We start from the raw sequence: 56,616 nt of genomic DNA, 5'->3' as shown, positions 1-56,616 counted from the left end.
GTCGATCCCGACGCGGGTCGCGCTCCGGGCGTGCCGTACGGCGTTGGTCAGCGACTCCTGCGCGAGCCGGTAGAGCGCAGCGTCCACGGGTCGTGCCAGCCGGGTGAGCGAACCGTTCAGCGAGACCTCGACGGTGGGCGTCGCGTCGGCGCGCGCCAGAGCAGGCAGGTCCGCGACCCCCAGCCGCGGTGAGTAGGCGACGGCTTCCTCCTCACGCAGCACCCGCACCATCGATCTCATCTCCGCCAGGGTTCGCGACGCCTCGGACTCGATCGCAGCCAGGACCTCGGCAGCCTTCGCAGGCTGGACGCCGGCGACCACCCCACCGGCCTGCGCCTGCACCGCGATGGCCGAGACGTGGTGGGCCACGGTGTCGTGCAGCTCGCGCGCCAGCGCCATCCGCTCCTGGTTGCGGATCTCGCGCTGTTGACGATGCCAGAGGTCCGCGCGGTAGCGGAACACCGCCGCGAGGGCGACGAGCAGCAGCAGGAGGACGCTCCCACCGAGGACGTCGGCCCAGCCCGCGGAGGAGGCGTACATCCCCAGCGCGACGACGACTGCCACGAACGCCGTCCCCAGGACCACCTCCCGTCCCGAGCCCCACCGCACCAGGGAGTAGAGCAGGATCAGGGCGGCCAGCATGGAGTAGAGGCCGAGGTCTCCGGCGTGCGTAGCCAGCTGGAGGACCGCGAGCAGCCCGGCGACGCCCCACCCGACCAGCGCGGCCATCAGGGGGCGGCCTCGCCGCCAGAGCAGGGCAGGCACCAGAGCCAGGGCGAGCACCGTCACGAGGGGGCGCCAGGCCACGTCCGGTCGGACGGCGCTCTCGACCAAGGCGGCGGCCGCGAAGGCGCCCACCAGCAGCCAGTCGAGACGACCGATGGGTGGGGCGCCAGCAGGCCGCGGCTCATGCCAGACGGAGCGCCGGAAGGTGACCACGGCTCCAGCCTAGGGACCGGCGTGCCTTGGCGTACCGGCCGAAAGAACGAGATCGCGACCATGCCATCGGCCAGGTGAGCTCCGGCCTCCGGGCCGGTGCGCCCGCCGCCAGGCTCAGCGAGCGTGGACCTACTGATCCTCACCACAACAACGGAGCCCATGATGAGCACACGTCAGCCCACCACCACACTCGAAGACCAGCGGGTCCCGGTGAGTGCCAAGCTCGCCGCAGCGTGGACAAGCTTCATGTTCCTGTACGCCTACGTGGACATTCTCGGCTTCTTCACGCCCGGCATCGTCGAAGACATCCTCGACGGCCGGGTGTTCGAGTTCGACCTCTCCCAGACCTTCTCGACCTCGGCGCTGACCCTCATGGCCATCCCGATCTTCATGATCGTGCTGTCGATGGCGCTGCCCGCCCGCGTGAGCCGCATCGCGAACCTCGTCGTGGCCGCGCTCTACGTCCCTGTCACGGTATTCAACCTGGCCGGCGCGTCCTGGCTGTACTTCTACGGCCTTGGCGTCGTGCTGGAACTGATCGTTCTCGTCCTCATCATGAGGTACGCCTGGACCTGGCCCCGCACCGCACGGTCGGCGAACACGGCGACCAGCCCGGACCGTGAAGGCGTCCGCGCCCAGCGGCAAGCGTGAACCTGTCACGGACAGGGCGCAGACGTCGTCGCCCAGCGACGCGGTGTCAGCGCCGCGTCAGTCGCACCACGGGGATCTGCCGGTCGGTCTTGCGCTCGTAGCTCGCGAACTGCTTCGCCTCGGCCTTGATCCGCTCCCACGCGACGGTGCGGTCCTCGCCCTGCAGCTCGGTGGCGGTGACGGGGATCGTCTCGCCGCCGAGCTCGATCGTGACCGCGTCGGGGTGGGCGGCGACGTTGCGGTACCAGCCGGGGTTCGCCGCGTCACCGCCGGAGGACGCCACGACCAACCAGGCGTCGCCGTCTGGGAACCACGCCAGCGGGGTGGAGCGAGGCTGACCGCTCTTGCGGCCCACGGTGGTCAGGACCAGGAGCCTGATGCCCAGCGTGCTCGAGCGCGCGCGGCGGGCGCGCCACGAGGCGAGCCTGTTGGCCCACTTCATGAGCGGGCCACCGGGCACGCCGGCGCCGTACGTGCCCTGCGGGTGGCTGAAGGACATGGATGGGTTCTCCCTGGTCGGCGGTGACGTGCTGCTCCGACGAGGCTACGCGGCAGGAGCGGGGCCACCGTCACTGCAGGCCGAAGCCACCGTCCGTCGTCAGTCGCTGACCCACCACCCACGACCCGGCCGGGCTCACGAGCCAGCCGATGAGCCGGGCCGGGTCGGTCGGCTCGCCCCAGCGACCGAACGGTGTCGCGGCCCGCAGCTCCTCCAGCTCCGTCAGCGGTCGGTCGGTGGTTCCCGGGTCCAGGTAGCCCGTGTTCACCGGGCCGGGGTTGACGGTGTTCAGGACGATGCCGAGCTCGAGCAGCTCGGCCGCCACCGTGGCGGTCACCCCGGCCAACGCCGCCTTCGACGTCGCGTAGGCGACCTCGCCGCGCATCGGCCCGGCCTCCTGACCGGAGGTCATCCAGATCACCTTCGGCGCCGTGGCAGGGTCCGACGGCGCGGTGCGGCTCAGGCGTTCGCCGGGACGCGCCGTCGTGCCCGGCTCGTCGGTGCGGAACTGCTGGGCGAAGCGGCGGGTCAGCAGCAGCGTGGACCGGGTGTTCGTCTCCCAGAACGCGTCCAGAGCGGCCGGAGACATGTCCAGGATCGACCCGTCGCCGCCGCTGCGCGCGTGGTTGCACACCAGCACGTCGACCGATCCGGTGAGGGCCCGTGCGGCGTCGAACAGCTCGTCGAGCTGGGCGGGGTCGCGCAGGTCGGCGCTCGCGGCCCCGGCCCCGGCCTCGCCCCGGAGAGCTTCGCGAACGCCGGTGTGCACGGCATCGAGGTCGTCGACACCCCACGGCTGTTCGGCGTCGTGCGGTGCGTAGTGGTGCGTGAAGACGCTCGCCCCGAGACCGGCGAGCTCGCGGGCGACGGCGAAGCCGATGCCCTTCCGGCGGGAGACGCCGGTGACCAGCGCGGTACGGCCGGCGAGGGGGAGGTCGTGGAGTGCCATGCCAGGGACGGTAGCCGCGCGGAAGCGTCGCGGCAGGTGGTTTTTCGATACGACCCCGACGGCGGCCGTGGGGTCAGTGGCTCTGGCTAGCGCCAGATCATTATTCCTGCGACCAAGAATTATGATCCGCAGCGTCCGCAGGGTTGCGGTCACCATTTACGGGTCCGGGAACGACCCGTTCCCGAACAGGATCCGCCGCGCTGCCGCCTGCCCCGGCCCCGTGCGCACCAGTGCGATCCCGGCGGCCGCGACCGCGGGGGTTCGCACCATCGACAGTCCTCGCCGCATCGTCAGCCGGCCGCGGAAGCGCGCCCGCAGCGCGGCTCCGTCATAGCCGCGCAGCACGGTCCGGCGTCCGGTGCGCAGGGCCTCGTCGAGCACGTCCACGGCGTGCTCGGACAGTCGCAGGCACGGGTCGAGTCCGCCCGCCGTCAGCGGGGAGACGGCCCCGGCGGCGTCGCCCACGAGCAGTCCGTGCGGGCTCGCGATCCGGCGCAGCAGCCCGCCCACGGGGATCGGCCCGCCTCGGCGTTCGACCTGCGGGCCCGGCCCGACGGCGCCCGGCCCCGCGCCGTCGTCGGGCCGGGGGGCGCCGTCGAGCGCGGGCGCCGTGGCCGCGAACTCCCGCAGGGCCTGCCGCATCCCGCGCGGGAACCGGTCGGCATACCCGGCGACGCCCACGTGGACCTGGTGCCCGTCGTCGAGCACCCACGCGAGGTAGCCCGGCGCGAGGCGGGGGTCGACGACGCAGTGGAACGCGGGCACGACGTCGCGGCGGGGCACGGGGTAGACCTCCTCGGCACCGATGAGCAGCTCGCGGTTGCGGTCGAGGCCGAGCTCGCGCGCGACGGCCGACCGGGCGCCGTCGGCCCCGACGACGAACCGCGCACGGACCTCGGCCGGGCCGTCCGGGCCGTGCAGCACGTGATGCCCGCCGCGCCGTCCGACGTACCGGGTGCCGAGCAGGATGCGCACGCCCGCGGCGGCCGCCTCGCGTGCCTGGGTCACGTAGAGCGGCGCCATGTCGCCCACGCGGTACTCGTCGTGGGCGCTGTCCAGCACGACCGGCCGGCGGTGCGACGGTGGGTAGAGCACCATGCGGCGGATCGCGGGGCCGAGGTGCTCGGGCGGCAGGTCGAAGTCCTCCAGGGTGCGGCGCACGAAGATGCCCGTGGTCCGCACCGTGCTGTCGAGGCGCGTGCGACGTTCGGCGAGGACGACGTCGTGGCCGCGCCGGGCGAGGGCGGTGGCGGTGTGCAGCCCCGCCAGCCCGGCGCCGACCACGAGCACGTCCGTGGCGGGGAGGCGTCCCGCGAGCACGGGGTCAGGCCTCCGGGTCGTTGTCGACCCACTCGAGCAGGTCGCCGGGCTGGCAGCCGAGCACGCGGCACATCGCCTCGAGCGTGGAGAAGCGCACGGCCTTGGCGCGCCCGTTCTTGAGTACCGCGACGTTCGCCGGCGTGAGGCCGACGCGTTCGGCGAACTCGCCGACGCTCATCTTGCGGCGGGCGAGCTCGACGTCGAGGCGGACGACGATCGGCATCAGATCACCCCGTCCAGGTCGGTGCGCAGCGCGGTCGCCTGCATGAGCAGGGCGCGCAGCACGACCATGAGGAGCCCGACGGCGGCACCCACGAGGAGCACGACGAGCAGCAGGGCGGCGATCCCGGAGAGCCCCTCCGCGACGGCGACCAGCACGCACGCGACGAGCACCAGCACCCAGGCGACGGCGACCGCGGCGAGGATGGTGTCGACCCAGCGCCGGGAGCGTTCGGAGAAGATCTGGTCGTCGCGGACCATCGTGAGCAGCCGCCATGCGCAGACGAGCACGACCTGCACGCAGGCGAGGACGACGACGGCGAGTCCCAGCAGGGGCCAGCGGAGCGGGTGGAGGTCGGGGCTCTGCTCGGCCATCTGACGGAAGACGGCCGGGAGCACGGCGGCCTGTGCGACGAGCAGGGTGCCGAACACGGCGGCGAGCAGCACGCGGAGGGGGACGACGAGGCGGGATGTCCTGGACATGGGGGGAGACTTGCCGACCAGCCTATCGAAAGTCAATAGGTAGTGAGCGTTTTTCGATGTCTCCACGGTTGTCTCACCGAACCCGTGCGGCGTGCGCGGGGGAGCGGCCGGCGCGGCTACTGTTCCCGGATGGAGCGCAGGTTTCGTCAGGTGGACGTCTTCGGCCAGGGCCCGTGCACGGGCAACCCGGTCGCGGTGGTGCTCGACGCGGAGGGGCTCGACGACGAGGCGCTGCGGCGGTTCTCTGTGTGGACGAACCTCTCGGAGTGCACTTTCGTGCTGCCGCCGTCGGAGCCCGGTGCGGACTACCGCGTGCGCATCTTCAGCCTGAGCACCGAGCTGCCGTTCGCCGGGCACCCCACCCTGGGCACCGCGAGGGCGTGGCTCGACGCCGGCGGGACCCCGGCCACGCCCGGGGTGGTGGTGCAGGAGTGCGCCGCGGGACTGGTCCCCGTGCGCGTCGACGGCGACCGGCTGGCCTTCGCCGCACCGCCACGGCTGCGCTCCGGCCCCGTCGCCCCCGAGACGGTCGAGGCGCTGGTGGAGATCCTCGGGATCGGGCCCGAGCAGGTGCTGGACGCCGAGTGGCTCGACAACGGGCCCGGCTGGGTGGGCCTGCTGCTCGACGGCGCGGGCACCGTTCTCGACCTGCGCCCCGACGCGTCGGCGCACCCGGGCCGATGGGACATCGGGGTGATCGGCGCCCACGACCCGGGCGCGGAGACGGCGTTCGAGTTGCGCGCGTTCTTCACCGAGGGCGATGAGCCCCTGCGAGAAGACCCCGTGACGGGAAGCCTGAACGCAGCGGCCGCGGAATGGCTCATCGCCACAGGTCGCGCTCGGGCGCCCTACGTCGCCGCGCAGGGCACCGCGATGGGGCGCCGGGGGCGCATCCAGCTCAGCAGCGAGGACGGTCGGTTGTGGGTCGGTGGCCGGGCCGAGGTACTCCTGTCCGGCACCGCGGCGCTTCCCTGACCCGACCCGCTAGAACTCCTCGTAGACCGCCGGGTCCTGGTCGTTGTTCCGGCCGTCGGGCCGGGCCAGGGAGGCGATGGCGTCCACGTCGGCGTCGAGGAGCTCCAGGTCGACCGCGGAGAGGTTCTGCCGCTGCCGGTCGGGCGCGGTCGCCTTGGGCAGCGGGACGACGCCGAGGCGGGCGTGCCACGCGAGGATCACCTCGGCCACGCTCGCGCCGTGCGCGTTGGCCACCTGCGTCAGCACGGGGTCCCGCAGCATCTCGCCGGCCCGTCCGATCGGGCTCCACGCCTCGGTCACGATGCCGCGCGAGGCGTCGTAGGCCCGCTGCTCGTCCTGCGGGAAGTAGGGGTGCAGCTCGACCTGGTTCACCGCGGGGACCACGCCCGTGGCCTCCACCAGCCGGTCGATGTGCTCGGGCAGGAAGTTCGAGACGCCGATGGCGCGCACCAGCCCGCGCTCGCGCGCATGGATCAGCGCCTCCCACGCCTCGACGTACCGGTACTGCGACGGGTTCGGCCAGTGGATCAGGTACAGGTCCAGGTGGTCCAGGCCCGTGCGGTACACGCTCTCCTCGACCGCCGCGATCGCCGCGTCGTGGGCGTGGTGCCGGCCCGGCAGCTTCGAGGTGACGATCACCTCGTCGCGCGGCACGTCGCTCGCGCGCACCGCGGCGCCCACGGCGCCCTCGTTCTCGTAGTTGAACGCCGAGTCGATCAGCCGGTAGCCCGCGCGCAGGGCGCTCCCGACCGCCTCTGCGCCGGGCCGCCCCTTCAGCATCGCCGTGCCGAACCCGATCCGGGGCAGCGTCAGACCGTCGGAGGGGGTGGTCTCAGGCATCGCGTCCTCCTCGTGCATGGGTCGTGCGGCCTTTCGGCCGACCGTACGCGCGGACCGGTCACGTCGCCCGGAGAGACTCCGGAGAAGCCCCGGAGAGGCTCAGGAGAGCTGTCGCACCACGAGCGACTGCGCCAGCCGGCCGAACGGCCCGTCGACGTCGTGCAGGACGGCGGAGGTCAGGCCGGCGCCGTCGGGCCCGAACGTGACGGTCGTGTCCAGGCCGAGCCATCCGCCAGCGGGCGCCCGGAACAGGTGCGCGGCGAGGTCGACGTTGGGGAACGCGATCCGGCGCGGGTCCGCGCGCACCGTCATGCCGTTGGCGACGTCGAGGAGCCCTGCGGTCCGGGCGAGGGCGCCGACCTCCTCGTCGTCGAGCAGCGGGACGTCCGTGCGCGCCCAGACCCTCCCGCGCCCCGGGCTCTCGAGATCACGCCTCACCTCGATCGAGGCGACGAACCCGCCGGGCCAGTCCGCCGTCGGGTCCCAGGCGGGGGTGTCCTGCGGTCCGGGGACCGCGGCGGGTGCGCCGGCCGCGACCGCGGCCGTGTCACCGGTCGCGGCGAGCCAGGCGCGCAGCGTGACGACGCGCCGACCGCCGCAGGACACCTCGGCCTCGACGAGCTCGACGCCGCGCCCGGGTCGCAGCACCCGCACGGCGGTCTCCATGGCTGTCAGGGGGTACGGTCCCCAGACGTCGAAGGCCAGCCGGGTCAGGGTGAGGTCGTCCCGTCCGCGGGCGAGCCGGTCGGTCTCGACGAGGTGGGTCAGCAGGCCGAACGTGGGGGCGACGTGCTGCTCGGCGGGGTCCCAGGCGCCGCCGACGGCGGGGGTGGGGTCGAACGTCGTCGCGTCGGTGCGTCGGAAGTAGCTCATGGCGGCCATCCTGGCAGGCCCGCGCTGTGGTGAGCACGGGCCGTGGCCGTGCCCGGCAAGGTGCGGTGGGTCTCGATGAGCGGTGGGATGGGGGCATGTTCACCGATGTGGAGCTCGCCTACCTCGCCAGCCAGCGCCTCGGCCGGATCGCGACGCAGAAGCCGGACGGCACGCTGCAGAACAGTCCGGTGGGGTTCCGCTACCACCCGAGCACGCGCACGGTGGACGTGACGGGCCACGAGCTGGAACGGAGCCGGAAGTTCCGCAACGTCGCCGACAACGGGCGCGTCGCCCTCGTGGTCGACGATCTCGCGTCGACCAGCCCGTGGCGGCCTCGGTGCGTGGAGATCCGCGGGCACGCCGAGGCGGTCCCCGGGGACGGCACCCATCCGCCGGTCATCCGCATCCATCCCGAACGGATCATCAGCTTCGGTCTGACCGACACCGCGGCGCGCTCCTCGGCGGCCGATGCCCGCGACGTCGGCTGAGCAGCACGATGCCCGCCGCCCGACGGTCCGCCCGGCTCACCGCCCTGCCCACGGCGCTGCTCGCGGCGGTGGTGTCGCTGGCCGCGTGCACCACCGACGAGAGCGCGCCCTCGGTGCCGTCGCCGTCCGCCGACGAGGCGCCGGGAGAGGTCTCGGGGGCGCTCCCGACAGGGGCGCCCACGGCGGTCGCCACCGGGTTGGACGCCCCGTGGTCGGTCGCCTTCCTCGACGGCACCCCGTTGGTGAGCGAGCGGGACAGCGCCCGCATCCTCGAGCTGGCCGACGACGGCACGCCGCGGGAGATCGGCGTCGTCGCGGGCGTCGACGCCGCCGGTGAGGGTGGGCTGCTCGGGCTCACGGTGGACGACGACGCCCGGCTGTACGTCTACTCGACCGCCTCCGACGGCAACCGGGTCCAGCGCTACGAGCCGGCGGGCGAGCCTGGTGCGCTGAGCCTCGGGGAGCCGACGACGCTCCTGGACGGGTTGCCGTCGGCGAGCGTCCACGACGGCGGACGCCTCGGCGTCGGGCCGGACGGGATGCTGTACGCGGCGGTCGGCGACGCGGGGGATCCGGGCAGCGCGCAGGACCTGGGGTCGCTCGGCGGGAAGATCCTGCGCATGACGCTCGACGGGGACGTGCCGGAGGACAACCCGTTCGAGGGATCGCTCGTGTACAGCTACGGACATCGCAACGTACAAGGCTTGGCGTGGACCGACGACGGCACGCTGTTCGCCACCGAGTTCGGCCAGAACACCTGGGACGAGCTGAACGAGATCACCCCGGGCGCCAACTACGGCTGGCCGGAGGTCGAGGGCGTCGCCGAGCAGGACGGGTTCGTCGACCCGGTCCAGCAGTGGGAGCCGTCACGGGCGAGCCCGAGCGGGATGACGTACCTCGACGGGACGCTGTTCATCGCCAACCTGCGCGGCCAGGTGCTGCGCGCCGTCCCGGTGAGCGACCCGTCCACCTCGACCGACCACTACGCGGGAGAGCACGGGCGGTTGCGAGACGCGGTCCCGGCGCCCGGCGGCGGCCTGTGGTTCGTCACGAACAACACCGACGGCCGGGGTTCACCCGGCCCCGACGACGACCGGATCCTCGCCGTCGACGTGACGTCTTAGGTGCGCAAATTCGACAGGAGATGTTAAATTTGCACGGTGATCCCGCGCGCTGCCGAGACCGTCGTCCGTGAGCGTCTAGGCGCTACAGCAGCAGTCGTGCTCCTTGGCCCTCGGCAGGTCGGCAAGACGACCCTCGCGCGAGCTGTCGCCGACGGTTGGAGCGAAGGTTCGGTCTACCTCGACCTTGAGCGCCCGACGGACCTCCGGCGGCTGACGGACGCCGACGCCTACCTCCGACGGCTTGCCCCGAGGCTCGGTGTGCTCGACGAGATGCAGCGAGTGCCCGGCCTGACAGAGGTCTTGCGCGGGGTCATCGACGACAACCGTCGCGGTGGGTTCCGGCACGGCCAGTTCCTGCTCCTCGGGTCGGCGACCCTTGACGTGATGTCGTCGTCGTCGGAGAGCCTCGCGGGGCGCGTCTCATTCATCGATCTCGGTGGCATCAACGTCGACGAGGCCGGTGCTGCAGGCATCGACGAGGACGTCCTGTGGACGCGTGGAGGGTTCCCCGACTCGCTGACCGCCGCCGACGACGACGCGTCGTTCCGGTGGCGGCAGGACCTGGTGCGCTCCTACCTCGAACGCGAGGTGCCGATGTTCGCACCGCGGATCCCGGCCACCACGTTGCGTCGGCTCTGGACGATGCTCGCCCACTCCACCGGGGGACTGTTCAACGCGAGCCGGCTCGCGCAGGGTCTCGGGGTGAGCAGTCCGACCGTCACGCGATACGTGGACCTGCTCGCCGACCTCGGACTCGTCCGCCGACTCCCGTCCTGGCACGCCAACACGGGGAAGCGGGTGACGCGATCGCCCAAGGTGCACGTCCGGGACTCCGGACTGCTTCATGCGCTGCTCGACATCGACACCCTGGACACGCTCCTGGGCCACCCCGTGGCAGGTCTCAGCTACGAGAGCTTCGTGGTGGAGTGCCTGGTCAACGCCGTGGGCGATCGCTACCAGCCCTATCACTACCGGACGGCACGCGGCGACGAGATCGACCTGGTCCTGACGCGGGCCGGGCGACCCGAGGTGGCTGTCGAGGTCAAGCGATCGACGGCACCGACCGTGTCGTCAGGGTTCCATCGCGCCGCGAACGATGTCGACGCCCCGTACCGGTACGTCGTCCACCCGGGTGTCGACGAATACGAGGCACACGGGGCTACCGTCGTCGGTCTGCGTCGACTCGTCGAACGACTGCGCGCCTGACGCCGTACCGTCGTGGCGTGCCACAGACAGACACCATCGACATCACCCCCGGCTGGCTCGAGCGCGCCGGTCGCCCCTGGTTCCCCGTCACGGGCGAGATCCACTACGCGCGTCTCCCGCGCGGGCGCTGGGCCGAGGTGCTCGGCCACGCCCGCGCCGGCGGACTGACCTCGGTCGCCACATACGTCTTCTGGCAGGCGCACGAGCCCACGCCGGGCACGTTCCGCTGGGACGGCAACCTGGACCTGCGCGGGTTCGTCGAGCTCGCGGGCCGGCACGACCTGGAGGTCGTGGTCCGGCTCGGGCCGTGGGCGCACGGCGAGGCGCGGTACGGCGGGTTCCCGGACTGGCTCGTCGGGCGGGATCTCGCGCTGCGCACGGACGACCCGGACTACCTGGCGCTGGTGCGGCGGTTCTACGGCGCGACGATCGAGCAGCTCGCCGGGCTCACGCACGCCGACGGCGGTCCCGTCGTCGGCGCGCAGATCGAGAACGAGCTCTACGACCAGCCGCAGCACCTCGCCACGCTGCGAAGCATCGCCGAGGACGCCGGCCTGCACCTGCCGCTGTGGACGGCCACCGGCTGGGGCGGTGCACAGGTACCGGAGAACCTGCTCCCGGTGTACAGCGCGTACGCGGACGGCTTCTGGGCGGAGGCGGACGAGGAGTGGCCCGTCTGGTCGCAGGTGCACTTCCGCTACTCCGCGGTGCGCGACGACCTGGGTGTGGGGGCCGACCTGCGCGAGGCGCTCGACGGCGTCGCGGCGGGCGAGGCGCGCTCCGACCGCGACGTCCCGTTCGTCACCTGCGAGCTCGGTGGCGGGATGCACGTGGCCTACCACCGCCGTCCGCTCGTGGCGCCCGGCGACGTGGCCGCGCTCGCGCTGGCGAAGATCGGCAGCGGCTCCGTCTGGCAGGGGTACTACCTGTACGCCGGCGGTACGCAGCGCACCGGGCCGCACGGCACCGAGCAGGAGTCGCAGGCCACCGGCTACCCGAACGACGTGCCGACGCGCACCTACGACTTCCACGCACCGGTGGGCGAGCACCAGCAGGTGCGCGCCCACCACCACCTGCTGCGCCGTCAGCACCTGTGGCTGGCGGCCGACGGCGCGGCGCTCGCCGCGATGCCCGCCACCGTCGGAGGTGGCAGCGAGGACCCGGACGAGCTGCGGTGGGCCGTGCGGTCGGACGGGCGGCGCGGCTACCTGTTCCTGACCACCTACCAGCCCTCCCGAGAACCGCTGCCGCCGCAGCCCGGCGTGCAGCTCACGGTCGACCTGGACGACGGCCCGGTCACGGTCCCCACCCGGCCGGTCGACCTTCCCGCCGGCGTGTCCGTCGTCTGGCCCCTGCGCTACCCGCTCGCCGACGGCGTGGTGCTGCGCAGCGCGACCGCGCAGCTCGTCACCCGCCTGGACGACGCGGGTGCGGCCGGCTCCGTCGTCGTCCTCGCCGCGACCCCCGGCGTGCCGGTCGAGCTCGTCCTGGACGGTGACGTCGAGGTCTCCGGCCCGGTCAGGACGCACGCGGCCGACGGCGCCACCGTCGTGACGCTGGGGGTCCCGCCCGGGCCGGGAACCGCCGTCGACCTGCCCGGGGTCCGGGTGCTCGTGCTCGACGACGCGACGGCCGACCGTCTGTACCGGCTCGACGTCGGCGGACGCGAGCGCCTGGTGCTCTCGGACGCTCCCGTCTACGCCGTGGACGGCGAGCTGGTCGTCCACAGCGAGTCGTCCCGGGTGACGGTGTCGATGCTGCCGGGCGTGCCCCTGGACACCTTGGCGCTCGCGGCCGACGACGCCGGGGCGGCCACCGTCGAACCCACGGCCGGCCCCGGCGAGCCGTGGAGCACCTGGACGCTGCACCTCCCGCAGGCCGGCACCCACGAGCTCGCCGTCGAGCCCCACCCGGTGGCGCCCGCCCCACCGGCGCCCACCCGCGGGGGACCGATGGACCGGCTCAGCGCCCCTACCGACTTCTCCGGTGCGGCCCGGGTGCACGTCCAGGTCCCGCCCGAGGTGCTGGCCGGCGTCGACCGCACGCTGTTCCGCCTGGACTGGACCGGCGACGTCGGCCGCGCCGTCGTCGCGGGTGAGGTGATCAGCGACCACTTCTGGTACGGCCGTGCCTGGGACGTCGACCTGACCCCGTGGCGCGAGGCGGTCGCCCGCGACGGGCTGACCCTCGAGCTCCTGCCCTGGCGCCGGACGACCGGCGTGTGGGTCGACGCGTCCGTGCGCGACGTGCCGGACGGGATCACCGTCACCTCGGCGCAGGTCGTGCGGGTCGCCCGGGCCGTGCTGAGGGTCGCTGCGGTCAGCTGGCCGGGGCGATAGACCCGGTCGACTCGCGCCAGACGATGCGCTGCAGGGGGGTCGTGGACACCGGAGGTTCTTCGTCGCGCAGGGTGGCGATCAGGAGCCGCATGGCCCGGCGGCCTCCCTCACGGAAGTCCACGGCCATCGTCGTGAGCGACGGCATGGTGTACTCCCCGAAGTCCGCGTTGTCCCAGCCGGTCAGCACCAGGTCGCCGGGCACCGACCATCCTCGCTCGGCAGCTCCCCGCAGCACTCCGAGGGCGAGGTTGTCGTTCGCGGCGATGACGGCCACCGGGGGGGCGTCGTCCGGCAGCGCGAGCACGGCTCGCCGACCGGTCTCCGGGGGCCAGTCGCCGCCGAGCACGCCGAGCGACTCGACCCCGTGTCGGTCGACCGCCGCGAGGTACGTCTCGCGCCGCGCGCGCGCCGAGGCGTACTGGTCCGGGCCTGCGACGTGCACGAACCGACGGTGCCCGGCCTCGGCCAGCGTCGACACGAACGTGTCGAGCAGGCTCGCGTCGGCGAGCTCGCCCGTGCTGTGCATGTCCTCGTCGTAGGCGGTCGCGGCGATCACCGGGACCGCGCTCCGGTCGGTCGACAGGGCGGCGGGGAGCACCGGCACGAACGTGAGGATGCCCTCGTACTGGCCGCCGGACGCCAGCTCGAGCGTGCGGTCCGTGCGGTCGGCGATGCTGCCGTCGACGCTGTGGGTCTCCATGATGAATCCGGCGGCGTTCGCGACCTCGCTCGCGCCGGTCACCATCGAGGGCTGGTTGTCGATGGCGACACCCGTGATCACGGCGAGCCGCCCGGAGCGGCGTGTGCGCATGGACCGGGCGGCGAGGTTCGGCCGGTACCCGATGGACTCGGCGACCTGCAGCACCCGCCGGCGCGTGCTGGGTGAGACCGCACCCTTGCCGGTGAGGGCGTAGGACACGGTCGTCTGCGAGACGCCGGCGAGGCGCGCGACGTCGCGACTGGTCGGCGGGGTCGAGCTGCCCATCGTCGGTCTCCCTCTCTTGACAGTCGTCGAGTCTGTCATAGACTCCCGATACGTATCACTGATACGTATCACCCGACGAAGGTCCGACCTCAATGAGGAGGCGTACATGTCCGTCGCCGAGCGAGAGCGGCAGAGCAGGAGCTCACCACCACGCCGCACCCGGCAACGAGCCCCCGACAACAAGGCCGCGCTCGCGTTCCTCGGCCCCTGGCTGGCCGGAGCCGTCGTGCTCACGCTCGGCCCGATCCTGGCCTCGCTGTACCTGGCGTTCACCGACTACAACCTGCTGCAGGACGCGAGCTGGGTCGGCGCCGAGAACTTCGAGCGCATGCTGACCGACGGGCGCCTGCACCAGTCGCTGTTCGTCACGTTCGCCTACGTGGCGATCTCCGTGCCCGGCCAGCTCCTGGTGGCCCTCGGTCTCGCGCTGGTGCTGGACCGCGGGCTGCGCGGCCGTGCGATCTACCGCTCGGCCTTCTACCTGCCCAGCCTGCTCGGCGCCTCCGTGGCGATCGCCGTCCTCTGGCGGCTCGTCTTCGGCGGCTCGGGACTGTTCAACGGTCTGCTCGGCCTCGTGGGCATCCAGTCCACCACGAGCTGGATCGGCGACCCCGACACCGCACTGGGGACCATCATCCTGCTGCACGTCTGGACGTTCGGCTCACCCATGGTGATCTTCCTGGCCGGACTACGGCAGATCCCGGGAGAGCTCTACGAGGCCGCCGCCTCCGACGGCGCGGGACCCTGGCGCCGGTTCCTCGCCATCACGCTGCCCCTGCTGACCCCGATCATCTTCTTCAACCTCGTCCTGGCGGTCATCAACTCGTTCCAGTCCTTCACCCAGGCCTTCATCGTCTCGGGGGGATCGGGAGGGCCGTCCGACTCGCTGCTCTTCTACACGCTCTACCTCTACCAGGAGGGCTTCTCGTCGTTCCGCATGGGGTACGCGTCGGCGCTCGCCTGGCTGCTCGTCCTGATCATCGGCGCCTTCACCGCGATCAACTTCTGGCTCTCGAAGCACTGGGTGCACTATGACAACTGAGTCCACCGCCCGCCCTGCCGCCCTCACCAGCCGCCGACCGGGCCCGGACCTCGGCGACAGGCCGCCGGGAACCGTCCGACGGCGTACGGACGGCCGCGGGTCCAGACGCACGCTCGGCAGGGTCGCCAAGCACACCGTGCTGATCCTGGGGGTCGTCACCACCCTGTACCCGGTGCTGTGGATGATCGTCAGCTCGCTGCGCCCGGACGGCCAGATCTTCGGCAACCCGTCGTTGCTGCTGACCACGTTCCACGTGGAGAACTACACCTACGGCTGGACGGCTCTCGGCAGGCCCTTCAGCGTGTACCTGCTCAACTCCGCGCTCGTCGTGCTCGGCTCGATCATCGGCAACCTCGTGAGCTGCTCCATGGCGGCGTACGCGTTCGCCCGGCTGCGCTTCAGGTACCAGCGACCGGCGTTCGTCTACATGCTCATCACGATCATGCTGCCCGTGCACGTCGTGATCGTGCCGCAGTACATCCTGTGGGCGCAGGCGGGCCTCGTGAACTCGTTCCTGCCGCTCATCGTGCCGAAGCTCCTCGCCACCGACGCGTTCTTCATCTTCCTCATGGTCCAGTTCATCCGCGGGCTTCCCCGTGAGCTGGACGACGCCGCCCGCATCGACGGTGCCGGGCACGGCCGGATCTTCTTCCAGATCATCCTGCCGCTGATGAAGCCCGCCCTGGCCACCACGGCGATCTTCACGTTCATCTGGACGTGGAACGACTTCTTCTCCCAGCTCATCTACCTGACCGACCCGAACCTCTACACCGTCCCGATCGCGCTGCGCTCCTTCATCGACGCGCAGTCGACCTCGTCGTTCGGCGCGATGTTCGCGATGAGCGTCGTCGCCATCGTGCCCCTCGTCCTCGCCTTCGCCTTCGGCCAGAAGTACCTGGTCCAGGGCATCGCCACCACCGGGCTCAAGTGAGCCTCCGTACACGAAGGACCAACCCATGACGAACCGCATCCGCCGTACCGCCGCCGGCACCGCCGCCGCGGCCGTGACGCTGTCGCTCGCCGCGTGCGGCGTGGCGCAGACCCAGGGGTCGACCGAGCTCACCGACGAGCCCGTGACCCTCCGCGTGACGTGGTGGGGCGGTGACACCCGCCACGCCCGCACTCAGGAGGTCTTCGACCTGTTCGAGGAGGCGTACCCCAACATCACGATCGAGCCGGAGTTCTCCGACTGGAGCGGCTACTGGGAGAAGCTCGCCACCGCCACCGCGGGCGGCAACTCGCCCGACGTCATCCAGATGGACCAGCTCTACCTCGCCTCCTACGCCTCGCGGGGCAGCCTCGTCGACCTCGGGTCCCAGCCCCAGCTCGACACCTCGGGCCTCGAGCCGGCCGTGCTGCAGATGGGCACGTGGGACGACACCCTCTACGCGATGCCGATCTCGACCACGTCGACCGGCCTGCTGGTGAACACGGACCTGGTCGAGGAGGTGGGCGTGCCGCTGCCCGACACCTCGACCTGGAGCTGGGACGAGTTCGAGTCCTGGGCCGAGGAGGTCACCGACGAGTCGCCGGGCGACACGTACGGCACGAACGTCATCTACAACGAGTTCACGCTGCAGCTCTTCGCCCGCCAGCACGGCGACCAGCTCTTCTCCGAGGAAGACATCGTGATCCGGCCCGAGACGCTGGCCGACTACTTCCAGCTCGCGCTCGACTGGACCACCCACGGCGCCGCGCCGTCGGCGTCGACCACCGCGGAGACCCTCACCCTGCCGCTCGACCAGACCCTGTTCGCGACCGGCAAGACAGCGGCGATCTTCACACCGTCGACCATGATCACGGCCTACGCGGCGGCCATCGATGCCGAGCTCGAGCTCGTGCCGCTGCCGACCCCTGACGAGGACACCACGAGCTACGACTACTTCAAGCCGGGGATGTACTGGTCGGTGGCGTCCAAGTCGGAGCACCCCGCCGAGGCGGCCCTGCTCGTGGACTTCCTGGTCAACGACCCCGAGGCGGCCAGGATCATCGGCACCGAGCGGGGGATCCCGGCGAACGCCCAGTCCCTCGACGCGCTCGGCGAGGACCTCACGGTCGAGGAGCGCAAGGCCGCCGACTTCGCCGAGCAGCGCACGCCGCACCTGGGTGAGGCGCCGGCGATCGTCCCGAACGGCGCCTCGGACATCGAGACGATCCTGTCGCGCTACCTGCAGGACGTCATGTTCGAGGTGCGGACGCCGCAGGAGGCGGCGGACGCGCTGATCGCGGAGGTCCAGAGCTCGACCGAGGCCGCCCAGTGACCGGAGGAACCATGCTCACGATCGGGATCATCGGGACCGGTGGCATCGCCGGCGCCCACGTCGACGGCTACCTGCGCTTTCCGAAGGAGTGCGAGATCGTCGCCCTGTGCGACGTCGCACCGGGCAAGGCCGCCGCACTGCGTGCCGAGCTCGACCTCACCTCGGCGCGCGTCTACGAACGGGTCGAGGACATGCTCGCCGCCGAGGACCTGGACCTCGTCAGCATCACGACGCCGCCCTCCACGCACGCCGAGCTGACCGTCACCGCGCTGCGGGCCGGCGTCGACGTCCTCGTGGAGAAGCCCATGGCGCCGTCGATCGAGGAGTGCGACGCGATGATCGCGGCCGCCACCGAGAACGGCCGGATCCTGTCCGTCGTCGCGCAGAACCGCTTCCGGGACGACATGGCCACCCTCAAGGAGGTGCTGGACTCCGGGCTCATCGGGCCGGTCTCCCACGCCCAGGTCAGCTCGGCCTGGTGGCGCGGCACCGCCTACTACGACCTGTGGTGGCGGGGCACGTGGGAGTCCGAGGGCGGCGGGTGCACCCTCAACCACGCGATCCACCACCTGGACCTCACCCTGTGGATGCTCGGTGCGCCCCGTGCCGTCACGGCGGTGCTGACCAACGCCGCCCACGAGAACTCGGAGGTCGAGGACCTGTCGGTGGCGGTCCTGCAGTACGACCGGGCCCTCGCCGAGGTGACCAGCTCCGTGGTCCACCACGGTGAGGAACAGGCGATCGTCGTGCAGGGACGCCACGCCCGGGTGTCCCAGCCGTGGAAGGTCGTCGCCGACGCCGCCGAGCCGAACGGCTTCCGTGCTCCCGGCGGTGACCCCGCGCGCGTCGCCGAGATCGAGGAGATCGCGGCGTCGCACCGCCGGTTGGAGCACGTGGGCCACGCCGGGCAGATCGGCGACATGCTGGACGCGGTGCGTGACCGCCGTCGTCCCGCCGTCGACGGCACCGACGGACGCCGTGCCATCGAGCTCGTGACGGCGATCTACGCCGCCGGCATCGAACGGCGCACGGTCGACCTGCCGCTCAGCCCTGACGACCCGTACTACCGCGCGGGCACGCTCGTCGAACGGGCCCCGCACTTCTTCGACAAGACGGCGGCGGTGGCCGACCTGCCCGGTGCGATCACCGTCGGCAGCAGTGCCACCGACGGGGCCGGTGACCGGTGACCACGGACGAGAGGATCGGATGACGATGACCAGCGGAGCGGCCTACGCGCCGGACCCGATACCCGCACCCGTCGTCGGGCCCGGAGACTTCGTCTTCGGCGCGGCGCGCCTCGACCACGGCCACATCTACGGGATGTGCGAGGGGCTGGTCGCCGCCGGCGGGACGCTCAGGTGGGTCTTCGACCCGGACCCGGAGAAGGTCGAGGCCTTCCGTGCGCGGTTCCCCGGCGTGCGTGTCGCCCGCAGCGAGGAGGAGGTGCTCGACGACGCGGACGTGCGTCTGGTCGCCGGTGCGGCGGTCACGTCGGAGCGCTGCGCCCTGGGACTGCGCGTCATCGAGGCGGGCAAGGACTACTTCACCGACAAGGCGCCGCTGACCACCCTCGAGCAGCTCGAGGCGGCCCGGGTGGCGACCGCGAGGACGGGGCTCAAGTACGCCGTGTACTACTCCGAGCGGATCCACGTCGAGGCCGCCGTCCTGGCCGGGCAGCTCATCGAGCAGGGGGCGATCGGTCGCGTCCTGCAGGTCATGGGCATCGGTCCGCACCGCCTCGGCACCGGGCGCCCGGACTGGTTCTTCGAGAAGGACAGGTACGGCGGCATCCTGTGCGACATCGGCAGCCACAACTTCGAGCAGATGCTCCACTACGCCGGTGCCAAGGACGCCGAGGTCACGCACGCCGCGATCGCGAACTACGCCCACCCCGAGCACCCGGGCCTGGACGACTTCGGCGAGGCCGGCATCGTCATGGACAACGGGGCCACGGGCTACTGCCGGGTCGACTGGTTCACGCCGGACGGCCTGAGCACGTGGGGTGACGGGCGCACGTTCGTCCTGGGCACCGAGGGCTACGTGGAGCTGCGCAAGTACGTCAACGTCGGCACCGACGACGGCCCCGGTCACGTGCTGCTCGTCGACGGCCAGGGTGAGCACCACCTCGTCGCGGACGGGAACGTGGGCTACCCCTTCTTCGGCCAGCTGATCCTCGACTGCCTCGAGCGGACCGAGACGGCGATGACCCAGGAGCACGCCTTCAAGGCCGCCGAGCTGAGCGTGCGGGCCCAGCAGGCGGCGAGGGTGCTCACGCCGTAGCGCGCCACGGCCCTCGCCGACCTGGTGCAGGAGGGGGGTCAGGCCCGTGGTGGTCCGGTGCTCGAGCGGATGACGAGCTCCACGGGCACGAGTGAAGGAGAGGTGCGTTCGCCACGCTCGATCTCGGCGACGAGCGCTGACACGCAGGCTGCGCCGATCCGGTCGAACGACTGGTGGACGGTCGTGAGGGGAGGCTGGTAGTTCGCGGACTCCGGTACGTCGTCGAACCCCATCACGCTGATGTCGCCGGGCACGTCGCGGCCGGCCTCGCGCATCGCGCGGAGGATGCCCAGGGCCATCTGGTCGTTGGCAGCCAAGACCGCCGTGACGTCCGGGTCGGCCGCCAGCCTCAGGCCGGCGGAGTAGCCCGACTCGGGGCTCCAGTCCCCCCGGTCCGTCGGGGGGACCGGGGCGCCGGCCGCCTCGAGGGTCTCGCGCCAGGCGGTCTCGCGAATCTCCGCGGCGCGAGAGTCCTCGGGGCCGGCGAGGTGCCGGACGGTGCGGTGGCCCAGGTCGAGCAGGTGTTGTGTGGCGAGCCGTGCGCCCATCGCCTGGTCGTTGTCGATGACCGGGTACGGGGAGGCGACCCCGGAGTCCAGCACGACGGCGGGCAGGCCGGGGGGCAGGCTGACCCCGGCTTCCTCCAGCATGTGGTGCTCCAGGAGCAGCGCGACGCCGTCGACGGCGTGCTCGGCGAGAGCGTCGAAGGAGCGGGCCACGGCCTGCGGTTCGGTCGACTCCAGCGCGACGAGCGTCACCGAGTAGCCAGCACGCGCCGCCTCGAGCGCGATGGCGCTGACCCACTGGATGCTGCCGTAGGACGACATGACGGAGGCGATGACGGCAATGTTGCGAAACCGCCCCGACTTCAGCGCACGGGCAGCACGGTTGGGCCGGTAGCCGATCTCTCGCATCGCAGCGAGCACGCGGTCCCGCGTGGAGGCCTCCACGTTGGTGCGTCCTCTGGAGACGCGGGAGACGGTCTGCAACGAGACGTCGGCAAGGCGCGCGACGTCGAGCATGGAAGGTCCGCGGCCTGCGGAGGGAGCAGGCGGGGCGAGCTCCGCACCTCGATCGGTCATGAGAGCAATCTACATGTTTACGTTGACATCCGGGATCGGGGTGTGCCATGTTTGCGCTAACACACACGTTCCACCGAGCAGAGGTCTGGGCCGATGACGACCAGTACCGCCCCCCTGGCGGGCGCGAGACAAGGCCGCGGAATCGCGGCGAGCACGGTGCAGGAGCGCCGACGCAGCCCGCGCGACTGGCGCGGTTGGATCTTCGTCGGCCCGTTCATGGCGGTGTTCGCGCTGACGTTCCTGGCGCCGGTTCTCTACTCCCTCTTTCTGAGCGTCTTCCAGACGAAGCTCATCGGTGGCACGCAGTTCGTCGGCCTCGACAACTACGTGCAGGCGTTCACGGACCCGAAGTTCCTGGAGGGAGCGGGGCGCGTCACGCTGTTCCTCGCGGTGCAGGTCCCCGTCATGCTCACCCTCGCCCTCGCCGCCGCCCTCGCGATCGACTCACGGCGACTCGCCGGCGCGTCCTTCTTCCGTATCGGGCTGTTCCTGCCGTACGCCGTCCCCGGCGTCGTCGCCGTCCTCATGTGGGGCTTCATCTACTCGCCGCGGATGGGGCTGACCGGGAACATCAACGACCTGCTGGGTGCCGACGTCCTGGCGCCGTTCTCCCCGCCCTGGATCCTCGTCGCGATCGGCAACATCGTGACGTGGGAGTTCGTCGGGTACAACATGTTGATCTTCTACGCCGCGCTCCGGACCATCCCGGAGGAGCTCTACGAGGCGGCCGCACTCGACGGTGCGGGACAGTTCCGCACCGTCCGGAGCATCAAGCTCCCGGCCCTGCGCGGTGCCATCACGATCGCCACGATCTTCTCGATCATCGGCAGCTTCCAGCTCTTCAACGAACCGAACATCCTGCGTTCGTTGGCACCGAGCCTGATCTCCACCTACTACACGCCGAACATGTACGCATACAACCTCAGCTTCCTGGGGCAGCAGGTGAACTATGCGGCGACGATCGCCATCGTCATGGGCGTCGCGACCGCAGTCATCGCCTACGTCGTACAGCTGCGCGGCATGCGACGGGAGCAGCGATGACCACCCCCACTCTCGACCGCCTGTCCGAGCGTTCCAGCAGCTGGCTCGCCCCACGCAGCTCGAAGCTCCTCACAGCGGCCATGTCCCTGTTCGTGATCTACTCGCTGCTCCCGCTGGCCTGGCTCACGATCAGCTCGACGAAGACGATGGACTCGTTGTTCGGTTCGTTCGGGCTGTGGTTCGACGGCCCGTTCGCCCTCTTCCAGAACATCCACGACACGTTCGTCTACCAGGACGGCATCTTCCTGCGCTGGTTCGGCAACACGTTGCTGTACGTCGTCCTCGGCGCCGGCGGAGCAACTGCCCTCGCCACCCTGGCGGGATACGGCCTGGCGAAGTTCGTCTTCCCCGGGAAGCGTGGCGTCTTCGCGGTGGTCCTCGGGGCGATCGCGGTCCCGGGCACCGCTCTGGCGGTACCGACGTTCCTGATGTTCAGCCAGATGGGACTGACCAACACCATCTGGTCGATCGTGATCCCCTCGCTGATCTCCCCGTTCGGGCTGTATCTCATCTGGGTCTATGCCGTCGACTCCGTGCCCACGGAGCTGCTCGAGGCCGCACGCGTCGACGGTGCCGGCGAGCTGCGGACGTTCTTCACGATCTCGCTGAGACTGCTCGTGCCCGGTGTCGTCACGGTTGCCCTGTTCTCCATCGTCGCGACGTGGAACAACTACTTCCTGCCGCTGATCATGCTCAGCGACCCGAACCTGTTCCCGCTGACCATCGGCCTGAACCAGTGGAACCAGCAGGCGTCAGGGATCGGTTCGGAGCCTGTGTTCAACCTGGTGATCACGGGTTCGCTGCTGACGATCGTGCCGATCATCATCGTCTTCCTCTACCTCCAGCGCTACTGGCAGTCCGGCCTGAGTGCCGGGAGCGTCAAGCAGTAGCCCTCGGGCAGTACCACCCCACCGTGCTCTATCCATCTCTGATCAATCCGTCTCCGACGACGTGGAAGGACCAACGACCATGACAGCACGCACCCTCACCCGGGTGGCCGCCGCGACGGCCGCCGCAACTCTCCTCGGCGCAGGCCTCGTGGCCTGCTCCGACGGCGGCAGCCCAGGCGGCAGTCCTGACGGTTCGGGCCCCGGCGGTGGCGCCGACGCCATCGAGGCGGCGCTCGAGGCGGGTGGCTCGATCACCTACTGGACGTGGACGCCCTCGGCCGAGGCCCAGGTCGCCGCGTTCGAGGAGGCCTACCCGAACGTCGACGTCACGCTCGTCGACACCGGCGGCGCGAACGACAACAACATCAAGCTCCAGAACGCGATCTCGGCCGGCTCCGGGGCCCCCGACGTGGTCCAGCTCGAGTACCAGGCGCTGCCGCAGTTCATGATCGCCGACAGCCTCGTCGACCTCACGGACTACGGCTTCGGCGACCTCGAGCCGCTGTACACACCGTCGACGTGGGCGTCGGTCTCGCAGGACGGGATCTGGGGCCTGCCGCAGGACTCGGGCCCGATGGCGCTCTTCTACAACAAGCGGGTGTTCGACGAGTTCGGCCTCGAGGTGCCCACCACCTGGGACGAGTACATCGACGCGGGTCGTGCGCTGCAGGCCGCCGACCCTGAGTACTACATCACCAACGATTCCGGGACCGACGCCGGGTTCGGGACGGCGATGATCTGGCAGGCCGGCGGACGTCCGTTCGCGGTGGACGGTGAGAACGTCACCATCGACCTCGAGGACGAGGGCGCCCAGCGATGGGCCGACTCGTGGTCCACCCTGGTGCAGGAGGACCTGGTCAGCCAGATCGCCGGGTGGAGCGACGAGTGGTTCGCCGGCCTCGCCAGCGGCAAGATCGCGACGCTTCCGATCGGGGCCTGGATGCCCGGCGTCTTCGAGTCCGGCACCCAGGCGGGCGCTGGCGACTGGCGGGTCGCGCCGATGCCGACCTACGACGGCGGCGAGCCCGTGACCGCGGAGAACGGCGGTTCCGCCCAGGTCGTCACGCAGCAGTCGGACAACCCGGCTCTCGCCGCGGGCTTCCTCCAGTGGCTGAACTCGTCCGACGAGTCGATCCAGGTCTTCCTCGACAAGGGCGGCTTCCCCGCCACGGTGAAGGAGCTGAACTCCGAGGAGTTCCTCAGCCATCAGTCCGACTTCTTCGGCGGCCAGGAGATCAACCGGGTGCTCGTCGACGCGGCGAACTCGGTGGGCACCGGCTGGCAGTACCTCCCGTGGCAGGCCTACGCCAACAGCGTCTACGCCGATGCCGTCGGGCCGGTGTACCTGGACCAGGGCGACATCAACGACGGCCTGGTGGCGTGGCAGGAGCAGAACGTCACCTACGGCACGCAGCAGGGCTTCACGGTCGGCGAATGACGGCCTGCAGGGGCGGGCCGGCCAGGCCGGCCCGCCCCTGCGGCACGATCCGAAAGAGGAACAGAATGAGCAGCGGACGCATCGAGGTCGACCCTCGCGAGGCCGGGGCGCCCATCTCTCGGCGACTGTTCGGCACCTTCGTCGAGCACATGGGGCGAAGCGTGTACGACGGGATCTACGAGCCAGGACACCCGACCGCCGGCCCTGACGGCTTCCGCGAGGACGTGCTCGAGCTCGTCCGTGAGCTGGGGGGGACCCTGTGCCGGTACCCCGGCGGCAACTTCGTCTCGGGCTACCGCTGGGAAGACGGCGTCGGCCCCGTCGACGAGCGGCCTGTGCGGCGCGATCCCGCGTGGCACAGCATCGAGACGAACCGCGTCGGCCTGCATGAGTTCGCCGACTGGGCGGAGCGTGCCGGTCTGGAGATCGTCGAGGCCGTCAACCTCGGGACCCGCGGCATCGAGGAGGCCGGCGACCTGCTCGAGTACGCCAACCACCCCGGCGGGACCGAGCTGTCCGAGCGTCGCCGTCGCAACGGCCGCGACGAGCCGTTCGGGATCCGGGTGTGGTGTCTCGGCAACGAGATGGACGGGCCGTGGCAGATCGGGCACAAGACCGCTGAGGAGTACGGCCGTCTCGCCGCCGAGACCGGACGGCTCATGAAGCTCTGCGACCCCCGGCTCGAGCTTGTCGTCGCCGGGAGCTCCAACCGTGCGATGCCGACGTACGGCGAGTGGGAGCGCACGGTCCTGCGGCACACGGCTGGGATCGCCGACCACCTCTCCCTGCACCTGTACGTCGAGGAGATCGACGGCGATGCGACCGGGTTCCTCGCCTCCGGCATCGAGCTGGACGCGTTCGTCGACGACATCGGGTCGATCGTCGACGAGGTCGCGGACGAGACCGGTACCACGCCGCTCGGACTGAGCATCGACGAGTGGAACGTCTGGTACAACAGCAGGTGGAACGCCCAGAGCGACGCCGTCGCCGCCGGTGAGTGGTTGCACGCGCCGCGGCTCATCGAGGACGAGTACTCGGTCACTGACGCCATCGTCCTCGGAGCGCTGCTCGTCGCCATGGTCCGCAACGCCGACCGCATCTCGATGGCGAACCTCGCCCAGCTCGTCAACGTCATCGCACCGATCCGCACCGAACCCGGCGGACCGGCGTGGCGTCAGACGACCTACTTCCCGTTCCAGCTCACCTCCCGGTTCGCCCGGGGGCGTGTCGTACCGCCCCAGGTCACCGCTCCCAGCGTCGTGACGGCCAAGTACGGCGACGTGGCGGCCCTGGACTGCGTCGCCTCGGTCGACGACGACGGCGCGGTGTCGGTGTTCGTCGTCCATCGGGGCATCGAGGAAGCCCTGCCGGTCGAGCTGACCGTTGCCGGAGACCTGGACGTCGAGACCGCTCTCGTCCTGGCCGCCCCGGACGGGGGTGACCGGCACACGACGAACACCGTCGACGCGCAGACCGTCGAGCCTGTGGAGCTGGTGACGGCCAGGGCGGCGGAGGACGGGTCGACGACCGTGAGGTTCTCCCTGCCGGCGCCGTCCTGGGCGGTGCTGACCCTGCGTCCGCGGAGCTGATCGGCCGCGCGACTGCACGACACATCTGGCGTGGACTCCGCCCTCCGGGTGGGCGCGCAACGAGCGAGGCCGTCGAGAGAGTCTGCGGCTCCGCCTGACGAGAAGGAGAAGGACATGACGACGAGGTCAGGTCGCTGTTGGTCCGCGGTCGCGGCGGTCGGGGCGTTGCTCGCCCCGATGGCCGTGGTGGCGGCCACCGCGGTACCGGCGTCCGCCGAGGTGGACGGCCCCGTGCACACGTACCGGGCGACGCCCGGGGACGTGGCGTCCGAGCGCTTCACGCTCGAGGCGAACGACACCGACGTGTTCGTGACGAAGTACGCCAACCGGAGCAACAACCGGATGGCGGTCGCGAGGTTCGCGTCTGACGACGAGACCCCCACGCTCACCGTGGCGACCAGCGAACCCGTCACGAGCTGGAAGATCTACCCCGAGCGCAACTACCCCGCCGACGCGGTAGCGGTCGACGGGAACACGCTCACGTTCGAGATGAGTGACGCCCTGCGGTACGCCATCGTCGAGGTCAACGGCAAGCAGCCAGGGCTGGCGATCGTCAACGACCCGCCGGAGGACCCGGCCGACGTGCCCGACCCGGACGCGCCGAACGTCGTCGACGCGTCGGACTTCGTCACGGACCTCACGGGTGCCACGGATCAGACGGAGAACGTCGAGGCCGCGATCGACGCGCTGTACTCCGACGACGACAAGGACACGCTGTACTTCCCGGACGGCTGGTACACCTACGCGGGCCTGGAGCTGCGCGAGCGGGCCAAGCCGGTGCGGATCTACGTCGACGAGGGTGCCCTGCTGAAGAACCGCATCCAGCCGACGATGTATGCCATGGAGCCGGCGATCGGCATCTGGGACTCGGCCAACATCACGATCTCGGGTCGTGGGGTGTTCGACGGCAATGGTTTCGCCAACTACGACACGGCCAACGGCGGGCACCGTCACGACGCGGTGAGCTCCCACCACCAGGGCGGGGCGATGATCGTTCGCTCGGAGAACGTCGTCTTCGACGACACCCTGCTGCGGGACGCCAAGCAGTGGAACTGGGAGACCCACACCGCGAAGAACGTCACGTTCAACAACATCAAGGGTCTGACCCCGTACGCCCAGCCCTGGGCCGACGGGATCGACCTGGCCAGCGGTCAGGACCTGACCGTCAACGGGGCGCTGACTCTCGGCAACGACGACACCTTCGCGACCGGCCACTACAACCCGAGCGACGGATTCACCTTCGAGAGATGCCGCACCCACTATCCCGACCTGACCGCTGGTGAGTGCGAAGAGATCACCGCCGGCATCCTGGACTGGGACACCGAAGACTCGTTCAACATCGCCGTGAACGACCACCTCGGGTGGAGTGCGGGGGCCGGCAACGGGATCCGGATCGGACACGTCTTCGGGTACCAGCTGCGCGACTACACGTTCACCAACGTGAACTACGTGGGCTTCGGCGCCGGCGGGCACGGCATCTCGATCGCGAACATCAATCCCTCGACGTATCCGAGGTACGAGAGCATCGTCCTTCGGGACAGCTCCTTCGACACCTCGAAGGTCGGCACGAACTTCGCCATCTCCGGCAAGGCGAGCTCCGATCCCACCGACCTGATCGGCCAGGTCGTCCTGGACAACGTGTGGTTCTCGGAGAACAAGAAGGCGAACGTGCGCAACGTCTCCGACCTGACGATCAAGAACCTGACGCTCGGTGGTACCGAGGTCACGCGCCTGAGCCAGACGGCCCTGACCTTCGAGAACGTCGTGAACCGGAACCTCGACTTCTCCGAGGACGTCGCCCCGGTGATCGATGAGATCGAGGACCAGGAGGCCGTGGTCGGCGAGGAGCTGAGGTTCGAGGTCACGGCGAGCGACGGCGACGGGGACGAGATCACGTTGTCCGTCGCGAAGCTGCCCCAGGGCGCGAGCTTCGACGCGACGAGCGGTGCCTTCGCCTGGACGCCCTCGCGCGACCAGGTCGGGGGCCACCAGGTGGAGTTCGTCGCGACGGACACCTTCGGAGCGTCGTCGAAGCGCTCGGTGACGATCACCGTCACGGACCCCTCGGCTACCACCATCAGGGTGCCCGTGGTCGCCGACACGAACGTGCAGACCTGGAACGCCGAGGAGAGGCTGAACTACGGCGACAACGAGCACCTGCGGATGCTGGGCTGGGGGAACGACACCTACGGTCCCCTCGGGTCGGCGTACACCGGCGGGGAGTCCAACAAGGACGCCAAGCTCACCTACCTCACGTTCGATCTGAGCGACGTGGACGACGTCCTGGCGGACGCCGACCTCCTGCGGGCCGATCTCCTCATGACCTACATGGGGCCGACGAAGGGCGCGCTCAGCGGGACGGACACGCTGCGCGTGGCGCAGGTCCAGGCGGCGTGGGAGGAGGGCGACGGCAAGACGACACCCCCGTCGCGAACGAACACGGTCGACGGCGCCATGACGTGGCTGAACAAGCCGGTCGTCGACAGTGGCGAGGTGCTGGAGTCTGAGCCGTTCGACGTCTCGGCCCCGGGAAGGGTCGGCAGCGACGCGACGTACGGTGCCGACCAGAAGCCGGTCGGTTCGGTCGCCCGCACCGACGTGACCGCGTGGGTGTCCGCCCTGGACGCCGGCGAGGACATGCTGCGCCTCGCGGTGAACGAGACGGGGAAGAAGGACATCGTCTTCGTCAGCCGGGAGGGCGCGGAGCGCAACCCCCACGCGGCCGGCATGGCGCCGGTGCTGGAGCTGACGCTGCGCAACGAGGTGGACACGTCCGACCCCGTGGCGCCGCTCGACGTCGAGGTGTCCTCACGGTGCATCGCGGGCAGCGTGCACCTCGCCGTCCGGGCGACGAACGTCGGGGACGTGCCGGTCGACGTCGCGGTGGAGACGGCCTATGGCACGAAGGAGTTCGGCGCCGTCAAGGCCGGGAAGTCCGCCTATCAGTCGTTCGCGACGCGGGCGTCTCAGATTCCCGCCGGTACGGTGACCGCGACAGGGTCCGTCGTGGCCGACGGCCACACCGTCCGGACGCCGCACGAGGTGGCCTTCGACGCCGCCACCTGCTGATCCGGAGCCGCATCGGACCGCTCGGGCGTGCGCCCGGGCGGTCCGCCGGCTCGACGGTCGTGCTCGACGACGACGGATACCGGACCTCAGCGCCCGGCGAGCGTGTCGTCGATCGCGCGGCCGAAGGCGTCGAGGTCGCCGGGGTTGCGGGACGTGATGAGACGCCACCCCTCGGCGTCGTCCACGACGACAGCCTCGTCGCGCCACTCCTGGGCGCCGGCGTTGCGGACGTCGGTCCGCAGCGAGGGGTACGACGTGAGCGTCTTGCCACCGACCACGCCGGCCTCGACGAGCGCCCACGGCCCGTGGCAGATCGCCGCGACCGGCCGCCCGGTCCCGGTGAAGGACCGCACGATACGGGAGGCGGCCTCCTCCAGGCGCAGCGAGTCGGCGTTGAGGGTGCCGCCCGGGATCAGCAGCAGGTCGAAGCCCGCCGGGTCGACGTCGTCGAGGGCCACGTCCGCGGGCACGGTGCGGCCCGGGTCCTTGTCGCCCACGAGGGTGGCGACGTCGTCGGCCGTCGTGGCGGCGACCGTCACGACGGCGCCGCGGTCGCGCAGGTGCTCGATCGGGACGACGAGCTCGTCCTGCTCGACGCCGTAGTTGGTGACGATGGTCAGCACGGTGCGTCCGGTGAGATCGGTGTCCGCCATGGTCGTTCCTTTCCGTCGGGGTGTCCGTCGGGGTCGGCCACCGTAGGCACGGTCAGCGGATCCATGCACGGCGGGGCGCGGACCAGCCGTCGCGCGGTGCGTCGCCGGCGAGATGTTCGGTTCTGTCCTCTTCGCCAGGGGCCTTGGCGGCGTGGATCAGGCACGTCTACGCTGACGACGCCCGCGATGTTGACGCAAACATCACAACGCAAGGACGCGTGAGGACGACGACGATGACGAAACTTCCCCGGCACCTCCGTGCCACGTTCGGCGCAGCCGTGGCGATCGCGGTGGGAGCGACCGGCCTCGCGCTGGCTGTCCCTGCCGCCGCTGACGTGCCGACGGTTCCCGAGCCCGAGACCTACGACGCCTTTCCGGGCGTGGAGGACCCGGGCCTGGGCGCCGCCGACTACTTCCAGCCGCACTGGTACGACACCGACGGACGTCACATCCAGGCCCACGGCGGGCAGGTGGTCGTCCATGAAGCGGGGACCGGCGGCACGGCGACGGCGGACGAGCTCGACGTCGACGCCGACGCCGTGGTCACGGCCGAGCAGGACGGTGAGACGGTCTACTACTGGTACGGCGAGGACCGCTCGAACGGCTACTACGACAGCCCCGGCGTGTCCATGTACTCCTCGACCGACACGTACAACTGGACGAACGAGGGTGTTGCCCTGCGGTCGGTCACCTCTCGGGACGAGCTCACCACCGAGTACTTCGACGACCTCTACGACACCGTGGCCGACGACGGCACGGTCGACGAGGAGCTCGTCGACGAGCTGTACTTCCACCTCAACGTCGACGCCACCGCGCCCGACGGCAGCGCTCAGCTCAACGCGATCTTCGAGCGGCCCAAGGTGCTGCACAACGAGTCCACGGGCCAGTGGGTCATGTGGTGGCACTCCGACGGCAGCGTCACGCCGGGGGGCAGCAACTACGCACGCTCGATGGCCGGCGTCGCCGTCGCCGACTCGCCGACCGGCCCGTTCGCGGTCCAGGGGGTCTACCGCCTCTACAACGAGCCGTCGTACCGGACGGCCTGCAACATGCCGAACGCGGTGCCTGGGCAGACGCGCGACATGACGGTCTTCAAGGACGACGACGGCGTGGCCTACATCTCCTACTCCTCGGAGGAGAACCGCTCGCTGTACATCGCACGGCTCGACGAGGACTACACCAACGTGGCCAAGACCGTCACGACCGACAGCGTGGGCATCCAGTACTCGGCCGACGGCCGCTACCCGCGCATCTTCGCCGACGGCACCGACGGCGCTCCGGTGGCCGGCGAGGACTTCACGATCGTGCGCCGGTGCGGGCTGCTCGAGGCGCCCGCGATCTTCGTGCACGACGGCCGCTACTACGTGGTGGCCTCGGGCGCCACGGGCTGGAACCCGAACCCGCTGACGTACTACACGGCCGACGACATCCTCGGCACGTGGATCCGTGGTGTCGACCCCGACGACCCGCACGAGACCGTGCAGTACGACACGATCCCCGAGGGCGGTGACGGTCTGCTCGCCGTGGGGGACGTGCGGCGCACGAGCTTCGGGTCGCAGTCCACGCACGTGCTGCCGCTCGGCGACGGCCGCTTCGTCTACATGGGTGACCGCTGGAACCGCGGTGCCGCGGACTCGACGTACGTCTGGCTGCCGCTGGTCGTCGGAGAGAACGGTCGCCTCGAGATGCGCAACCCGACCGCCGAGGACTCGCGGTGGGACGACGGCTGGACGCCCGCGTACTGGGACGACAAGGGCGCGGGAGGCGCGATCTGGACGGTCGACGCCGCGGGGCTGCCGCAGACCGTGCGCGCCGGCACCGACATCGCCGACCAGCTGCCCGCGACGGTCGCGGTGACGGCCGGCGGCACCACGAGCGACGTCGCGGTGACGTGGAGCCCGACCGTCCTGACCGACCCGGGCACGCAGCAGATCACCGGCACGCTCGCGGAGGACGACGACTTCGGGCCGGGGCGCACCTTCACCCGGGCCGTCGAGGTCGAGGCGTACGGCGAGCACAACCTCGCCCCCACGGCGACCGTCACGGCGTCCAGCCGCCAGCACCTGGCCGCGACCACGAACGACGGCAGCCTCGCCAAGGGCTGGGACGACTGGGTCTCCGGTGGGCAGTACCCCCGCGCGAGCTGGCTCGACTACACCTGGTCCGAGCCGCGCACGCTCTCCGAGGTCGTCGTCCACACGTACGCCGACGGGGCGTCGGCGACCTGGCCGTCGCGCATCGCGGTGCAGTACCGGTCGGCCGACGGCGCGTGGGTCGACTCGGGCGTGGCGGCCGACGTCGCGCAGGATCCCGCGGCGGGGCCGCCGGTGGTGCGGCTGGACGTCGCGGAGCTCCCGCCGACCACGGGCGTGCGGCTCGACCTGACGACCGAGACGAACACCTGGCAGTCGATCGCGGAGGTGCAGATCCTCGGGCTCGCACCCGGGGCCGGGACAGAGCTGGCTGACCTCACGGTCGACGGCGAGACCGTGGCCGGCTTCGACCCGGCCGTCTGGGAGTACACGGCCGTTCCCGCCGGCGCTGTCGACGGCACCCCGGCCGACGCCGCGGCGCGCGTCGAGATCGACCCGGCGACGGCCGAGCGGCCGTGGGCGTTCGTGACGGTCACGACCGACGACGACGGCACCCCGGTGGCGGCCCGCACGTACGTCGTGCGGTTCGGGGACGGGACCGCGCCCACGTGCACCGGCGAGGTGAGCGAGCCGTGGGCCGCGGGCGCCTGGGGCGACCCGGCGCGAGCGGAGTTCTGCGCGGGCGCCGAGGGCACCTTCCAGGTCTCCGACGGGAACAACGGCGCGTGGACGGGCAAGGACAACCTGAGCGTCGTCTACCAGCCCGACCGCCTCGCCGTGGGCGGCAGCATCGAGACCACGTCGGCAGCGATGGACCGAGGCGACAACAGCGACCCTCGGTCCGGGCTCGTGGTGCGCAACGACCTGAGCCTCGCCGGCAAGGGCTCGGCCACCGGGTACGTCACGCTGACGACCAGCCCGTCCGGAACGTTCCTGCAGTGGGACGCCGACGGCAACGGCTTCCTCGACAAGGAGTCGGCCAAGGTCCTCCCGGCGACGTGGCCCGTCCAGCTGCGGCTCGAGCGCACCGCGGCGGACTTGGTGACCGGCTACTGGCGAGCGTCCGCCGACGACGCGTGGTCCGCCGTCGGCACGGCGCCGTTGGTGTCCGCCGACGATCGGCTCGACGCCGGCGTGTACGCCGCGGGCAACAACGAGCGAGGGCTCGCGACCGCCACGTTCACCGGCACCGGGTTCACCGAGGGTGACGACCCGGCGTCACCGCTCGAGGTCCAGGTCTCCACACGATGCCTCGCCGGGAAGGTGCACCTCGCCGTGCGTGCGACGAACGCCGGTGACGTCCCGGCCGACATCGTGATCGAGACCCCCTACGGCACGAAGGAGGTCGACGACGTCAAGGCCGGGAAGGCCGCCTACCAGTCGTTCGCGACCCGGGCGTCCCAGATTCCCGCCGGGACGGTGACGGCGACGGCGACGGGCGACGGCCAGTCGGCCCCGACGCCGCACGAGGTGGCCTTCGACGCGGCGTCCTGCTGAGCCCGGTCCACCGCCGGGCTCCGAGCCCGGCGGTGGACCGACAGCTCCTGGCGCGGCAGGATGGACGGACAGCCCACCCGCGGAGGTCACGATGGAATCGGTGAAGAAGCGCAAGAACCGCCAAGGACCGCCCAGTCTCTTCAAGCTGGTGATGTTCGCCCTCGTCGTCGCGGCCGTCACCAAGGAGCTGCAGAAGGACGCGGAGGATCGTGAGTGGCACGGCACCGTCGCCGGGTTCGTGCCCTACGAGTTCCGCTTCCCCACGATCGAGCGCATCAAGGAACGCGTGTGGGACCCCGACGGCGACCACTTCCTGAGCCCCCACGTGTTCGGCGTCGGCTGGACGGTGAACGTCGGCCGTGTCGTCGCCGTCGTGCGGGAGAAGCTGGCGGACAGCTGAGAACGTCGAGACGGGCGGCGACGCCGTGGTGACGCTCCTTGCCGCGCTGCCGATCGCCGCGATCCTCGTGCTCATGGTGGCGGCCAGGTGGTCCGCCGCAGCGGCCGGTGCGACAGCCGCCGCCGGGACGCTGGTGCTGGCGCTCACCGTCTTCGGGTTCGGTGGCGCGGACTTCCCCTTCGACCCGGCCCAGGGTGTCCTCGGCGTGCTGGCGCGGGCCGCGTGGGTGGCGCTGACGGTCATGCTCATCATTGGCCCGGCCCTCGGCATCCACCACCTGCAGCAGCGCACCGGAGCCACCTCCGCGCTGGAGGCCGGGCTCGCGCGCATCACGCCGGACCCGCGCGTGGCGGCACTCCTCATCGTGTGGTTCTTCTGCCTGCTCATCGAGGGTGCCGCGGGATTCGGTACGCCGGTGGCGCTCGCGGCCCCGTTCCTGGTGGCGGCAGGGTTCCGGCCGGTGACCGCCGTCGTCGGCGCGATGGTCGGCCATGCGTCGGCCGTGCCGTTCGCTGCCGTGGGGACGCCCACGCTCGCCCAGCTCGCGATCGTCGACGTCCCGGCGCGCGAGCTGGCGTGGGCCGTCGCGCCGTACACGGCGGTCGCCGGTGTCGTGCTGGCGTTCGTCGTCGCGCGACTGGTCGGCACCCTGCTGCCCACCGAGGGGCCGCCCTGGGGGTGGATGGCCGTCGCGTACGTCGCGTTCTTCGTCCCCAACCTGGTCATCGCCCGGTTCGTCGGCCCGGAGCTGCCCTCGCTGGTGGGTTCGATCGTGGGCGCGGTCGCCTTCGTGCTGGTGGTGCGCTGGGTGATCCGCCGCCAGGCCCGCACCGGTGCGCTCGTCGGCGGGAACCCGGCCGGCGAGACGCTGGTGGGGGAGCCCGCGCCGGAGGTCGCCGAGACCTCCGCGGGCCGCCCGGCCCCGTCCATGAGCTTCCTCGCCGCGACGGCGCCCTACCTCGTGCTGGTGGTCCTCGTGCTGGTCACCCGCCTCGTGGTGCCGGTGCAGGATGCCGCGCGGTCGGTCGTGTGGCGGTGGGAGGTGTTCGGTCACTTCTCCGAGAGCATCGAACCCCTGTACCACCCGGGCCTGCTGCTGGCGCTGTCCTTCGTGGCCGGCGCCGTCTGGCAGCGCGCGGCGGTGGGCGACATGGGGTGGGCGTTCGTGCGCGCCACACGTCAGGTGATCCCGGTCTTCGTCGCGCTCCTGGCGATGGTGACCGTGGCGTTCGCGATGTCGGAGTCGGGCATGACGACGCAGCTCGCGGTGGCGGCGGCCGGTGCGGGGGCCCTCTGGCCCGTGCTCTCCCCGTTCGTCGGGGCGCTCGGGACGTTCATGACCGGGTCCGCCACGGCCTCGAACATCCTGTTCACCGAGTTCCAGGACCAGACGGCGCTCGCGGCGGAGCTCGACCCGGTGCCGCTGCTGGGCGCGCAGGGTGCGGGCGCGGCGATCGGCAACATCATCTGCCCGCACAACGTGGTCGCGGCCGCGGCGACCGTCGGGCTCGGCGGCCGCGAGGGCCAGGTGCTCCGGCAGGCGCTGCCGGTCGCGGCGGTCTGCCTGGTGCTGATCGGCGCGATGGCCTGGGTGATCGTGTGAGGAAGGGCGACGCTGCTCACGACGACGCCTTGCTTCACCCCAGCATGGCGCGAGCCACGTGTGCGCAGGTCGCCGCGACGTCGTCCCAGTTCCACCAGCGTCGCTCGAGGCCCTTGTAGCGCGCGAGCTCGGGGATGATGGCGGCGTCCCGGGGTTGCGGGTCGGCGAGCTGCACCGCGACCTGTGAGGACACCGGGGACTCGTCGTGCTGCAGGTCGGAGTAGTAGTCGTCGATCTCGACGAGGACCCGAGCAGCAGCGTCGACGCCGACCACGTCCGACATGGCGGCGACGTCGAGGTAGTCGCGCACCTGGTTCCGCTTGACGATGAGGAACGCCTTGACGCGCAGCGTCTCGGCGAGCGTCGGCACGGTGAGCGTGCGGCCGGACGGCAGGCGATGCTGCTCCGTCTCCAGCGGACGGGTGCGGATGAGCTGGCGGAGCCCGGTCTCGATGCCGCCGAGCTCACCGTGGATGATCTTGCCGGCGCGTACCCGGTTGGTCACCCACTCGCCCTCGCGTTCGAGAGCGTCGAGGACGACGTCGAAGCGGTCTCGTAGGTCCGTCAGCACGTGGTCGTGGTCCACCGAGAGTCGATGGCCCGCGTGCAGGGCGGCAGCCGTTCCGCCGACGAGCACAGCGTCGGGTATCAGCTCCTGCAGTCGTGCTGCCGACTCGAGAAGATCGTCCAGGGGCGGCGCGTCGTCTGCATCGGCGGGTTCGCTCGAGAGGTTCACTCGGTTATCATATCCGATAAGGAGGTAGCCATGCTGAAGTTCCGCAACATCGACGCGAGCCCAGCGGACCCGGTGTCACGCTGGGGCGTCGAGGGCATCGCGACCGCGATCGAGCGGGGGTATCTGCCGCACTGGCAGCGCATCGCGCGTGCCGTGCGAGATCAGCCGTACGGCGTCGTCGCGGACCAGGTGGAGAGCGCCCTGCGGACGGTGGAGCCGAACGGGGCCACGGCGCTGCTCTCCGACGCCCTTGCCCGGGCACGGGAGGACGATCGGCAGGCTCTTGCGCGGTCCATCCGGGAAGATGTGCGCCGGTCCGGCCTGTCCGCGAAGGAGTTCGCCGCCGAGCTCGGCACGTCGCCGTCGAGACTCTCGACCTACATGACGGGGCGCGTGGTGCCGTCCGCGGTGATCGCCCGGCGTATCGCGAGGGTCGCCGAGTCGCATGCCCGTCGCGGCAGGCTCCACCCTGGTGGCGCCCTGCGCGACCCCGCCGCCTGAGGGCTCCGCTCAGCGCGGCGCGGCGCCGGACGAGCCCCGCACCACGAGCCGCGTCGGCAGGTCGACGTGCCGGTCCGACGGCGGTAGGTCCCCCCCGTCGAGGACGGCCAGCAGCTGCGCGGCCGCCCGGGCGCCGACGTCCTCGGCGGGCACGGCGACGGTCGTCAGCGCGGGGGTGGTCAGATCGGCGCCGAAGACGTCGTCGTGCCCGACCACGCTCAGCTCGTCCGGCACCCGCACCCCGGTCTCCGCGAGCCGGTCCAGCGCACCGAACGCGAGCAGGTCGTTGTACGCCAGGAGCGCGGTCGCCCCGGTGCGCCGGGCGGCATCGGCGGCGGCTGGACCGGCGTCGCGCCGCGGCGCGTGGTGGCCCAGTGCGGTGAGACGCACCCCGAGGCGGGCGCAGGTCTCGACGACGGCGCGGTGGCGCCGGTCGTCGGACCAGGACGTCACCGGCCCGCCGGCGTAGGCGACGTGCCGGTGACCGTGGGCGGCGAGGTGCTCCACGGCGGCGACGACACCCTGTGTGCCGATCGTGACCGTCGGCACCTCGGCGTCGGCCACGTCCCGGTTGATCACGACCAGGGGGATGCGCCGGCCCCAGCCCGTCAGCGCGGCCCGGTCGAGGCGCGACGCCGCGAGGACGATGCCGTCCACCCGGCCGGCGAGCGCTGCGACGACCTGCTCCTCGGTGCGGGGCTCCTCCTCGACGTCGGCGACGACCTGCACGACGTCGTGGGCGCGCAGGTGCCGCGTGGACCCGCGGACCAGCGCCATGAAGAACGGGTTCGTCAGGTCGGGGACCACGAGCGCGATCGTGCCGGACTGCCCGGAGCGGACCTGGCGCGCGGCCGCGCTGGGGACGTACCCGAGGTCGTCGGCGGCCTGCTGCACCCGTTCCGTCGTCGCGGGGCTCACCCGGCCGGGACGGTGCAGCGCCCGGGATGCCGTCGACACCGAGACACCGGCGCGCCCGGCGACATCCGTGAGAGTGGCCCGCCGGGTCACGAGCCGACCTCGACGCAGGGGGTCTCGGCCCAGTGAGCGTCGACCGGGGGGCGCTCGTCGCCGAGGGTCAGGTAGAGCCGGTCGACGCGCAGGCCGGCCTTGCGCGCCAGGACCGAGAGCACGTGCTGACCTGGCGTGAGCTCCACGTCCGTCAGCTCGTGCCAGATCCATGCCTGCGCGGTACCGAAGCTGAACATCTCTCCGCCGCAGAACTGGGCCTCGGGCGGCAGCGGGGTGCCGTCGACCGCCAGCGTCAGCGCGTCGTCGGTGTCCCCGTCGAACTTGACCAGCGCCCACACCGCGTAGGTGCCCGGCCGGGCCACGTCGACCCGGAGGTGCAGCCCGGGGGCGAGGTGCGGGGAGTCCCAGCGGCGGCCGGGGGCGTCGACGTGCATCGCGAGCCCGGTGCGCCCGTCCGTCTCCGCCTGGGTGTGGGTCCAGCCCACGACGGGCTCGTCGGTGCTCGGCGTGGTCCACGCGCCGGGCTCCTGGCGCAGCGTGCGCTCGACCTCCAGGGCCAGGACGCCGCCGTCGGCCACCGTGACCCCGCTCGAGAGCTGTGCGAGCACGTCCTTCGTGCCGCCCGCGTGTGCGCCGTAGCGCTCCGGGCCGAGCTTCGGCTGCGCGAGGACCTCGTTGCGCGTGAACGTGGTGGGCGTGGACCAGTACTCGCGTCCCACGAACACCGCCTGGTGCGGGGCGACGTCGTCGGGCAGCACGCCGTAGAGCGTCCGGGCGACGTGGTCCAGCGCGGTGAGGTCCGCCTGCGAGGGGTCGGGGTCGTCACGCCGGGGTGCGGGCTGACCGGCACGGGTGCTCGACGGCGGGGCGAGAGCCGTGGTGCGCCGCTCGCCGGTCCACAGCACCAGCGAGGACAGGGCGAACCACTCGTCGACCACGTGCAGGCGGATCGTGTGCGAACCCGCACCCAGGAACGGCAGCCGGACCGTCAGTCGCTCGACGTTCTCGACCACGGCCTGCTCCCATACCCCGCGGTGCTCGTCCGTGGTGGGCGACTCGACGAGCACGGTGGGCTGGTCGTCCACCGACACCCCGACCCGCAGACGCCCGGTGGAGTCCAGGTTGGGGAACCGGTACAGCTCCAGCAGGTGCGCGCCGGCGGTCTCCAGGTGGACGTGGAAGCCGACCGACCCGCCGTCGTGCAGGTGGCGCGGGTCGGCGCTCGCGGCCCGGCCACGCGCCTCGAGCAGCCCTCCGCCCCCGCGGCCGAGCCCGGGCACGACGGCCCACGAGCTCTCCGCGGAGTCGTGCTGCTCGTCCGGCGCGTCGGCCTGCAGCGAGACGTACCCGTCGGCCTCGACCGCGCACCCGTCGTCGGGCACACCGCCCGTCAGCACTGTGCCGTGGGTCCGCACGGGGACGACGACGGTGCTCCCGTCGGTCTCGCAGCGCACCACGATCTCGCCCGCCCGGTCCGCGGCGTCCGCGGGGACGCGGACGGCGACGCGGCGCTCGGTGCCGACGGTGAGACGCTCGGCACCGAGCTCGATCCACGGGTCGGCCCGCAGGGTGACCTCGATCTCGCCGGCGCCGGTGTTGAACACCTCGATCCACTTCGCCCGCGTGCCGTACGCCGCGAAGTCCAGCGCGAGCTCGGCGGCGTCGGAGCCTGTCGGTTCCTGGCCCCACACGACGACGCCGAGCCCGGCCTCGGCGATCTCCAGGGCCGGTCGGGCGGCCGGGAAGAGGGCGGTGGCCGGGGGCGGGAAGTCCTCCGGCGTCATGATCCCGTCCCACTTGCCACCGGACATGACCGCGTTGTACGAGCGGAGCATGGCGCGCTTGTAGCCGTCGAAGCGTCGCGACAGGGCCAGGTGGTGGTCCGCGGCCGCCATCTTGCCCTGGGCGTAGGCGAGCGCCGAGCGGTCGGCGTGAACGAACTGGGCGTTGGTCAGGTAGGAGGCGTGCACCCGCAGCGCCACGAGCTGGAAGAACGCGTCGCGCTCGCGGTCGGGCAGCCCCGCCCACACGGTGGACACCTCCTCGGCCAGCTGACGCAGCCGGTCGAGCCGTCGGGCGGCCTCGTCGCCGAACGCCGTCTGCGAGAAGGCCTGGCCGCTCAGGTGCTCGATCTTGCGCACGTCGGTGACCTGCGCGAACTCCTCGATGATCGGCCCCACGCGCTCGCCGATGCCGCCGGAGAACGACCGGTCCACCCAGTCGCGTGTCCAGGTCGGGACGTCGGCTGTCGTGGTCTGGTGGCCGTCCTCCTCCTTGCCGACCTCCCAGGCGTATCGCAGGAAGAACTCCGTGTCCTGCTCGAGGGGCTTGAGAGCGCCGACGTTGTTGACCCACAGCGTGCGGATCCCGCGGTCCCAGGCCTTGTTCAGCTCGTTCTTCATGAGCGTGAGCGGCATGGAGGAGATGAAGAGGTAGCTGCGCGACGGCGGCGACCAGTACGACGAGTGGTAGTACAGCCCGTGACCGCCGCTGCGTCGGCGCTCGGCCTCGTCCGGGAAGCGGCGGACGTGCCCGAAGCTGTCGTCGGACCAGATCAGCGTGACGTCCTCGGGGATCTCGACGCCGTCGTCGTAGAGGGGGAGCACCTCCTTGTACGGGACGAAGCACTGCAGCTCCCCGGCGGCGCGCTCCGCGCCGAGCTCGTCGGCCAGCAGCGCCCGCTGGTCGTCGATGAGCTGGTTGAGCAGCGCGACGCGCGCCCGGTGCTTCTCGTCCTCGGAACGCTCCGGGTCGTCGTCGATCCGGGAGGTGATGAACCCGGTGTCGTGGATGCCACGCATGCCGACGGTCCAGCCGACCTCGTAGTCGGCGTTCTGCTGGATGCTCTCGCGCCAGTACTGGTGGAGCAGGTCGCGGTTGGTGCCCTCGATCGAGTAGTCGTACTCGACGACGTGGCCCGCCCGGGCCTGTTCCGCCGCCCAGGGCGCCCACTCGTGCTCGTTGGAGCGCAGCAGCATGTCGCAGTGGCTGGTGCCGATGACGATCCCGGCCTCGTGCGCGAGCCGGCCGTTGGCCGGGTCGGCGTTGAAGGCGTTGACGTGCATGGCGGGCCACAGGTAGTTGCCCTTGAGGCGCAGCACGAGCTCGAACACGTGGGCGTAGAGGGTCGGCCCGATGGTGCCGTCGGGGGTGTGCTTGCGGGCCCAGGCGTCGAGCTCCTCCTCGTCGTTGAGGAAGATGCCGCGGTAGCGCACCGCGGGACGGTCCGCGTGGTCGGTCGTGCGCGCGACGGTCACGTGCTCGCGGGTCCGCACGGGGACGTCGGCGAACCAGTGCCACGGGGAGACGCCGGCGCGCTCGCACAGGTCGTAGACCCCGAAGACGGTGCCGCGCCGGTCGGCGCCCACGATCCAGAGCTGGTCACCGACGGTCCGCACGAAGAACGCCTCCCAGGCGGGCCGGCCGTCGTCGTCGAGCAGCGCGGTGACGTCGAGGCGACCGTCGGCGACGGCGTCGTCCACCAGCTGGCTCGTCCCGAGCGTGCCCACGACGACGGTGGCGTGCGCCCCGTCGTCGGTGCCGAGGACGTCTGCCCCGGCGCAGACGCGGGCGAGGTCGGTGACCAGGTGATCGGTGGCGCGGAGCACAGCGGTGGCCTCGCCCGGGTCGACGGCGACCGCCGTCGTGCGGCCGGCGGCGGCCAGCGTCGTGCCGTCGCGGTCGTCGATGACATAGCTCATGGGCCGATCCTAAAGTGCAAACGTTTGTCGGTCCAGCAAACGCAGGGCCAGTTGACCGCGACGAGGTCTCGTGACAACGTTTGCCATCGACGATGGAGCGATCTGGAGGATGACGATGGAGCACACCTGGCGCTGGTTCGGACCGCGCGACCCGATCACGCTGGCGGACGTCCGCCAGACCGGTGCCACGGGCGTGGTCACCGCGCTGCACGACGTCCCCAACGGTGAGGTGTGGACGGTCGAGGCGATCTCCGCGCGCAAGGAGCAGATCGAGGCGGCCGGCCTGCGCTGGTCGGTCGTGGAGAGCATCCCCGTGCACGACGACGTCAAGCGCCGCGCGCCCGGCTACGAGCGGTGGCTCGAGACGTACGCCCAGAGCGTGCGCAACGTCGCCGCGTGCGGTATCGACGTCATCTGCTACAACTTCATGCCGGTGCTGGACTGGGTGCGGACCGACCTCGCCTACCCGCTCCCGGACGGGGCGCTGGCGCTGCGGTTCGACCAGGACGCCTTCGCGGCGTTCGACCTCTTCCTGCTGGAGCGCCCCGGCGCCGAGGCCGACTACACCGACGCCGAGGTCGAGCGCGCCCGCCGCCACCTCGACGCCATGACGCCCCCGGAGGTCGACCGGCTGGTCGAGACCGTCTCCGCAGGTCTTCCGGGCTCGGAGGAGGCGTGGACGCTCGACGGTCTGCGCGCCGAGCTCGAGGCCTACGCCGACGTCGACGACGCCTCCCTGCGGGAGGCTCTCGTGGGCTTCCTGGAGGCGATCGTCCCCGTCGCCGAGGAGTGCGGCGTGCGCCTCGGCATCCACCCCGACGACCCGCCGCGCCCCGTGCTCGGGCTGCCCCGGATCATGTCGACGGCCGCCGACGCGCGATGGCTGCTCGACGCCGTGCCCAGCCCCACCAGCGGGCTGACCTTCTGCACCGGCTCCTTCGGCGTGCTGGCAGAGAACGACCTGGTCGCGATGATCGACGAGTTCGCCCCGCGCATCCACTTCGCTCACCTGCGCTCCACCCGCCGCGAGACCGACCCGCGCACCTTCCACGAGGCCACCCACCTCGGCGGCGACGTCGACATGGTGGGCGTCATCGACGCCATCGTCCGCGAGGAGCGGCGCCGCGAGGAGCACGGCGGCGCCCGGATCCCGATGCGTCCGGACCACGGCCACCTGCTGCTGGCCGAGCAGGCGTCGGAGCGCGCGGCAGCCGTGCCCGGCTACTCGTTGGTGGGGCGGCTCAAGGGCCTGGCCGAGCTGCGCGGCGTGGAGCTCGCGGTGCGTCAGCTGGCGCGTTCGCAAACGTTCAGGAGGTGAGCTCCAACCTCGGGTACTCACGCTGAGCGTCGGCTGGGTACGGGTTGGATCGATCGTGGCGGCGTGCTGGTCCAGGGGAACTCAGAAGTCAATGTCGAGGATGTAGTTGACCTGGACCACGGTCCAACTCGGAACATGGCCATCATGGATGGGGAAGCAACGAGGAGTCTGAGCGGACCGCGCGAGATGACGTTGGGCACGATGTACTTCGGCACGACCGTTCCGGAGGCCATCGGCGTCGACGTCCTGGACGAGGCGTTCGACCTGGGCGTTCGTACGTGGGACACGGCGAACAACTACGCGTTCTGGGTTCCCGGCGGGACCGGCGGCGAGTCCGAGGAGTGCCTCGGACGATGGTTCGCCGCACATCCGGGGCGTCGCGATGACATCTTTCTCTCCACGAAGGTGGGTGCCAGGCCACGGCACGGCAGCAAGAATCTGGCCGATGCCGTCGGTCTGAGTCCCACCGCGATCCGCGGGCAGCTCCACGCATCGCTGGCACGGTTGGGTACTGATCGTGTCGACCTTCTCTACGCCCACATCGACGACGAGACGGTGCCGCTCGCCGAGACGATCGGTGCGATGGAAGAGCTTCGCGACGAGGGACTGGTGGGCGAGATCGGCGCGAGCAATCTGCCTGCCCCGCGCCTCAGGGAAGCCATCGACGCCGCGAGCGGTCACGACAGGGGCTACCGGTTCCTGCAACAGCGATTCACGTTCCTGAATCCGGCGGTCGGCACGGACCTGTCGCCGCACGTCCTGCTCGATGACGCTGTGGCCGCGGAGTGCGCGGCGGGCGGGATCACGATGCTCGGCTACTCGCCACTGCTCTCCGGCGCGTACACACGACCCGATCGGCCGCTGCCGGACGGATACGACACGCCAGCGAACCGCGAGGCTCTTGCCGTGCTCGCACAGGTTGCCGGCCGCTCTGGTCTCGACAGCGGGCAAACGGTTCTCGCATGGATGGCCCAGCGCGCGACCGGGGTGCTCCCGGTGGTGGGCGTCTCCTCAATCGAGCAGCTGCGCTCGGCCGCGACCGCGGTGAAGACGACGCTGCCGCAGCAGGACATCCATGCGCTGGAGGCTGTCAGGATGGCTGGATGAGTATCGACACCCATCAGGCGGTGGGCGCTGTCGCGGCGCGGTTCGGTCTGGATCCCGACACCGTCCGCTACTACGAGCGTCGCGGCATCCTGCCAGAGCCGTCCCGGGATGCCGCTGGCCGCCGCCGATACAGCGACGAGGACGTGCATCTGATCGAGGTGCTGCTGCGCCTGCGCGAGACCGGGATGCCCCTCGCCGACATCGCCTCCTTCACGAGGCTAATAGCGAACGACCCCGACGGGGTGCAAGAACGGCTCGACCTGCTGCGAGAACACCGCGAACGCATCCTCGCCAAGCGCCGTCAACTCGAGAGCGCTCTCGCCCTCATCGACCGCAAGATCGAGGACTACGCCCGTTGCTCCACGTGACGCAGCGCAGTCACGGCACTGTTCCTGTCGGCTCTTGCTCAACTTGCTCGCCGACGAATCCAGACGAGTTCGCCCCCCGGATCCACTTCGCCCACCTGCGCTCCACCCGCCGCGAGACCGAGCCGCGCACCTTCCACGAGGCCGCCCACCTCGGCGGCGACGTCGACATGGTGGGCGTCATCGACGCCATCGTCCGCGAGGAGCACGGCGGCCCGGCTACTCGTTGGTGGGGCGGCTCAAGGGCCTGGCCGAGCTGCGCGGCGTGGAGCTCGCGGTGCGTCAGCTGCGCTGACGTCCGCGCCGGCCGAGGCGCCGTCGGCCGGAACGGGACGGGACCGCACCAGCGGCTCGGCACCGGCGTAGGCGTCAGCCTGCTCGCCGGGGCCGGTCGTGTCCCAGACGCGCGCCGTGCCCGGGGCGTCGGTCCAGGAGGTCCAGCCCGGGTCGAGCGTACGGACGAACGCCGCGGCCGCGCCGTGCACCTCGTCCGCCAGGCGCTGCGGTGGGCGGTCGCCGGCGATCCGCTCCACGCCCGGTGCGTCGAGGACGTCGAAGAAGAACGGCACGTCGAGGCAGTGCAGGGCGATGCCGTGGGTCGGGGACGTCCACGCGAACCGGTAAATCCAGGTCGGCGCCGTCGGGGCCGCTGTGTCGCGGGCCCGGGCGACCTGCACCACCTCGCGCCGGAACACCATGTCGGTGACGTACCTCCCGAGGAGTCGCGCCGTGCCCTGCGCACGCAGGGCGGCGTTCGCCTCCAGGTAGGCGCGTCGCCGGGTCCGCGGGACTCTCAGCAGGGTCAGGGCGAGGCCCGGCGGGACCCACCGGAGCCCGCGCCGGACGCCGTCGAGCACCATCGAGAACTCGTCGTCGGCCGTGCCGAGCACGAGCGGCTTGTCGCCACCGACCCCGGCGCGGAGCGAGGCGATCGTGGGGCGGGGGATCAGGTCGCCGTCCACGACCGGGCCGAGGGAGGTGCCGTTGCTCAGCTCGTCGACGGCGAGGGTGAGCGGTCCGCCCGGAGGCCGTGCCGCCTCCTTCTGCAGCGCGAGGGCCCGGGCTTCTGGCACGCTCCGGAAGCCGTCGAGCGTGGGATCGACCCCGGCAGCCCCGGCGAGGCGTCGTGCGACCTGGCGGGCGCGGTCCTCGGGGACGTCCGCGAGCGCGCCCGACTGGCACCACGCGGCACGGAAGAGGTGCTGGGCCGCCGGCATCCCGAGCAGGGTGAGCACCGCGCCGCCGCCGGCCGACTGCCCGGCGATCGTCACCTGGTCCGGGTCGCCACCGAACCGTGCGACGTTCTGCTGGACCCACTCCAGGGCGAGGATCCAGTCGCGCACCCCTCGGTTCGACGCAGCGCCGTCGACCCACCCGAAGCCGTCGAAGCCCAGGCGGTACGACAGGGTCACGGTGACGACGCCGTCACGGGCGAACGCCGCGCCGTCGTACCAGGGGCTCGCCGGCGACCCGGAGGTGTACCCGCCGCCGTGGACGTAGACCAGCACGGGCAGCCGCGCGGTGTCGTCCGGCGCCGGGGTGAAGACGTTGACGCTCAGGGTCGCGTCGCCCGGGACGGACGGCTCGGGGATGAGCGTGATGCCGGCGTCGCCGCGCTGCGGCGTCGGGCCGTAGGCGGTGGCCTCGCGGACGCCGTGCCACCTCGGGTGGGGCACCGGCGGCGCGAAGCGGAGGTCGCCCGTCGGCGGTTCGGCGTAGGGGATGCCGAGGAACACCGCCGTCGAGCGGGGCGCACCCGGGACTCCTCGCCACGAGCCGCGCACCCGGCCGGCGCGCGTGCGGACCTCGGGACGGGTGCTGGCCACGGATGCTCCCTCCGTCCTTCCGGAGGGAGCCAGGATATCCAGGCGCCCGGCGTGCCCGCCCAGCGACGTCGGCCACCGGCGCTGCCGAGCGGGAACGGCTGCGCGATGATGGCCCACGATGAGCACCGTGACCACGCCCGGGAGGCCGGGCCGGACGGAGCGGCGGGCACGTGCCGCCGTCGCCGCGCTGTTCCTGACGAACGGTGCGCTGTTCGCCAACCTGCTGCCCCGGTACCCCGAGATCAAGACCGCACTGGACCTCAGCAACACCGTGTACGGGCTGGCGGTCGTCGCGTTCCCGGCGGGGGCGATCGTCTCCGGCCTGGCGACGGGTGCCGTGGTCCGTCGGCTGGGGTCGGCGCGCGTCGCGGCGTTCGGGACGGTCCTGACGTCCGTCGGGGTGCTGTGCGCCGGCGCGGCGCCGTCCCTGGCGCTGTTCGTCGCCGCGCTGTTCGCCGCGGGCGCGTCGGACGCGTTCACCGACGTCGCTCAGAACGCGCACGGCCTGCGGGTCCAGCGCCGGTACGGCAGGTCGATCTTCAACTCGTTCCACGCGCTGTGGTCGGTCGGGTGCGTGGTGGGCGGAGCGATGGCCGCCGCGGCGATCGCGCTCGAGATCCCGCTCGGGATCCACCTCGCGGTCACCGGCGTGCTCTTCTCGGCGGTCGCGCTCGCCACGCTGCGGTTCTGCCTGCCGGGGCTCGACGGCGAGGAGCGGGCAGCCGACGAGCGCGCGGCCGAGGCGCGCCCGGCCGCCGCGGCCCGCCCGGCCACCTCGAACGTCGCCGTGCCGCCGTCGGCCCTGCGCGGGAGGACCCTGTTCCTGCTGGCCGCGTTCGTCGTCGTCGCCATCTCCGGCACCGTGGTCGAGGAGGCCACGAACTCCTGGGCCGCCGTCTACCTGTCCGGGTCGCTCGACACCTCGGGTGCCGTCGCGGCCACCGCGTTCATCGCGTTCATGGCGGCCGAGTTCGTGGGCCGGGCCACCGGTGACCGGTTCGTCGACCGTTTCGGCCAGCGCGCGGTGGCGCGCGCCGGCGGTGTGCTCGTCGCCGTCTCGATGGGCCTGGCGCTCGCCTTCCCGTCGGTCCCCGGGACCGTCGTCGGGTTCGCCGTCGCCGGCTTCGGCGTGGCGACCGTGATCCCCGCGGCGATGCACGCCGCCGACGAGCTGCCGGGCCTGCGCGCCGGGACGGGGCTGATGGTCGTCACCTGGCTGATGCGGCTCGGGTTCCTCCTGACGCCGCCGGCCGTCGGGCTGCTCTCCGACGCGAGCGACCTGCGGGTGGGGCTGCTGGTCGTCCCCGCCGCCGGTGCGGCGATCGTCCTCGCCGGCGCCGTGCTGCAGGGACGCCGCGCGACACCGAGGATCAAGCTATGACCCACCTGCCGTACGCGGAGCTGCACCTGCACATCGAGGGCACGCTGGAGCCCGAGCTCGTGATGGAGCTCGCGCGCCGGAACGACGTCACCGTGCCCTACCGCGACGTCGAGGAGCTGCGCGCCGCCTACGCGTTCCGCGACCTGCAGTCGTTCCTCGACCTCTACTACGCCAACATGGCGGTGCTGCGCGAACCCCAGGACTTCGCGGACATGACGACGGCGTACCTCGCGCGGGCCGCGCGGGCGGGGGTGCGGCACGCGGAGATCATGTTCGACCCGCAGGCGCACCTGGTCCGTGGTGTCCCCCTCGAGACGGTCGTCGAGGGGATCGGCTCCGTGCTCGCCACCAGCGAGGACGACCACGGCGTCTCGACGGTGCTGATCGCGGCGTTCCTGCGGGACAGGGACGAGGCCGAGGCGCTCGACGTCCTGGACCGGCTGCTCGCGGCTGGCGCGCCGATCGTGGGGATCGGGCTCGACTCCGCGGAGGTCGGCAACCCGCCGGCGAAGTTCGCGCGGCTCTTCACCCGGGCGCGGGCCGCCGGGCTGCACCTCGTGGCGCACGCGGGCGAGGAGGGCCCCGCCGCGTACGTCACCGAGGCGCTCGACGTGCTGCACGTGGAGCGGATCGACCACGGCATCCACTCGATGGACGACGACGCGCTGGTGTCCCGGCTCGTCGCGGAGCAGGTGCCGATGACGGTGTGCCCGCTGTCGAACGTCGCGCTGCGGGCGGTCGACACGGTCGCCGACCACCCGGTCGTGGCGATGCTGGAGCGCGGCCTGAACGTCTCGGTGCACTCCGACGACCCCGCGTACTTCGGCGGCTACCTGGACGACAACCTGGCGGCGCTCACGACGTCGCTGGGCCTGAGCCACGAGCACCGCGTGCGGCTCGCCGAGAACTCGGTGCGCGCGTCGTTCCTGCCCGGCGACCGCCGTGACGCCCTGCTCGCGCGGATCGCCGCGGCGTCGGCCTGACGCGCCGGCACCACGCGCGGCCTCGCCGGGCAGGATCAGTCGGTGGAAGGTCAGGCTGCGCCGGTGCGCACCACCATCTTGCCGACGTTGCCGCCGCGCATCATGTCCAGGAAGGCCTGCGGCGCGTTCTCGACGCCGTCCACGACGGTCTCGTCGTAGGCGATCCTGCCCTCGGAGAACCAGCCGGTCATGAGCTCACGGAACCTCGGGGCGTGGTCCATGTAGCTCGGCAGCGTGAAGCCCTTCAGCGTCAGGCCGCGGGTGACGGCGTTGGCGAGGTTGTCCGGTCCGGGCGTGCGCTCGGTGTCGTTGTACTGCGAGATGGCGCCGCACAGCGCCAGGCGGCCCCCGGTGTTCATGCGGTCGAGCGCGGCCTCGAGGTGGTCGCCGCCGACGTTGTCGAAGAACACGTCGACACCGTCCGGGGTGACCTCGCGCAGCTGGCGGCGCACGGGGGCGTCCTTGTAGTTGAAGGCGGCGTCGTACCCGTACTTGCCGGTGAGCAGGTCGACCTTCTCCGCCGAGCCTGCCGAGCCGACGACGCGCCCGGCGCCGAGGAGGCGGGCGATCTGCCCGACGGCGGTACCCACCGCCCCGGCGGCGCCGGAGACGAAGACCGTGTCGCCCTCGTGGAGGTCGGCGACGGCGGTCAGGCCGACGTAGGCGGTCAGCCCGGTGAGGCCGAAGATGCCGAGGTAGAGGGACAGGGGTGCACCGGGGATCTCGGGGACCACCTGGAACCCGCGGGCGTCCTCCTGGACGACGTCCCGCCAGCCGTGCTGGTGCAGCACCACGGAGCCGACCGGGACGTCGTCGGCCGCGGACTCGACGACGCGGCCGACGGCACCGCCGGTCATGGTCTCGTCGAGCGCGAAGGGCGGGACATAGCTCTTGACGTCATTCATGCGGCCGCGCATGTACGGGTCGACCGAGACGAACTCGTTGACGACGCGGACCTGGCCCGGAGCGAGGTCGCCGTAGGTGACCTCGACGGTGCGGAAGGTGTCCTCGGTGGGCCAGCCGGTGGGGCGGGCGGCGAGCTGGACCTGGGTGGAGGTGATGCTGGGCATGCGAAGACCTGCCTTGCTGGCTGCGGGGAGGGTGACGGGGATGCAGGGGCGCCTCAGAGGACGAGGCCGGCGGCGAGGACGACGACGGCGAGCAGCGGCACCGTGCCCTGCTTCAGTGCCGCGCCGCGCTTCCCGGGCGACGAGACGAAGAGCACGAGGGCCGCGGCGGCCATCGACCCGGCGCCGGCGAGCGCGAGTGCCGGCCCGGCGGCGGCAAGCCCCGAGCCGACGGCCCCGATGGCGGTCATGACGATGCCGACCGTGGTGACGACCGCGAGGAAGAGGTTGTAGAACCCCTGGTTGAACGCGAGCTCGCGGGTCGCCGCGGCCTCCTGCTCGGTGGTGCCGAACACGGCGCGGGCGCGCGTGGTCCACACGAACGACTCCAGCCAGAAGATGTAGACGTGGAGGGCTGCGGCCAGGCCTGCCAGGACGAGTCCGGCGACGATCATCGGGTGCTCCCTGCTGCATTCTGAAACGGTCGGTACACAAACTATACTGGAACGACCGTTCCAACAACCGGGGGTGCACGATGGGCAGGACGCAGACCTTCGAGACGGCCCGCGTCGTGCGGGCCGCGCTCGGGGTCTTCTGGCGATCGGGGTACGAGGCCGCATCCGTCCCCGCGCTGGAGGCCGCCACAGGCCTGAACCGATCGAGCATCTACCACTCCTTCGGCTCCAAGCGGGGGTTGTTCGACGCCGCCGTGCAGGCGTATCTCGACGACGTGGTGCGTCCGCGCCTGCGGCCGCTGCTCGCGGACCCGGTCGCGCCCGGGGCCGTCGTGGACTACCTCACCGGGTTGCGCGCAGCGCTCGTCCGCCCCGGAGAGATCCAGGCCGACAGCGGCTGCCTGCTGGTCAACGCCTCGGGGGCGCCGATCTCCCGGGACGACGCGGTGCGCCAGACGGTCGCGGACTACCGGGCCGAGCTCCGGGCGGCGCTCGGGCGTGGTGTGGATGCTCGGTTCCCCGGTCGCGCCGAGTCGGAGCGTGACCGGCTGGCGGATCTGTGCACCTCCCTGGTGGTCAGCGCCTTCGCGCTGGTCCGCGTGGACCCGCACAGTGCCGTGGGATCGCTCGACAGCGCCCTGATGCTGCTCGAACGGCCTCGCTCGTGAGAGGCGCCGGGCTCGAGGTCGCCCGGCAGCCCTGTTCGCCCCGATAGTGGAACGGGAATAGCTCCGCACAATTCGGAGCAATCAGGGCAATGTCGAGAATTGTTTATCCTACATTTTGCCCGATTCGATCCGTCGGTGCGAAGATCCCAACCGCCGAACATCGACGTGTGGGCGTACGATCATGAATGCTTGTGGCGGCGGAATGGTCGTTGCTCGTGCACAACACGCCTCGGACCGCCGCTCCTGACGTTCCCTCAAGGCGTGCCGCTCCGCCGACGAAAGGCAGCACGATGGGGTTTCAAACGGCGAGGCACGAGTCTGGGAACATGCACCCAGCTGCTCACCGAAGAAGCAAGATCCTCGGCTCACTGATAGTGACGAGCGCGCTGGTGGCGACAGGTATGTTCTTGACGCCGTTCGGCGCGTCCGCCGCCCCGCCGGCGGTCGATCTCGGCACAGCCACGAGCTACTCGGTGCTCGGGGGGCAGACAGTGACCAACACCGGTCCCACCACGTTGGAAGGTGACCTCGGGGTGAGCCCGGGCGACGCCATCACAGGTTTCCCTCCAGGCATCGTCGGTGGCGCGCAGCACGCCGGTAACGCCGAGGCCGCCCAAGCCCAGTCCGACCTCGTGATCGCCTACGACGACGCGGCAGGCCGTGCCCCGACGGCCTCTGTCGACGGAGACCTCGTCGGGCAGACGCTGACCGCGGGCGTCTACAACTCCACCGGCCCGCTGGAGCTGAGCGGGATGCTGACCCTGGACGGTCAGGGCGACCCGGACTCGGCCTTCATCTTCCAGGTCGCCTCGACGCTGATCACCGCCTCGTCGAGCGAGGTCGTCCTGACCAACGGAGCCCAGGCGTGCAACGTCTTCTGGCAGGTCGGCAGCTCGGCGACGCTCGGGACGGCGTCCGACTTCAAGGGGACCATCATGGCCCTGACCTCGATCACCGTGGACACGGGAACGGTTGTCGAAGGTCGAGCGCTGGCTCGCAACGCCCAGGTCTCCTTGGACACCAACGTCTTCACCATGCCGGGCTGCGACACTGACGGTACGGAGATCGAAGGTACGGAGGTCGAGGGCACGGAGGTTGATGGCACCGAGGTTGATGGCACCGAGGTTGATGGCACCGAGGTTGATGGCACCGAGGTTGATGGCACCGAGGTTGACGGCGTCGAGGTTGACGGCGCGGAGGTTGAGGTTGAAGGCGTCGAGGTTGATGGTGCCGAGGTCGAGGTTGAAGGCGTCGAGGTTGAGGTTGATGGTGCCGAGGTCGAGGTTGAAGGCGTCGAGGTTGATGGTGCCGAGGTCGAGGTTGAAGGCGTCGAGGTTGAGGTTGAAGGCGTCGAGGTCGAGGTTGATGGTGCCGAGGTTGAGGTTGAAGGCGTCGAGGTCGAGGGCACGGAGGTCGAGGGTGCCGAGGTCGGCGGCACCGACGGAGTGCGACAGCCCGGGGTGTCGGCGCTGGCGCAGTCGGGTGTCAGCTCAGCGGTCGGTCGGGTGCTCGGTCTGAGCGCCTTGCTCATCCTCGCCGGGGTGATCCTGGTCCGCCGTTGGTGGGCTCGCTGACCCTTCGGTGGCGAGCCTGCCCGAAATCGGGCAGATTCTGGACACTCGCGCGTCGAGAGCGCATGATGGACCGGTGATCGACGCCGAGCTGGTCTCCCGCGTGGCACTGACGACGGGCCTGAGCCCGTCCGAGGCCGCGCGAGTGGTCGAGGACGTCCTCGCCTGGTACTCCGAACCGGTCGAGGACTACGTCCGGCGCCGGCACGCCGCTCTGCAGAGCTCGGGGCGCCGCAACGCCGAGATCTACGCGCAGATCGTCGACGAGCTGCGCGACCGTGTCGTGGCCGCGCCGCAGCTCACCGAGCGTCAGGTCCGCAGAGTCCTCTACGGCTAGATCGCACCCCCGTCCCACTCACCCATCCTGGAGCAGCACCATGTGCGGAATCGTCGGCTACGTCGGCCCCCAGCAGGCAGCACCCGTCCTCGTCGAGGGCCTGACGCGCCTGGAGTACCGCGGATACGACTCGGCCGGCGTCGCCGTGCTCAACCCGCGATCCAGCGCGCACCCGTCGAGGGTCGTCCGTGCCCAGGGCCGCGTCCGCGACCTCGAGGCCGCCCTGCCCGCGCGGCTCGCCGGCACCACCGGCATCGGGCACACGCGCTGGGCCACCCACGGTGAGCCGAGCGAGCGCAACGCCCACCCGCACACCTCCTACGACGGCCGCGTGCACGTGGTCCACAACGGGATCATCGACAACTTCGCGCTGCTGCGCAGCCGGCTGACCGAGGAGGGCGTCGAGCTGACCTCCGAGACGGACACCGAGGTGATCGCCCACCTCGTGGCGCGCGAGCTGTCGGCCGGCCTGACGCTCGAGGACGCCGTGCGTGCCGCCGTCGGGCAGATCGTGGGCACCTACGCCCTTGCCGTGCTCGACGCCCAGGCCCCCGAGCGGGTCGTCGTGGCGCGCAACGGCTCGCCGTTGCTGATCGGCGTGGGCGACGGCGAGATGTTCGTCGCGTCCGACCCGGCCGCGATCGTGCGCCACACCAGCCAGGTCGTGCTGCTCGACGACGGCGACTTCGCCTCCGTCACGGCCGACGGTTTCCACAGCTTCACCGACGGTGAGGCGAAGACGGCGCGCGCCGCCGTCACCCTCGACCTCACCGTCGAGGAGCTGGAGCTCGGTGGCCACGACCACTTCATGCACAAGGAGATCCACGAGCAGCCGGAGTCCGTCGAGCGGATGCTCACGGGGCGCCTCGACGACCGCTTCGGCACCGCCAAGCTCGCCGGCCTCAACCTCGAACCGCGGCACCTGCGACGCTTCGAGCGGGTCAAGGTGCTCGGCTGCGGTTCGGCCTACTACGTCGGCCAGCTCGGCGCGTCCATGATCGAGGACCTGGCGCGCATCCCCGCCGACGCCGAGCCCGCCAGCGAGTTCCGCTACCGCAACCCCATCATCGAGCCGAGCACGCTGTACGTCGTCGTCAGCCAGTCCGGCGAGACCGCCGACACGCTGTTCGCCGTCCGCGAGGTCCAGCGCAAGGGCGGGACCGTCGTCGGCCTCGTCAACGCCGTGGGCTCCTCCATCGCCCGCGAGGTCGACGGCGGCATCTACCTGCACGCCGGCCCCGAGGTCGCGGTCGCGTCCACCAAGGCGCTGACGCACATGTCCATCGGGTTCGCGCTGCTGGCGCTCAACCTCGGCCGCGTCCACGACCTCTCGTTCGCGGACGGGCAGCGCATCATCGCGGGGCTGCGGGCGATCCCCGGCCAGATCGCCGAGATCCTCGCCGGGGAGGAGTCCCTGGCCGCGGCCGCGAGGGAGCTCGCGACCGCACCGAGCCTGTTCTTCATCGGTCGCGTGCGGGGCTACCCGGTCGCGCGCGAAGGTGCCCAGAAGTTCAAGGAGATCACCTACCGGCACGCCGAGGCGTACCCGACGAGCGAGCTCAAGCACGGCCCGCTCGCCCTGATCAGCCCCGAGCTGCCGTCGGTGGCGATCATCCCGGACGACGACCTCGTGGAGCGCAACATCACCGCGGCGCAGGAGATCCGCGCCCGAGGAGGCTCCGTCGTGGCGATCACGCACCCGGGTGTCGATCTGGGCGACGCCGCGACCCAGCGCATCGAGGTGCCGCGCAACGAGGTCGAGCTCGACCCGATCCTGCTGACGATCCCCACCCAGCTGCTCGGCTACCACGCAGCCGTGGCGCTCGGCGAGGACGTCGACCGGCCGCGGAACCTCGCGAAGTCCGTCACGGTGGAGTGATCCACCCGGGACGCCCGCGCCTCCTGTCGCCGCCGGTCGGCGTCGTCAGGAGGTGGGGGCGGCCCTGAACTCCCAGTGCCACGGCTCGTAGGGGCCCGCGCCGCCCGCGCGGGCCCAGGCGGGGTTGTCCCAGCCTTCTGCCGGGCCGTGCGCGGCGATCCAGGCCCACCGCTCGCCGGCGTAGGTCTCCGGGCACAGGTCGACCGCCAGGCCCCAGCCGTGGTTGGACGTGCCGGGCGCGGCCGCCAGTGCCGGCTTCTGAGCCTTGAGCGTCACCTGCTGGTCGTAGCTGCGGTAGCCGTCCGTGACGCACATCCGCTCCCCGAACCGCGCCATGTAGGCCTCGTTCAACGCCGCGAGGGCGATGGCCGCGTCGGCGCGCATGAGCACCGTGCCGTCCCACGGCGCACAGAGCTCGGCGGTGGAGAGGCGACCGTTGGTCCCCTGGGGCTCGATCGCGGGGTCGCAGCCCGGTGGTGGCGCGGGGGCCTCGGGTTCCGGCGGGGCGGTCTCGGCAGGGACGATGTCGATCGTGTCCCGGTCGATGCGGTCGCCGTCGCGGGAGACCTTGGCATCCCGGTCGACGACGACGGCGTCACCGGTGCGGGCGTCGCCTGTCTCACCGGAACGGGCCGCGATCGCCTGCTCGGCCGCGGCGACCGCCACGGCGTCCGCCGTCGTGGTGCCCTCGGTGCCTTCGGCCCGGGCATCGTCGGGTCCGAGTGCGGGGGCGACGATGGCCGTCGTCGTGGCCAGCATCAGGACGACACCCGCGCAGACCTGTCCGGTGCGCAGAGCGCGGCGGGACGGTGCGGGTGTCTCGGCGAAGTGTCGCCCGCGGCGTCGGGTGGGCGGGGTGGCCTGTCGGGGGCGGGAGTGCTTCATCGCGGCGACGCGCTGCCGTGCGCTCGCCGGGCAGGGTCGGGTGGAGCCGCTTCGTCGAAGGGTCCGGGCGCGCGGGTGTACCGGGTCATCGTCATCTCCAGGCGCCTACGAGGTTAGCTGTCGGATTCGGGTCGGAGACTGACCCGGCCGCCGCGCGCTGCGCGGTCGGCTTCACCCCAAGGGCGCCGTGGCGCCCGTCGTTGGTTCCCCCGCCCCGTGTCCGTCTTGGTCGGCGACGCACGGTGACAGGGCTCGGCGCCCGTGCGACGGACCCCGCGTTTCGCGAGGCAAGCAAAATCTACCTCGCGAAACCGTGATTGTCACGAGAACATAACGGCACGTTCGTGCAGGCTACGTACCGGCCGTGCGGCCCGGCTGTCGAGATGCAACCTAGATTGCACGAACCTCCGGCTACGTAACATGACCGGCCCTTGACCAAGCGGCGAGGGGCTCGCGCGGGGCAAGCTTCCAGGACCGCGGCGGGTCAGAAAACACCGATTGACCCGCCTGTCCCACCGTGGGCAGTTGACGGTGTCCCGCCGTGGGACACCGGAGGGAGGCCGGCGATGTCGGAGTTCGTCAGTACCAGCGAGGCATACCGGGTCGCCCGGGAACGAGCCAGCGTCGCTACAGCCTTCGAGGCGAAGCTGCTGCACATGGCCGTCTTCGATGCGCGCGAGGCCGGCATGTCCGTGCGGGAGGCGGCGGCCGCGCTGAGCGCTCCCAAGTCCACCGTCTCCCGCCACTGGCGCGAGGGGCACCGGTGCGCCGACGTCGTCCCTGTATGGGGATCGGACGCTGCCTGGCGTGAAGCACACGAGGCCATCTGGGCGCACAACCCGAGCGAACTCGCGGACGACTGGGTGCCCTACGAATGGAGCGACGACCCTGACCGCCGCGCCGTCACGAGGCGCGCCCGCGGAGCCGCCGTGCTACGCAACGACCCCAAGCCTCCCGAACGCGAGCAGTAACGACCGATTCTGAGGCGCGTCAGATTCGGGTTATGGACGTTTCGAAACCTCGACGTCGTGCGCCAGGTGGCTGACATCGTTGAGTCGTGTCACCTGGTGGCTGAAGTTGCGCGGGTCCTTGCGCAGCATCGTGATGCTCCCGGACCTGGTTGGGAACTGGACCCGACCGGCAGCCTCGATGGGCATCCCGATCCAGGCCGCGATCAGTAGGGTGGTCGGGCCGCCGTGGGTGACCACGATCTGGTCCTCAGCCCTGGAGTCCATGATGCGAGTCATCGCGCGGTAGCAGCGCTCGGCGAGCTGCCACCGGGTCTCCGCCCCAGCGATTCCTTCGTCGTGGTTGAGCCGCTCGCCTTCGCCGGGGAGCGGGATGCTTCGCTCCCGCAGCCAGGCCTGGGGTTTGCCTTCGGCCTCCCCGAACGACTTCTCCCTGAGGTCGGGGTCCAGCGTCACGGCAGTGTCCAAGGAGCTGGCGATCACCTCGGCGGTTTGCCGTGCACGGAGGAGGTCGGACGAGATGATCTCCGCCCTGCTTCGGTCGAGGGTTGCTGCCAGGGCCTTGGCGATGCTGTCAGCATGCTGCTTGCCCCGCTCGGTGAGTTCGGAGTCGTACCACCCTCCGACGACACCGTCCGTGTGATGGCTCGCCTCCGGGTGCGCGACGACGTAGATGTTCCGCAACTCTCCCAGTTCCTCTCTCGGTTCAGGGTTGTCCGACCAGCCACATTAGATGCCCACGCACCGGGACCGTCCTTCGTACGGGGTGCGTAGCGCCGCGGCGGTCAGGTTCAGTCTTCCGCCCAGGTCAGAAGCGACCGATTGCGAGCCACCTCAGAATCGGGTTCCGGATGTTTCGAAACCTGGCCTGACCTGACCTGGCCGTGGCTGGCTGGCAGCACGGACGCCCCGCGCCTGCACGATACGGCGATGAAATGACGTGGTCACCGGGTCAGCTCGCCCGGCAGCAGTCCGTAGACAAGGCTGTCGCGGCGTCTGCCCTGGAACGAAAGGTGTGATCGCAGCAGACCCTCGCGTCGGAAGCCGCACCGCTCGGCGACACGTTGGGAC

Annotated in this window: 49 protein-coding genes, 1 pseudogene and 1 riboswitch (1 of these 51 only partly in view); of the genes and pseudogenes, 31 read left to right on the top strand and 19 right to left on the bottom strand. The window is 71.3% G+C overall.

The features are described 5' to 3' along the window. A protein-coding gene (locus PZC42_RS22600) for a sensor histidine kinase (RefSeq protein ID WP_277212612.1) crosses the window boundary here: on the bottom strand, positions 1-939 show its 5' portion. Its footprint begins 201 nt before the window's first position; the window shows 939 of its 1,140 coding nt (coding positions 1-939); it begins with the start codon at positions 937-939; its stop codon lies beyond the left edge, outside the window. A 123-nt stretch (positions 940-1,062) separates the two neighbouring features. Here PZC42_RS22600 and PZC42_RS16065 point away from each other — a divergent pair, with 123 nt between their 5' ends. Further along, the gene (locus PZC42_RS16065) at positions 1,063-1,590 is read left to right on the top strand and encodes a DUF6326 family protein (protein ID WP_308199844.1); all 528 of its coding nucleotides are present in this window, start codon (positions 1,063-1,065) and stop codon (positions 1,588-1,590) included. Between the two features lie 46 nt (positions 1,591-1,636). Here PZC42_RS16065 and PZC42_RS16060 read toward each other — a convergent pair whose 3' ends face one another. The 5 genes from PZC42_RS16060 to PZC42_RS16040 form a co-directional block, all read right to left on the bottom strand. Beyond that, on the bottom strand, positions 1,637-2,089 hold the full coding sequence (locus tag PZC42_RS16060) for a nitroreductase/quinone reductase family protein (protein WP_277212611.1): 453 nt from the start codon (positions 2,087-2,089) through the stop codon (positions 1,637-1,639). Positions 2,090-2,159: 70 nt separating this feature from the next. After that, a complete protein-coding gene (locus tag PZC42_RS16055; RefSeq protein ID WP_277212610.1) occupies positions 2,160-3,038 on the bottom strand; it encodes an SDR family oxidoreductase in 879 nt (292 codons plus the stop codon). A 156-nt stretch (positions 3,039-3,194) separates the two neighbouring features. Beyond that, entirely contained in the window at positions 3,195-4,358 is a 1,164-nt protein-coding gene (locus PZC42_RS16050; protein ID WP_277212609.1) for an NAD(P)/FAD-dependent oxidoreductase, read from the bottom strand. Between the two features lie 4 nt (positions 4,359-4,362). Beyond that, on the bottom strand, positions 4,363-4,581 hold the full coding sequence (locus PZC42_RS16045) for a helix-turn-helix domain-containing protein (protein WP_277212608.1): 219 nt from the start codon (positions 4,579-4,581) through the stop codon (positions 4,363-4,365). After that, on the bottom strand, positions 4,581-5,060 hold the full coding sequence (locus tag PZC42_RS16040) for a DUF2975 domain-containing protein (RefSeq protein WP_277212607.1): 480 nt from the start codon (positions 5,058-5,060) through the stop codon (positions 4,581-4,583). The genes PZC42_RS16045 and PZC42_RS16040 overlap by 1 nt, the downstream gene beginning before the upstream one ends. 129 nt (positions 5,061-5,189) lie before the next feature. Between PZC42_RS16040 and PZC42_RS16035 the strand changes: the two genes are divergently transcribed. Then, positions 5,190-6,035 carry a PhzF family phenazine biosynthesis protein gene (locus PZC42_RS16035; protein ID WP_277212606.1) on the top strand — a complete coding sequence of 282 codons (846 nt, stop codon included), beginning with the start codon at positions 5,190-5,192 and terminating at the stop codon, positions 6,033-6,035. A gap of 9 nt (positions 6,036-6,044) precedes the next feature. On the opposite strand, the gene PZC42_RS16030 is transcribed toward PZC42_RS16035, so the two are convergent. Both PZC42_RS16030 and PZC42_RS16025 read right to left on the bottom strand, forming a co-directional pair. Then, the gene (locus PZC42_RS16030) at positions 6,045-6,875 is read right to left on the bottom strand and encodes an aldo/keto reductase (protein WP_277212605.1); all 831 of its coding nucleotides are present in this window, start codon (positions 6,873-6,875) and stop codon (positions 6,045-6,047) included. A gap of 99 nt (positions 6,876-6,974) precedes the next feature. Continuing rightward, positions 6,975-7,748 (bottom strand): acyl-CoA thioesterase domain-containing protein, encoded by a 774-nt coding sequence (locus tag PZC42_RS16025; RefSeq protein ID WP_277212604.1) that lies wholly within the window; start codon positions 7,746-7,748, stop codon positions 6,975-6,977. A gap of 95 nt (positions 7,749-7,843) precedes the next feature. On the opposite strand from PZC42_RS16025, the gene PZC42_RS16020 reads away from it, so the two are divergent. From PZC42_RS16020 to PZC42_RS16005, 4 genes are all read left to right on the top strand, one after another. Further along, positions 7,844-8,236: a PPOX class F420-dependent oxidoreductase gene (locus PZC42_RS16020; RefSeq protein ID WP_277212603.1), complete on the top strand. Its 393-nt coding sequence runs from the start codon at positions 7,844-7,846 to the stop codon at positions 8,234-8,236. 8 nt (positions 8,237-8,244) lie between these two features. Further along, positions 8,245-9,360, top strand: a complete 1,116-nt coding sequence (locus PZC42_RS16015; protein WP_277212602.1) for a PQQ-dependent sugar dehydrogenase — start codon at positions 8,245-8,247, stop codon at positions 9,358-9,360. 96 nt (positions 9,361-9,456) lie between these two features. Then, positions 9,457-10,566, top strand: coding sequence for an ATP-binding protein (locus PZC42_RS22595; protein ID WP_277212601.1), 1,110 nt, complete (start codon positions 9,457-9,459; stop codon positions 10,564-10,566). 17 nt (positions 10,567-10,583) lie between these two features. Next, the gene (locus PZC42_RS16005; protein ID WP_277212600.1) at positions 10,584-12,905 is read left to right on the top strand and encodes a beta-galactosidase; all 2,322 of its coding nucleotides are present in this window, start codon (positions 10,584-10,586) and stop codon (positions 12,903-12,905) included. Here the strand turns inward: PZC42_RS16005 and PZC42_RS16000 are convergent. Then, positions 12,886-13,890: a LacI family DNA-binding transcriptional regulator gene (locus PZC42_RS16000; RefSeq protein WP_277212599.1), complete on the bottom strand. Its 1,005-nt coding sequence runs from the start codon at positions 13,888-13,890 to the stop codon at positions 12,886-12,888. The genes PZC42_RS16005 and PZC42_RS16000 overlap by 20 nt on opposite strands. Before the next feature lie 106 nt (positions 13,891-13,996). Between PZC42_RS16000 and PZC42_RS15995 the strand changes: the two genes are divergently transcribed. The 5 genes from PZC42_RS15995 to PZC42_RS15975 are packed head-to-tail and all read left to right on the top strand — an operon-like array spanning position 13,997 to position 19,473. Beyond that, positions 13,997-14,932 (top strand): carbohydrate ABC transporter permease, encoded by a 936-nt coding sequence (locus PZC42_RS15995; RefSeq protein WP_277212598.1) that lies wholly within the window; start codon positions 13,997-13,999, stop codon positions 14,930-14,932. Further along, complete coding sequence (locus PZC42_RS15990; protein WP_277212597.1) at positions 14,922-15,863, top strand: carbohydrate ABC transporter permease; 942 nt, start codon at positions 14,922-14,924, stop codon at positions 15,861-15,863. The genes PZC42_RS15995 and PZC42_RS15990 overlap by 11 nt, the downstream gene beginning before the upstream one ends. A gap of 25 nt (positions 15,864-15,888) precedes the next feature. Then, entirely contained in the window at positions 15,889-17,193 is a 1,305-nt protein-coding gene (locus tag PZC42_RS15985) for an ABC transporter substrate-binding protein (protein ID WP_277212596.1), read from the top strand. Between the two features lie 11 nt (positions 17,194-17,204). Beyond that, on the top strand, positions 17,205-18,380 hold the full coding sequence (locus tag PZC42_RS15980) for a Gfo/Idh/MocA family protein (RefSeq protein ID WP_277212595.1): 1,176 nt from the start codon (positions 17,205-17,207) through the stop codon (positions 18,378-18,380). 19 nt (positions 18,381-18,399) lie between these two features. Then, positions 18,400-19,473 (top strand): Gfo/Idh/MocA family protein, encoded by a 1,074-nt coding sequence (locus PZC42_RS15975; RefSeq protein WP_277212594.1) that lies wholly within the window; start codon positions 18,400-18,402, stop codon positions 19,471-19,473. A gap of 38 nt (positions 19,474-19,511) precedes the next feature. Here PZC42_RS15975 and PZC42_RS15970 read toward each other — a convergent pair whose 3' ends face one another. Next, positions 19,512-20,555 (bottom strand): LacI family DNA-binding transcriptional regulator, encoded by a 1,044-nt coding sequence (locus tag PZC42_RS15970; RefSeq protein WP_277212593.1) that lies wholly within the window; start codon positions 20,553-20,555, stop codon positions 19,512-19,514. A gap of 93 nt (positions 20,556-20,648) precedes the next feature. On the opposite strand from PZC42_RS15970, the gene PZC42_RS15965 reads away from it, so the two are divergent. The 5 genes from PZC42_RS15965 (at position 20,649) to PZC42_RS15945 (ending at position 28,582) form a co-directional block, all read left to right on the top strand. Beyond that, complete coding sequence (locus PZC42_RS15965) at positions 20,649-21,596, top strand: carbohydrate ABC transporter permease (protein WP_277212592.1); 948 nt, start codon at positions 20,649-20,651, stop codon at positions 21,594-21,596. Next, a complete protein-coding gene (locus PZC42_RS15960; protein WP_277212591.1) occupies positions 21,593-22,486 on the top strand; it encodes a carbohydrate ABC transporter permease in 894 nt (297 codons plus the stop codon). Before PZC42_RS15965 ends, PZC42_RS15960 begins: the two co-directional genes overlap by 4 nt. 79 nt (positions 22,487-22,565) lie before the next feature. Further along, positions 22,566-23,924 (top strand): ABC transporter substrate-binding protein, encoded by a 1,359-nt coding sequence (locus PZC42_RS15955; RefSeq protein ID WP_277212590.1) that lies wholly within the window; start codon positions 22,566-22,568, stop codon positions 23,922-23,924. 65 nt (positions 23,925-23,989) lie between these two features. Beyond that, entirely contained in the window at positions 23,990-25,513 is a 1,524-nt protein-coding gene (locus PZC42_RS15950) for an alpha-N-arabinofuranosidase (protein WP_277212589.1), read from the top strand. Positions 25,514-25,627: 114 nt separating this feature from the next. Then, positions 25,628-28,582 carry a putative Ig domain-containing protein gene (locus PZC42_RS15945; RefSeq protein WP_277212588.1) on the top strand — a complete coding sequence of 985 codons (2,955 nt, stop codon included), beginning with the start codon at positions 25,628-25,630 and terminating at the stop codon, positions 28,580-28,582. A gap of 86 nt (positions 28,583-28,668) precedes the next feature. On the opposite strand, the gene PZC42_RS15940 is transcribed toward PZC42_RS15945, so the two are convergent. Then, positions 28,669-29,235 (bottom strand): DJ-1/PfpI/YhbO family deglycase/protease, encoded by a 567-nt coding sequence (locus PZC42_RS15940; RefSeq protein ID WP_277212587.1) that lies wholly within the window; start codon positions 29,233-29,235, stop codon positions 28,669-28,671. 233 nt (positions 29,236-29,468) lie between these two features. On the opposite strand from PZC42_RS15940, the gene PZC42_RS15935 reads away from it, so the two are divergent. From PZC42_RS15935 to PZC42_RS15925, 3 genes are all read left to right on the top strand, one after another. Beyond that, positions 29,469-32,825, top strand: a complete 3,357-nt coding sequence (locus PZC42_RS15935; protein ID WP_277212586.1) for a family 43 glycosylhydrolase — start codon at positions 29,469-29,471, stop codon at positions 32,823-32,825. A gap of 91 nt (positions 32,826-32,916) precedes the next feature. After that, positions 32,917-33,225: a DUF5808 domain-containing protein gene (locus PZC42_RS15930; RefSeq protein ID WP_277212585.1), complete on the top strand. Its 309-nt coding sequence runs from the start codon at positions 32,917-32,919 to the stop codon at positions 33,223-33,225. Positions 33,226-33,250: 25 nt separating this feature from the next. After that, on the top strand, positions 33,251-34,828 hold the full coding sequence (locus PZC42_RS15925) for an L-lactate permease (RefSeq protein WP_277212584.1): 1,578 nt from the start codon (positions 33,251-33,253) through the stop codon (positions 34,826-34,828). 34 nt (positions 34,829-34,862) lie between these two features. Here the strand turns inward: PZC42_RS15925 and PZC42_RS15920 are convergent, their stop codons facing one another. Beyond that, on the bottom strand, positions 34,863-35,564 hold the full coding sequence (locus tag PZC42_RS15920; protein WP_277212583.1) for a nucleotidyl transferase AbiEii/AbiGii toxin family protein: 702 nt from the start codon (positions 35,562-35,564) through the stop codon (positions 34,863-34,865). Positions 35,565-35,594: 30 nt separating this feature from the next. Here PZC42_RS15920 and PZC42_RS15915 point away from each other — a divergent pair, with 30 nt between their 5' ends. Next, a complete protein-coding gene (locus tag PZC42_RS15915) occupies positions 35,595-36,065 on the top strand; it encodes a helix-turn-helix domain-containing protein (protein ID WP_277212582.1) in 471 nt (156 codons plus the stop codon). Between the two features lie 9 nt (positions 36,066-36,074). On the opposite strand, the gene PZC42_RS15910 is transcribed toward PZC42_RS15915, so the two are convergent. Further along, on the bottom strand, positions 36,075-37,073 hold the full coding sequence (locus tag PZC42_RS15910) for a LacI family DNA-binding transcriptional regulator (RefSeq protein ID WP_277212581.1): 999 nt from the start codon (positions 37,071-37,073) through the stop codon (positions 36,075-36,077). Next, positions 37,070-40,735: a glycosyl hydrolase 115 family protein gene (locus PZC42_RS15905; RefSeq protein WP_277212580.1), complete on the bottom strand. Its 3,666-nt coding sequence runs from the start codon at positions 40,733-40,735 to the stop codon at positions 37,070-37,072. Before PZC42_RS15905 ends, PZC42_RS15910 begins: the two co-directional genes overlap by 4 nt. Before the next feature lie 115 nt (positions 40,736-40,850). On the opposite strand from PZC42_RS15905, the gene uxuA reads away from it, so the two are divergent. The 4 genes and pseudogenes from uxuA to PZC42_RS15885 form a co-directional block, all read left to right on the top strand. Next, entirely contained in the window at positions 40,851-42,053 is a 1,203-nt protein-coding gene (gene uxuA, locus PZC42_RS15900; RefSeq protein ID WP_277212579.1) for a mannonate dehydratase, read from the top strand. A 135-nt stretch (positions 42,054-42,188) separates the two neighbouring features. Next, positions 42,189-43,160, top strand: a complete 972-nt coding sequence (locus PZC42_RS15895; RefSeq protein ID WP_277212578.1) for an aldo/keto reductase — start codon at positions 42,189-42,191, stop codon at positions 43,158-43,160. Beyond that, positions 43,157-43,528 carry a MerR family transcriptional regulator gene (locus tag PZC42_RS15890; protein WP_277212577.1) on the top strand — a complete coding sequence of 124 codons (372 nt, stop codon included), beginning with the start codon at positions 43,157-43,159 and terminating at the stop codon, positions 43,526-43,528. The genes PZC42_RS15895 and PZC42_RS15890 overlap by 4 nt, the downstream gene beginning before the upstream one ends. Then, positions 43,525-43,680 (top strand): annotated as a pseudogene (locus PZC42_RS15885) (mannonate dehydratase); the annotation flags it as partial. The gene PZC42_RS15890 and the pseudogene PZC42_RS15885, both read left to right, overlap by 4 nt. 84 nt (positions 43,681-43,764) lie before the next feature. Here the strand turns inward: PZC42_RS15885 and PZC42_RS15880 are convergent. Next, positions 43,765-45,351 (bottom strand): carboxylesterase/lipase family protein, encoded by a 1,587-nt coding sequence (locus PZC42_RS15880; protein ID WP_277212576.1) that lies wholly within the window; start codon positions 45,349-45,351, stop codon positions 43,765-43,767. A gap of 118 nt (positions 45,352-45,469) precedes the next feature. On the opposite strand from PZC42_RS15880, the gene PZC42_RS15875 reads away from it, so the two are divergent. Together PZC42_RS15875 and PZC42_RS15870 are read left to right on the top strand one after the other, a co-directional pair. After that, positions 45,470-46,732, top strand: coding sequence for an MFS transporter (locus PZC42_RS15875; protein WP_277212575.1), 1,263 nt, complete (start codon positions 45,470-45,472; stop codon positions 46,730-46,732). Beyond that, positions 46,729-47,715: an adenosine deaminase gene (locus PZC42_RS15870; RefSeq protein WP_277212574.1), complete on the top strand. Its 987-nt coding sequence runs from the start codon at positions 46,729-46,731 to the stop codon at positions 47,713-47,715. Before PZC42_RS15875 ends, PZC42_RS15870 begins: the two co-directional genes overlap by 4 nt. 50 nt (positions 47,716-47,765) lie before the next feature. Here the strand turns inward: PZC42_RS15870 and PZC42_RS15865 are convergent, their stop codons facing one another. Both PZC42_RS15865 and PZC42_RS15860 read right to left on the bottom strand, forming a co-directional pair. Next, positions 47,766-48,785 carry an NADP-dependent oxidoreductase gene (locus PZC42_RS15865; protein WP_277212573.1) on the bottom strand — a complete coding sequence of 340 codons (1,020 nt, stop codon included), beginning with the start codon at positions 48,783-48,785 and terminating at the stop codon, positions 47,766-47,768. A 53-nt stretch (positions 48,786-48,838) separates the two neighbouring features. Next, the gene (locus PZC42_RS15860; RefSeq protein ID WP_277212572.1) at positions 48,839-49,237 is read right to left on the bottom strand and encodes a DUF1304 domain-containing protein; all 399 of its coding nucleotides are present in this window, start codon (positions 49,235-49,237) and stop codon (positions 48,839-48,841) included. An 80-nt stretch (positions 49,238-49,317) separates the two neighbouring features. On the opposite strand from PZC42_RS15860, the gene PZC42_RS15855 reads away from it, so the two are divergent. The 4 genes from PZC42_RS15855 (at position 49,318) to glmS (ending at position 53,692) form a co-directional block, all read left to right on the top strand. Then, positions 49,318-49,905, top strand: coding sequence for a TetR/AcrR family transcriptional regulator (locus PZC42_RS15855; RefSeq protein WP_277212571.1), 588 nt, complete (start codon positions 49,318-49,320; stop codon positions 49,903-49,905). A gap of 389 nt (positions 49,906-50,294) precedes the next feature. After that, positions 50,295-51,479 carry an ice-binding family protein gene (locus PZC42_RS15850; RefSeq protein WP_277212570.1) on the top strand — a complete coding sequence of 395 codons (1,185 nt, stop codon included), beginning with the start codon at positions 50,295-50,297 and terminating at the stop codon, positions 51,477-51,479. Positions 51,480-51,552: 73 nt separating this feature from the next. Next, entirely contained in the window at positions 51,553-51,813 is a 261-nt protein-coding gene (locus tag PZC42_RS15845; RefSeq protein WP_277212569.1) for a hypothetical protein, read from the top strand. Positions 51,814-51,853: 40 nt separating this feature from the next. Further along, positions 51,854-53,692, top strand: coding sequence for a glutamine--fructose-6-phosphate transaminase (isomerizing) (gene glmS, locus PZC42_RS15840; RefSeq protein WP_277212568.1), 1,839 nt, complete (start codon positions 51,854-51,856; stop codon positions 53,690-53,692). 45 nt (positions 53,693-53,737) lie between these two features. Here glmS and PZC42_RS15835 read toward each other — a convergent pair whose 3' ends face one another. Next, entirely contained in the window at positions 53,738-54,577 is an 840-nt protein-coding gene (locus PZC42_RS15835) for a M15 family metallopeptidase (RefSeq protein ID WP_277212567.1), read from the bottom strand. An 87-nt stretch (positions 54,578-54,664) separates the two neighbouring features. Continuing rightward, positions 54,665-54,822, bottom strand: a riboswitch (cyclic di-AMP (ydaO/yuaA leader). A 321-nt stretch (positions 54,823-55,143) separates the two neighbouring features. Between PZC42_RS15835 and PZC42_RS15830 the strand changes: the two genes are divergently transcribed. Continuing rightward, on the top strand, positions 55,144-55,548 hold the full coding sequence (locus tag PZC42_RS15830; RefSeq protein WP_277212566.1) for a hypothetical protein: 405 nt from the start codon (positions 55,144-55,146) through the stop codon (positions 55,546-55,548). Between the two features lie 30 nt (positions 55,549-55,578). Here PZC42_RS15830 and PZC42_RS15825 read toward each other — a convergent pair whose 3' ends face one another. Continuing rightward, entirely contained in the window at positions 55,579-56,229 is a 651-nt protein-coding gene (locus tag PZC42_RS15825; RefSeq protein ID WP_277212565.1) for a histidine phosphatase family protein, read from the bottom strand. Positions 56,230-56,616 lie beyond the last annotated feature (387 nt).

The organism is Isoptericola croceus, assembly GCF_029382255.1.
Lineage (GTDB): Bacteria > Actinomycetota > Actinomycetes > Actinomycetales > Cellulomonadaceae > Isoptericola > Isoptericola croceus.
The sequence above is the reverse complement of the archived record's forward strand: the minus strand, read 5'-3'. Positions and strand labels throughout refer to the sequence as shown.

Bases quoted from the DNA above. Each gene is read 5' to 3' on its own strand.
- PZC42_RS16060 (WP_277212611.1), bottom strand. From the start codon at position 2,089: ATGTCCTTCAGCCACCCGCAGGGCACGTACGGCGCCGGCGTGCCCGGT.
- PZC42_RS16055 (WP_277212610.1), bottom strand. From the start codon at position 3,038: ATGGCACTCCACGACCTCCCCCTCGCCGGCCGTACCGCGCTGGTCACC.
- PZC42_RS16045 (WP_277212608.1), bottom strand. From the start codon at position 4,581: ATGCCGATCGTCGTCCGCCTCGACGTCGAGCTCGCCCGCCGCAAGATG.
- PZC42_RS16040 (WP_277212607.1), bottom strand. From the start codon at position 5,060: ATGTCCAGGACATCCCGCCTCGTCGTCCCCCTCCGCGTGCTGCTCGCC.
- PZC42_RS16035 (WP_277212606.1), top strand. From the start codon at position 5,190: ATGGAGCGCAGGTTTCGTCAGGTGGACGTCTTCGGCCAGGGCCCGTGC.
- PZC42_RS16030 (WP_277212605.1), bottom strand. From the start codon at position 6,875: ATGCCTGAGACCACCCCCTCCGACGGTCTGACGCTGCCCCGGATCGGG.
- PZC42_RS16025 (WP_277212604.1), bottom strand. From the start codon at position 7,748: ATGAGCTACTTCCGACGCACCGACGCGACGACGTTCGACCCCACCCCC.
- PZC42_RS16020 (WP_277212603.1), top strand. From the start codon at position 7,844: ATGTTCACCGATGTGGAGCTCGCCTACCTCGCCAGCCAGCGCCTCGGC.
- PZC42_RS16015 (WP_277212602.1), top strand. From the start codon at position 8,245: ATGCCCGCCGCCCGACGGTCCGCCCGGCTCACCGCCCTGCCCACGGCG.
- PZC42_RS16000 (WP_277212599.1), bottom strand. From the start codon at position 13,890: ATGGGCAGCTCGACCCCGCCGACCAGTCGCGACGTCGCGCGCCTCGCC.
- PZC42_RS15995 (WP_277212598.1), top strand. From the start codon at position 13,997: ATGTCCGTCGCCGAGCGAGAGCGGCAGAGCAGGAGCTCACCACCACGC.
- PZC42_RS15990 (WP_277212597.1), top strand. From the start codon at position 14,922: ATGACAACTGAGTCCACCGCCCGCCCTGCCGCCCTCACCAGCCGCCGA.
- PZC42_RS15985 (WP_277212596.1), top strand. From the start codon at position 15,889: ATGACGAACCGCATCCGCCGTACCGCCGCCGGCACCGCCGCCGCGGCC.
- PZC42_RS15980 (WP_277212595.1), top strand. From the start codon at position 17,205: ATGCTCACGATCGGGATCATCGGGACCGGTGGCATCGCCGGCGCCCAC.
- PZC42_RS15975 (WP_277212594.1), top strand. From the start codon at position 18,400: ATGACGATGACCAGCGGAGCGGCCTACGCGCCGGACCCGATACCCGCA.
- PZC42_RS15970 (WP_277212593.1), bottom strand. From the start codon at position 20,555: ATGACCGATCGAGGTGCGGAGCTCGCCCCGCCTGCTCCCTCCGCAGGC.
- PZC42_RS15965 (WP_277212592.1), top strand. From the start codon at position 20,649: ATGACGACCAGTACCGCCCCCCTGGCGGGCGCGAGACAAGGCCGCGGA.
- PZC42_RS15960 (WP_277212591.1), top strand. From the start codon at position 21,593: ATGACCACCCCCACTCTCGACCGCCTGTCCGAGCGTTCCAGCAGCTGG.
- PZC42_RS15955 (WP_277212590.1), top strand. From the start codon at position 22,566: ATGACAGCACGCACCCTCACCCGGGTGGCCGCCGCGACGGCCGCCGCA.
- PZC42_RS15950 (WP_277212589.1), top strand. From the start codon at position 23,990: ATGAGCAGCGGACGCATCGAGGTCGACCCTCGCGAGGCCGGGGCGCCC.
- PZC42_RS15945 (WP_277212588.1), top strand. From the start codon at position 25,628: ATGACGACGAGGTCAGGTCGCTGTTGGTCCGCGGTCGCGGCGGTCGGG.
- PZC42_RS15940 (WP_277212587.1), bottom strand. From the start codon at position 29,235: ATGGCGGACACCGATCTCACCGGACGCACCGTGCTGACCATCGTCACC.
- PZC42_RS15935 (WP_277212586.1), top strand. From the start codon at position 29,469: ATGACGAAACTTCCCCGGCACCTCCGTGCCACGTTCGGCGCAGCCGTG.
- PZC42_RS15930 (WP_277212585.1), top strand. From the start codon at position 32,917: ATGGAATCGGTGAAGAAGCGCAAGAACCGCCAAGGACCGCCCAGTCTC.
- PZC42_RS15915 (WP_277212582.1), top strand. From the start codon at position 35,595: ATGCTGAAGTTCCGCAACATCGACGCGAGCCCAGCGGACCCGGTGTCA.
- PZC42_RS15905 (WP_277212580.1), bottom strand. From the start codon at position 40,735: ATGAGCTATGTCATCGACGACCGCGACGGCACGACGCTGGCCGCCGCC.
- uxuA (WP_277212579.1), top strand. From the start codon at position 40,851: ATGGAGCACACCTGGCGCTGGTTCGGACCGCGCGACCCGATCACGCTG.
- PZC42_RS15895 (WP_277212578.1), top strand. From the start codon at position 42,189: ATGGCCATCATGGATGGGGAAGCAACGAGGAGTCTGAGCGGACCGCGC.
- PZC42_RS15890 (WP_277212577.1), top strand. From the start codon at position 43,157: ATGAGTATCGACACCCATCAGGCGGTGGGCGCTGTCGCGGCGCGGTTC.
- PZC42_RS15875 (WP_277212575.1), top strand. From the start codon at position 45,470: ATGAGCACCGTGACCACGCCCGGGAGGCCGGGCCGGACGGAGCGGCGG.
- PZC42_RS15870 (WP_277212574.1), top strand. From the start codon at position 46,729: ATGACCCACCTGCCGTACGCGGAGCTGCACCTGCACATCGAGGGCACG.
- PZC42_RS15865 (WP_277212573.1), bottom strand. From the start codon at position 48,785: ATGCCCAGCATCACCTCCACCCAGGTCCAGCTCGCCGCCCGCCCCACC.
- PZC42_RS15860 (WP_277212572.1), bottom strand. From the start codon at position 49,237: ATGATCGTCGCCGGACTCGTCCTGGCAGGCCTGGCCGCAGCCCTCCAC.
- PZC42_RS15855 (WP_277212571.1), top strand. From the start codon at position 49,318: ATGGGCAGGACGCAGACCTTCGAGACGGCCCGCGTCGTGCGGGCCGCG.
- glmS (WP_277212568.1), top strand. From the start codon at position 51,854: ATGTGCGGAATCGTCGGCTACGTCGGCCCCCAGCAGGCAGCACCCGTC.
- PZC42_RS15835 (WP_277212567.1), bottom strand. From the start codon at position 54,577: ATGAAGCACTCCCGCCCCCGACAGGCCACCCCGCCCACCCGACGCCGC.
- PZC42_RS15830 (WP_277212566.1), top strand. From the start codon at position 55,144: ATGTCGGAGTTCGTCAGTACCAGCGAGGCATACCGGGTCGCCCGGGAA.